This is a genomic window from Shewanella salipaludis (genome assembly GCF_012911865.1).
In the GTDB taxonomy this organism is placed as follows: Bacteria; Pseudomonadota; Gammaproteobacteria; order Enterobacterales; family Shewanellaceae; genus Shewanella; species Shewanella salipaludis.
Window position 1 is genome coordinate 516,705 of sequence record NZ_JAAXYH010000002.1, and the last position, 57,671, is coordinate 574,375.

At 56.8% G+C, this 57,671-nt stretch carries 42 protein-coding genes and 1 pseudogene (1 of these 43 only partly in view); 31 read left to right on the forward strand and 12 right to left on the reverse strand.

Annotated elements, in window-relative coordinates; all coding sequences use genetic code 11:
- From HC757_RS05325 to HC757_RS05345, 5 genes are all read left to right on the forward strand, one after another.
- Nucleotides 1–4,986 carry the 3' portion of a hotdog fold thioesterase gene (locus HC757_RS05325; protein WP_169563255.1) on the forward strand. The gene continues 921 nt to the left of window position 1, outside the view, so the window shows 4,986 of its 5,907 coding nt (coding positions 922–5,907); its start codon lies beyond the left edge, outside the window; the stop codon is at nucleotides 4,984–4,986.
- Between the two features lie 83 nt (nucleotides 4,987–5,069).
- Complete coding sequence (gene pfaD / locus HC757_RS05330; protein WP_169563256.1) at nucleotides 5,070–6,707, forward strand: eicosapentaenoate synthase subunit PfaD; 1,638 nt, start codon at nucleotides 5,070–5,072, stop codon at nucleotides 6,705–6,707.
- A gap of 791 nt (nucleotides 6,708–7,498) precedes the next feature.
- On the forward strand, nucleotides 7,499–8,314 hold the full coding sequence (locus HC757_RS05335) for a hypothetical protein (RefSeq protein WP_169563257.1): 816 nt from the start codon (nucleotides 7,499–7,501) through the stop codon (nucleotides 8,312–8,314).
- Between the two features lie 93 nt (nucleotides 8,315–8,407).
- A complete protein-coding gene (locus tag HC757_RS05340) occupies nucleotides 8,408–9,145 on the forward strand; it encodes a hypothetical protein (protein ID WP_169563258.1) in 738 nt (245 codons plus the stop codon).
- A 201-nt stretch (nucleotides 9,146–9,346) separates the two neighbouring features.
- A complete protein-coding gene (locus tag HC757_RS05345; protein WP_169563259.1) occupies nucleotides 9,347–9,805 on the forward strand; it encodes a hypothetical protein in 459 nt (152 codons plus the stop codon).
- 687 nt (nucleotides 9,806–10,492) lie between these two features.
- Here HC757_RS05345 and HC757_RS05350 read toward each other — a convergent pair.
- On the reverse strand, nucleotides 10,493–10,906 hold the full coding sequence (locus HC757_RS05350) for a ZIP family metal transporter (protein WP_211164273.1): 414 nt from the start codon (nucleotides 10,904–10,906) through the stop codon (nucleotides 10,493–10,495).
- Nucleotides 10,907–11,385: 479 nt separating this feature from the next.
- Between HC757_RS05350 and HC757_RS05355 the strand changes: the two genes are divergently transcribed.
- The 5 genes and pseudogenes from HC757_RS05355 (at nucleotide 11,386) to HC757_RS05375 (ending at nucleotide 16,722) form a co-directional block, all read left to right on the forward strand.
- Nucleotides 11,386–13,287, forward strand: a complete 1,902-nt coding sequence (locus HC757_RS05355) for a CHRD domain-containing protein (RefSeq protein ID WP_169563260.1) — start codon at nucleotides 11,386–11,388, stop codon at nucleotides 13,285–13,287.
- 2 nt (nucleotides 13,288–13,289) lie between these two features.
- A complete protein-coding gene (locus HC757_RS05360) occupies nucleotides 13,290–14,348 on the forward strand; it encodes a porin family protein (protein ID WP_169563261.1) in 1,059 nt (352 codons plus the stop codon).
- Nucleotides 14,349–14,397: 49 nt separating this feature from the next.
- Nucleotides 14,398–14,629 (forward strand): annotated as a pseudogene (locus HC757_RS05365) (2-nitropropane dioxygenase); the annotation flags it as partial.
- Nucleotides 14,630–14,820: 191 nt separating this feature from the next.
- Nucleotides 14,821–16,191 carry a DEAD/DEAH box helicase gene (locus HC757_RS05370; RefSeq protein WP_169563262.1) on the forward strand — a complete coding sequence of 457 codons (1,371 nt, stop codon included), beginning with the start codon at nucleotides 14,821–14,823 and terminating at the stop codon, nucleotides 16,189–16,191.
- A gap of 36 nt (nucleotides 16,192–16,227) precedes the next feature.
- Nucleotides 16,228–16,722 (forward strand): peptidylprolyl isomerase, encoded by a 495-nt coding sequence (locus tag HC757_RS05375; RefSeq protein WP_169563263.1) that lies wholly within the window; start codon nucleotides 16,228–16,230, stop codon nucleotides 16,720–16,722.
- A gap of 51 nt (nucleotides 16,723–16,773) precedes the next feature.
- Here the strand turns inward: HC757_RS05375 and HC757_RS05380 are convergent, their stop codons facing one another.
- On the reverse strand, nucleotides 16,774–17,514 hold the full coding sequence (locus tag HC757_RS05380; protein ID WP_169563264.1) for a hypothetical protein: 741 nt from the start codon (nucleotides 17,512–17,514) through the stop codon (nucleotides 16,774–16,776).
- Between the two features lie 194 nt (nucleotides 17,515–17,708).
- Between HC757_RS05380 and HC757_RS05385 the strand changes: the two genes are divergently transcribed.
- The 8 genes from HC757_RS05385 to HC757_RS05420 all read left to right on the forward strand — a co-directional run bounded on the left by HC757_RS05385 (nucleotide 17,709) and on the right by HC757_RS05420 (nucleotide 30,014).
- The gene (locus tag HC757_RS05385) at nucleotides 17,709–17,978 is read left to right on the forward strand and encodes an early set domain-containing protein (protein WP_169563265.1); all 270 of its coding nucleotides are present in this window, start codon (nucleotides 17,709–17,711) and stop codon (nucleotides 17,976–17,978) included.
- Nucleotides 17,979–18,173: 195 nt separating this feature from the next.
- On the forward strand, nucleotides 18,174–20,069 hold the full coding sequence (locus HC757_RS05390; protein WP_211164274.1) for a thiamine pyrophosphate-binding protein: 1,896 nt from the start codon (nucleotides 18,174–18,176) through the stop codon (nucleotides 20,067–20,069).
- Entirely contained in the window at nucleotides 20,066–20,953 is an 888-nt protein-coding gene (locus HC757_RS05395) for a citrate synthase family protein (RefSeq protein ID WP_211164275.1), read from the forward strand. Before HC757_RS05390 ends, HC757_RS05395 begins: the two co-directional genes overlap by 4 nt.
- Nucleotides 20,950–21,804: a hypothetical protein gene (locus HC757_RS05400; protein WP_169563266.1), complete on the forward strand. Its 855-nt coding sequence runs from the start codon at nucleotides 20,950–20,952 to the stop codon at nucleotides 21,802–21,804. Before HC757_RS05395 ends, HC757_RS05400 begins: the two co-directional genes overlap by 4 nt.
- 54 nt (nucleotides 21,805–21,858) lie before the next feature.
- Nucleotides 21,859–23,988: a TonB-dependent receptor plug domain-containing protein gene (locus HC757_RS05405; RefSeq protein WP_169563267.1), complete on the forward strand. Its 2,130-nt coding sequence runs from the start codon at nucleotides 21,859–21,861 to the stop codon at nucleotides 23,986–23,988.
- A 124-nt stretch (nucleotides 23,989–24,112) separates the two neighbouring features.
- Nucleotides 24,113–25,078: an ABC transporter substrate binding protein gene (locus HC757_RS05410; protein WP_169563268.1), complete on the forward strand. Its 966-nt coding sequence runs from the start codon at nucleotides 24,113–24,115 to the stop codon at nucleotides 25,076–25,078.
- A gap of 46 nt (nucleotides 25,079–25,124) precedes the next feature.
- Complete coding sequence (locus HC757_RS05415) at nucleotides 25,125–29,630, forward strand: EAL domain-containing protein (protein WP_169563269.1); 4,506 nt, start codon at nucleotides 25,125–25,127, stop codon at nucleotides 29,628–29,630.
- Nucleotides 29,631–29,738: 108 nt separating this feature from the next.
- The gene (locus tag HC757_RS05420) at nucleotides 29,739–30,014 is read left to right on the forward strand and encodes a hypothetical protein (RefSeq protein WP_169563270.1); all 276 of its coding nucleotides are present in this window, start codon (nucleotides 29,739–29,741) and stop codon (nucleotides 30,012–30,014) included.
- Nucleotides 30,015–30,033: 19 nt separating this feature from the next.
- Here HC757_RS05420 and HC757_RS05425 read toward each other — a convergent pair whose 3' ends face one another.
- Nucleotides 30,034–30,684, reverse strand: coding sequence for a fumarylacetoacetate hydrolase family protein (locus HC757_RS05425; protein WP_244623150.1), 651 nt, complete (start codon nucleotides 30,682–30,684; stop codon nucleotides 30,034–30,036).
- Nucleotides 30,685–30,990: 306 nt separating this feature from the next.
- Here HC757_RS05425 and HC757_RS05430 point away from each other — a divergent pair, with 306 nt between their 5' ends.
- The gene (locus HC757_RS05430; protein WP_169563349.1) at nucleotides 30,991–33,018 is read left to right on the forward strand and encodes a methyl-accepting chemotaxis protein; all 2,028 of its coding nucleotides are present in this window, start codon (nucleotides 30,991–30,993) and stop codon (nucleotides 33,016–33,018) included.
- Between the two features lie 7 nt (nucleotides 33,019–33,025).
- Here HC757_RS05430 and HC757_RS05435 read toward each other — a convergent pair whose 3' ends face one another.
- Nucleotides 33,026–34,039 (reverse strand): succinylglutamate desuccinylase/aspartoacylase family protein, encoded by a 1,014-nt coding sequence (locus HC757_RS05435; protein WP_169563271.1) that lies wholly within the window; start codon nucleotides 34,037–34,039, stop codon nucleotides 33,026–33,028.
- Between the two features lie 166 nt (nucleotides 34,040–34,205).
- Nucleotides 34,206–34,700 carry a MarR family winged helix-turn-helix transcriptional regulator gene (locus HC757_RS05440; protein ID WP_169563272.1) on the reverse strand — a complete coding sequence of 165 codons (495 nt, stop codon included), beginning with the start codon at nucleotides 34,698–34,700 and terminating at the stop codon, nucleotides 34,206–34,208.
- A gap of 231 nt (nucleotides 34,701–34,931) precedes the next feature.
- Here HC757_RS05440 and HC757_RS05445 point away from each other — a divergent pair, with 231 nt between their 5' ends.
- Together HC757_RS05445 and HC757_RS05450 are read left to right on the forward strand one after the other, a co-directional pair.
- Nucleotides 34,932–35,612 carry a DUF2461 domain-containing protein gene (locus tag HC757_RS05445; protein ID WP_244623154.1) on the forward strand — a complete coding sequence of 227 codons (681 nt, stop codon included), beginning with the start codon at nucleotides 34,932–34,934 and terminating at the stop codon, nucleotides 35,610–35,612.
- 231 nt (nucleotides 35,613–35,843) lie between these two features.
- Nucleotides 35,844–37,103: a dicarboxylate/amino acid:cation symporter gene (locus HC757_RS05450; RefSeq protein WP_169563274.1), complete on the forward strand. Its 1,260-nt coding sequence runs from the start codon at nucleotides 35,844–35,846 to the stop codon at nucleotides 37,101–37,103.
- Nucleotides 37,104–37,241: 138 nt separating this feature from the next.
- Here HC757_RS05450 and HC757_RS05455 read toward each other — a convergent pair whose 3' ends face one another.
- A complete protein-coding gene (locus HC757_RS05455; RefSeq protein ID WP_425313948.1) occupies nucleotides 37,242–39,518 on the reverse strand; it encodes a TonB-dependent receptor in 2,277 nt (758 codons plus the stop codon).
- Between the two features lie 315 nt (nucleotides 39,519–39,833).
- Between HC757_RS05455 and HC757_RS05460 the strand changes: the two genes are divergently transcribed.
- Entirely contained in the window at nucleotides 39,834–40,847 is a 1,014-nt protein-coding gene (locus HC757_RS05460; RefSeq protein ID WP_169563276.1) for a LacI family DNA-binding transcriptional regulator, read from the forward strand.
- 57 nt (nucleotides 40,848–40,904) lie between these two features.
- On the opposite strand, the gene pgmB is transcribed toward HC757_RS05460, so the two are convergent.
- Nucleotides 40,905–41,570: a beta-phosphoglucomutase gene (gene pgmB, locus HC757_RS05465; protein WP_211164276.1), complete on the reverse strand. Its 666-nt coding sequence runs from the start codon at nucleotides 41,568–41,570 to the stop codon at nucleotides 40,905–40,907.
- A gap of 33 nt (nucleotides 41,571–41,603) precedes the next feature.
- Entirely contained in the window at nucleotides 41,604–43,940 is a 2,337-nt protein-coding gene (locus tag HC757_RS05470) for a glycoside hydrolase family 65 protein (protein WP_169563278.1), read from the reverse strand.
- A gap of 129 nt (nucleotides 43,941–44,069) precedes the next feature.
- On the opposite strand from HC757_RS05470, the gene HC757_RS05475 reads away from it, so the two are divergent.
- The 3 genes from HC757_RS05475 to HC757_RS05485 all read left to right on the forward strand — a co-directional run bounded on the left by HC757_RS05475 (nucleotide 44,070) and on the right by HC757_RS05485 (nucleotide 47,717).
- Nucleotides 44,070–45,335 (forward strand): MFS transporter, encoded by a 1,266-nt coding sequence (locus tag HC757_RS05475; RefSeq protein WP_169563279.1) that lies wholly within the window; start codon nucleotides 44,070–44,072, stop codon nucleotides 45,333–45,335.
- 152 nt (nucleotides 45,336–45,487) lie between these two features.
- Nucleotides 45,488–46,156 (forward strand): glutathione S-transferase family protein, encoded by a 669-nt coding sequence (locus tag HC757_RS05480; protein ID WP_169563280.1) that lies wholly within the window; start codon nucleotides 45,488–45,490, stop codon nucleotides 46,154–46,156.
- A gap of 211 nt (nucleotides 46,157–46,367) precedes the next feature.
- On the forward strand, nucleotides 46,368–47,717 hold the full coding sequence (locus tag HC757_RS05485) for an RsmB/NOP family class I SAM-dependent RNA methyltransferase (RefSeq protein WP_169563281.1): 1,350 nt from the start codon (nucleotides 46,368–46,370) through the stop codon (nucleotides 47,715–47,717).
- 87 nt (nucleotides 47,718–47,804) lie between these two features.
- On the opposite strand, the gene HC757_RS05490 is transcribed toward HC757_RS05485, so the two are convergent.
- Nucleotides 47,805–47,972, reverse strand: a complete 168-nt coding sequence (locus HC757_RS05490; RefSeq protein ID WP_169563282.1) for a hypothetical protein — start codon at nucleotides 47,970–47,972, stop codon at nucleotides 47,805–47,807.
- Here HC757_RS05490 and HC757_RS05495 point away from each other — a divergent pair.
- Entirely contained in the window at nucleotides 47,971–48,132 is a 162-nt protein-coding gene (locus HC757_RS05495; protein ID WP_169563283.1) for a small highly charged protein, read from the forward strand. The genes HC757_RS05490 and HC757_RS05495 overlap by 2 nt on opposite strands.
- A gap of 198 nt (nucleotides 48,133–48,330) precedes the next feature.
- Entirely contained in the window at nucleotides 48,331–51,453 is a 3,123-nt protein-coding gene (locus HC757_RS05500) for an NAD(P)-binding protein (protein WP_169563284.1), read from the forward strand.
- Between the two features lie 84 nt (nucleotides 51,454–51,537).
- On the opposite strand, the gene HC757_RS05505 is transcribed toward HC757_RS05500, so the two are convergent.
- Nucleotides 51,538–53,208: a GGDEF domain-containing protein gene (locus HC757_RS05505; RefSeq protein WP_169563285.1), complete on the reverse strand. Its 1,671-nt coding sequence runs from the start codon at nucleotides 53,206–53,208 to the stop codon at nucleotides 51,538–51,540.
- Nucleotides 53,209–53,441: 233 nt separating this feature from the next.
- Between HC757_RS05505 and HC757_RS05510 the strand changes: the two genes are divergently transcribed.
- The 3 genes from HC757_RS05510 to HC757_RS05520 all read left to right on the forward strand — a co-directional run bounded on the left by HC757_RS05510 (nucleotide 53,442) and on the right by HC757_RS05520 (nucleotide 54,754).
- Nucleotides 53,442–54,308, forward strand: coding sequence for a DMT family transporter (locus HC757_RS05510; RefSeq protein ID WP_169563286.1), 867 nt, complete (start codon nucleotides 53,442–53,444; stop codon nucleotides 54,306–54,308).
- A 64-nt stretch (nucleotides 54,309–54,372) separates the two neighbouring features.
- Nucleotides 54,373–54,531 carry a hypothetical protein gene (locus tag HC757_RS05515; protein ID WP_169563287.1) on the forward strand — a complete coding sequence of 53 codons (159 nt, stop codon included), beginning with the start codon at nucleotides 54,373–54,375 and terminating at the stop codon, nucleotides 54,529–54,531.
- A 64-nt stretch (nucleotides 54,532–54,595) separates the two neighbouring features.
- Nucleotides 54,596–54,754, forward strand: coding sequence for a hypothetical protein (locus tag HC757_RS05520; RefSeq protein WP_169563288.1), 159 nt, complete (start codon nucleotides 54,596–54,598; stop codon nucleotides 54,752–54,754).
- A 103-nt stretch (nucleotides 54,755–54,857) separates the two neighbouring features.
- Here the strand turns inward: HC757_RS05520 and HC757_RS05525 are convergent, their stop codons facing one another.
- Nucleotides 54,858–55,367 (reverse strand): GNAT family N-acetyltransferase, encoded by a 510-nt coding sequence (locus HC757_RS05525; RefSeq protein WP_342343040.1) that lies wholly within the window; start codon nucleotides 55,365–55,367, stop codon nucleotides 54,858–54,860.
- Nucleotides 55,368–55,382: 15 nt separating this feature from the next.
- Nucleotides 55,383–56,765 (reverse strand): magnesium transporter, encoded by a 1,383-nt coding sequence (locus HC757_RS05530; RefSeq protein ID WP_211164277.1) that lies wholly within the window; start codon nucleotides 56,763–56,765, stop codon nucleotides 55,383–55,385.
- Nucleotides 56,766–56,909: 144 nt separating this feature from the next.
- Here HC757_RS05530 and HC757_RS05535 point away from each other — a divergent pair, with 144 nt between their 5' ends.
- Nucleotides 56,910–57,398 (forward strand): glutathione peroxidase, encoded by a 489-nt coding sequence (locus HC757_RS05535; RefSeq protein WP_169563290.1) that lies wholly within the window; start codon nucleotides 56,910–56,912, stop codon nucleotides 57,396–57,398.
- Nucleotides 57,399–57,671: the final 273 nt, after the last annotated feature.

Here is a 57,671-nt window from a genome sequence, read left to right on the forward strand (position 1 = left end):
GCCGAGCGCGACGGCGACAATATCTATGCCCTGGTCTCGGGCATAGGCCTGTCGAACGACGGCAAGGGCCAGTTCGTGCTGAGCCCCAACAGCAAGGGCCAAATTCAGGCCTTCGAGCGCGCCTTCGAGGCCACCAATACCGAGCCTGCCGCCATTGAAGTCATAGAGTGCCACGCCACGGGCACGCCGCTGGGAGACAAGGTGGAGCTAAGCTCGATGGAGCGCTTCTTCGAGGACAAGCTAGATGGCAGTGCCGCGCCCCTGATAGGCTCGGCCAAGTCCAACCTGGGGCACCTGCTGACCGCCGCCGGCATGCCGGGAGTCATGAAGATGATCTTCGCCATGGACTCTGGCCGCCTGCCCCCCAGCATCAACCTGGCGGCGCCCATCTCCTCGCCCAAGGGCCTGTTCGGCGCCGGCAATATCCCCACCGAGCTGCGCGCCTGGCCGGATAAGCCGGGCAACGATCGCCGCCATGCCGGGGTATCAGTGTTCGGCTTCGGCGGCTGCAACGCCCACCTCTTGCTTGAGTCCTATGCCGCGAACAAGGCAAGGGCTGCTGACAATAAAAGCGCCGCAGAGCGTGTCGAGGCTTCACAAGACCAGGACAAGCGACCTGCCCCTACGCCGCTGACCATCACCGGGGTGGCGGCTCACTTCGGCCCGCTGGCCTCGGTCAATGCCCTGAACTCTGCCATAGAGGCACGGCGTCACGCCTTCATTCCCCTGCCGCCCATGCGCTGGAAGGGCCTGGATCAACATGCGGAGATACTGGCAGGCTTCGGCCTCAAAGGCGTGCCCGATGGCGCCTACATACAAGATTTCGATTTCGACTTCCTGCGCTTCAAGGTGCCGCCCAACGAGGATGACAGGCTGATCTCCCAACAACTCTTGCTGATCAAGGTCGCCGACGAGGCCATACGCGACGCCGGGCTCACCCCGGGCGGCAAGGTGGCCGTGCTGGTCGCCATGGAAACCGAGCTGGAGCTGCATCAGTTCCGCGGCCGGGTGAACCTGCATACCCAGCTGGCCGAGAGCCTGAAGCGCCAGGGCATAGACTTGAGCCGGGATGAATATCTGGCACTGGAACAGCTCGCCATGGACAGCGTGCTCGATGCCGCCAGGCTCAATCAGTACACCAGCTTCATAGGCAACATAATGGCGTCGCGCATCGCCTCATTGTGGGACTTCAACGGCCCGGCCTTCACCATCTCCGCCGCCGAACAGTCCGTGGCCCGCTGTATCGATGTGGCCCAGAACCTGCTGTCCCGGGAGGATCTGGATGCCGTGGTGATCGCCGCGGTGGATTTGAGCGGCAGCGCCGAACAGGTGATCCTCAAGAATGGCATACTCCCGGTTGCTCTTAAACCAGGAGCCCTTGAACCAGGCTCCCTGAAGCCAGCATCCCTTAAGCCAGGGGATGCCGCGAGTCTTAACTGGAAGCCGGGCGAAGGCGCCGGTGCCCTGGTGCTGCAGAGTCGCAAAGCATCCGATGACGGCTATGGCAGGCTCCATGGCCCCGTATTTGGCCGGAGCAGCGATGCCGCGCGCCTGTGCGATACCCTCTTGAGCCAGACACATGTCGACGGCGGCTCGGTGCAGTTGCTCGAGACCAACCTCGCCCTCGAAGATATGCCTGGTGCACAGGCGAGCCTGGCCGGGATCTTGCCGGCGGTAACGGAGCGGCGCAGCGCCGCCGACATCTTAGGCCACAGCTTCGCCGCCTCCGGTATGGCGAGCCTGCTACATGCCCTGCTCAGGCTCCAGGGCGCCGCCTCGCCAGGGCAGAGACAGACAGGGACCGAGCAACATGCCCTGGTCGCCACCCTCTGCCAGGGCAAGTGCTCCCAGCTGCTGCTGGGACAGACGAGCGCCCAGCAACGCGGCTTGCAACAGCGCCTGGCACAGGACCTCACTCTGGCCGAGCAGAAACACCTGATAAAGCGGGTGACTCTGGGCGGGCGCGACATCTATCGCCACATCGTCGACAGCCCACTGCCACAGTTGGCATCGATACAGGCAAAGGCAATAGAGGTGAGCGCCATGCAGTCAAGCAGTATAGAGACGAGAGCCCAGGCAGTCGTGACCCCTGCATCCCTGCCTGCTCCCCAAACAAGCATTAACATGAGTACTCAAATGAATGATCCCGCCGGCGCCGCCTTACTGCACAACCAGCAACTTGCCCGGGAGGCCCATGGTGCCTTCCTCGAGAGCCGTGCCGCAGGCCTGAGGCTCGCCGATGCGCTGCTCAAGGCGCAGCTGGCGACAGAGTCGGGCCAGACCCAGCCCCAAACACAAGCACAGGCACGGCAGCCAGTGCCCAAGCTGCAAACGCCCGTGCAGCAGCAAGCCCAAGTGCAACAGTTGCAAACGCCTGTGCAACAAGCGCCGGAAAACAAGCCCTGCATCTGGAACTACCAAGATCTGGTGGAATACGCCGAAGGCGACATCGCCAAGGTATTCGGCCCGGACTACGCCATAATCGACGGCTACAGGCGCAGGGTTCGACTGCCGACCACAGACTATCTGCTGGTGTCGCGGGTGACCAAGCTGGACGCGACCATCAACCAGTATCGCCCCTGCACCATGACCACAGAGTACGATATCCCGGTCGATGCGCCTTATCTGGTGGACGGCCAGATCCCCTGGGCTGTGGCGGTGGAGTCGGGCCAGTGCGATCTCATGCTGATCAGCTACTTAGGCATTGATTTCGAGAACAAGGGCGAGCGCGTCTATCGCCTGCTCGACTGCACTCTCACCTTCCTGGGTGACTTGCCCCGCGGCGGCGACACCCTGAGATACGACATCAGCATCAACCACTTCGCCCGCAACGGCGATACCCTGCTGTTCTTCTTCTCCTACGAGTGCTTCGTCGGCGACAAGCTAATACTCAAGATGGACGGCGGCTGCGCCGGTTTCTTCACCGACCAGGAACTGGCGGACGGCAAGGGCGTTATCCGCACCGAGGCGGAGATCAGGGAGCGCGAGCTGGCCATGCAGTCTCTTAACAATGCGGGTCGGGCCCAGGGCAATGCAGGCAAGCCGCGCTTCGCGCCGCTGCTTAACTGCCCACAGACGAGCTTCGACTATGGCCGGATCCACCGCCTGCTAAGCGCCGATATCGGCGGCTGCTTTGGCGGTGCCCATGCGGCGCATCAGGCGGAGCATGGCATGCAGCCATCCTTGTGTTTCGCCTCGGAAAAGTTTTTGATGATCGAAGCCGTCAGCAATCTTGAGGTGAACGGCGGCGCCTGGGGCCTTGGCTATCTCGAGGGCCATAAGCGCCTCGAACCGGATCACTGGTATTTCCCCTGTCACTTCAAGGGCGATCAGGTGATGGCCGGCTCCCTGATGGCCGAAGGCTGTGGCCAGTTGCTGCAATTTTTCATGCTTCACTTAGGCATGCATACAAGCGGGGGCATGCATCTCGGGGGACAGAACGGGCGTTTCCAGCCCCTTGAAAATGCCGCCCAGAAGGTCCGCTGTCGCGGCCAGGTGTTGCCTCAATCCGCTACCCTAACCTACCGCATGGAAGTCACAGAAATCGGCATGAGCCCACGCCCCTACGCCAAGGCCAATATCGACATACTGCTCGATGGCAAGGTAGTAGTGGACTTCCAGAACCTGGGGGTGATGATAAAGGAAGAGGCCGAGTGCACTCGCTACGGCGATGGCAGCACGGCACGCCAGCAGCCGGCGCCAACGCTACTGAATGCAGGCGAACGTGCGCCGCTGATGGCTCAAGTCCCTGATTGGGAGGCGCCCACCAACAAGGGCGTGGTGCCGCTCAAGCATGTGCCCGCCCCTGTGGCGGCGCCGGGCTCCAGGTTCGCCAACCGCACTCCGGACACCCTGCCGTTCACGCCCTATCACATGTTCGAGTTCGCCACCGGCGACATAGAGAACTGCTTCGGGCCGGATTTTGCCATCTACCGTGGCCTCATACCGCCGCGCACCCCCTGCGGCGATCTGCAGCTGACCACAAGGGTTGTTGCCATCGAGGGCAAGCGCGGCGAGCTGAAACAGCCCGCGAGCTGCATAGCCGAATACGAAGTGCCTGCAGATGCCTGGTATTATCGAGGCAACAGCCATCCGAGCCTGATGCCCTACTCTGTGCTGATGGAGATCTCATTGCAGCCCAACGGCTTCATCTCGGGTTACATGGGCACCACTTTGGGCTTCCCCGGCCAGGAGCTGTTCTTCCGCAACCTAGACGGCAAGGGTGAGCTGCTGCGCCATGTCGACCTGCGCGGCAAGACAATAGTCAACGACTCGCGGCTGCTGTCGACAGTGATCGCCGGCAGCAACATCATCCAGAACTTCAGCTTCGAGCTGAGCTGTGATGGCGAGCCCTTCTATCGCGGCACAGCCGTGTTCGGCTACTTCAAGGGCGAGGCGCTGCAGAACCAGCTGGGGATAGACAATGGCAAAATTACCCAGCCTTGGCACAGGGAAAACGCCATAGCGCCGGACCTGGTCCTGGATCTGCTCGACAAGCAAGGCCGCAGCTTCAGGGCGCCGCCCGGCAAGCCCCACTATCGCCTGGCGGGCGGCCGGCTCAACTTCATCGACAGGGCCGAGATAGTCACCCAGGGCGGCAAGGCGGGCTTGGGCTACCTGTACGCCGAGCGCTGCATAGATCCCAGCGACTGGTTCTTCCAGTTCCACTTCCACCAGGATCCCGTGATGCCGGGGTCCCTCGGGGTCGAGGCCATCATCGAGCTGCTGCAGAGCCATGCCATAGCAGAGGATCTCGGCGCCGATTTCAGCAACCCCAAATTCGGCCAGATCTTGTCCGACATCCAGTGGAAGTACCGCGGCCAGATCAGCCCCTTAAACAAGCAGATGTCGCTGGATGTGCATATCACCCGCATAGAAGACATAGACGGCAGGCGCATCATCACAGGTGACGCCAACCTGAGCAAAGACGGTCTGAGGATCTATGAAGTGAAAAACATCGCCATCTGCATCGAAGAGGCCGAATGAACCTATGACACAGGCCGGATGGCAGCGTTAACCAAACAGATAAAAGCAAACAAGAATACAACGAATAAGAGAAACAGAAGCAGATGAACCAAATTATCAATGACGAGAGACTCAGCCCCTGGCCTTGGCAGGTAAAGGAAGCCGACATCAGCTTCGATACCGATAGTCTCGCCAGGAAGCTCAAGGACCTGAGCCAGGCCTGCTTCCTGGTCAGCCACAGTGAAAAAGGTTTGGGCATAGCCCAACATGCCGAGGTGGTCGGCATGCAGGCCGCTAACTCTGGCATGAACCCGAGCCTGCATCCTGTCAGCGCCTTCGCCCCGGCGCTTGGCACCCAGAGCCTGGGCGACAGCAATTTCCGCCGGGTTCACGGGGTGAAATACGCCTACTACGCCGGCGCCATGGCCAACGGCATAGCCTCCGAAGAGCTGGTGATAGCGCTCGGTCAGGCGGGCATTTTGTGCTCCTTCGGCGCCGCCGGCCTCATCCCCTCCCGGGTCGAGGCCGCCATCGAGCGCATACAGCAGGCATTGCCGAATGGCCCCTACGCCTTCAACCTCATCCACAGCCCAAGCGAACCTGCGCTGGAGCGCGGCAGCGTCGAGCTGTTTTTGAAGCACAAGGTGCACACAGTTGAGGCCTCGGCCTTCCTGGGTCTGACACCGCAGATAGTCTATTACCGCGCCGCCGGCCTCAGCCGTGACGAGCATGGTGAAGTCCTGATAGCCAACAAGGTGATCGCCAAGGTGAGCCGCACCGAGGTGGCCACCAAGTTCATGGAACCAGCGCCGCTTAAGATCCTCCAGCAGCTGCATGGTGAGGGCCTCATCAGCGAGGAGCAGATGGCGCTGGCGCAATTGGTGCCCATGGCCGACGACATCACAGCCGAGGCCGACTCAGGCGGTCACACCGACAACCGCCCGCTGGTGACCCTGCTGCCAACCATGTTGGCGCTCAGGGACGAGATCCAGGCCAGATACCAATACAAGACCCCCATACGCGTCGGTGCCGGCGGCGGTGTCGGCACCCCGGATGCGGCGCTCGCCACCTTCAACATGGGCGCGGCCTACATAGTCACAGGCTCAATCAACCAGGCCTGTATCGAGGCAGGTGCCAGCGAGCACACCCGCAAGCTGCTGGCCACCACTGAGATGGCCGATGTCACCATGGCCCCGGCCGCCGACATGTTCGAGATGGGGGTGAAGTTACAGGTGGTCAAGCGCGGCACCCTGTTCCCGATGCGCGCCAACAAGCTGTATGAAATCTACAGCCGTTACGACAGCATAGAGGCGATTCCGGCAGAGGAACGCAAGAAGCTGGAGGAGCAAGTGTTCCGCGCGCCGCTCACCGACATCTGGGCCGGCACTGTGGCCCACTTCAACGAGCGGGATCCCAAGCAGATAGAAAGAGCGCTGGATAACCCCAAGCGCAAGATGGCGCTGATCTTCCGCTGGTATCTGGGGCTGTCGAGCCGCTGGTCGAACACGGGGGAAGCCGGGCGTGAGATGGATTATCAGATCTGGGCAGGCCCGGCACTCGGTGCCTTCAACGCCTGGGCCAAGGGCAGCTATCTGGATGATTACCGCGCGCGCAGCGCGGTGGATCTCGCCAAGCACCTGATGACAGGCGCCGCCTACCAGGCACGCATCAATCTCCTGCTGTCACAGGGCGCCAGCATTCCCGTGGCACTGCAGAGATGGAAACCCCTCGGTCGCTGTTGAGCATCCGTTTGGTTCACAAAGGCGCTGCGGCGCCTTTTTCAATGTTTTTTTTGCAATCTTGGTATGAAGTCTGTGTGGGGCTATAGGCTGTTTTGGTAGGCATCTGTTCATTGAAACACATCGGCTTTAGCACCAAACGATGCAGCTACTGCTGCGAGACGCCGTAGATCCTTCCCTGGAGGCTCAACCAAAACCTCCCTGTTTTTGATGACCGCAGCCGCACCTGTGCCAGGGATCCTGTTTCTTCGGGCCGTTAATGGGCCTATTGTGGCGCGCATCTGCTCATTGAGAAAAACAGGCTTTATTGCCAAACGGTGCAGCTACTGCTGCGAGACGCCGTAAATCCTTCCCTGGAGGCTCAACCAAAACCTCCCTGTTTTGGATGCCCGCAGCCGCAGCGGCACCTGTGCCAGGGATCCCGTTTCTTCGAACCAGTAAGTGTTCATGACATGCTGATTATCTTGAATAACAATCAGAATACCAGTAAGTTAACAAGGCTTTACCTCTACAGCCCGTATTGGCAGGTACTGAATTAACAGGCGCGGATGCGCTTGATAGCACGCATGTACGCTTTGCTGGAAAAGTTATCCAGCCAATATGTTGTAAGAAAATGAGATTAAAAGGGAAACCAGCGCACACTTTGCACTGGCTTGAGGGCGAAAACGTGCCGCCAAGGCAACGGAATGAACTGTTTCATTCCGTTAGTTGAAGCCGAAAGGCCTCCGGCCTGCTACGCGGAGAAAAGCGCGCATCCGCGTTATACAAATGTTATGTGATGCATGGAGGTTTAATTGAAGTTACACGATAGGCTTCTTGTTGCTGCGTTTATTGCAAGTTTAGTCGTGGTTGTAGTCTTTGAGCTCATAGCCAAGGACTGGCCAGAATGGTTTCATGGTGGAAATGAAATCGCTTCGATCTTGGTAAGCTTGTCTCTTTCTTGTGCCGCAGGTTGCATAATTTACTATATCTCTGCGTATATACCGACAAAACAAGAAGAGAAAAAGAGAGTCGAAGATCAGATTAAAATTGACGAAATAACCTCTATTAGGCTTAAAAAGATACTTGATAGCTTTTCGAGGATATTAATAGTCGCCCACAATAGTTTACCTTCTTACCAAGAAATTATGGTGCTACCAATATCTGAAGAAAAATTCACCAATCTAACGTCTAATGTCAAGCCTTCTGATGCAGCTGTAATAGGTAAGCCGTCAAAGATAAGCGGGAATTCGGCTAGGCCAACAATGTCTATAGCTGAATTTATATCGGAAGAAATTGAAAGCATAAAGATAGAATCTGAGAAGATTCTAAGGCTGGAAAAATATATTTCTTCCGATTTAATAAAAATGCTTTCTGATCTAGAGGATGTTCCAATTATCAACAATTGGAAAGTCTTAATTGATGATAAGCCAATGCTTATCAATGGAGTCGAGTACGTTTCTCCGAGTGGACCGATTTCAAATTATTTCACCTACTTTAAAGCTCTCGATGATGTCTACAAGAGTTTTCAGAAATATATGTATCAATATAGCAGCACTAATTCTGGTCGCCAATATTGCATCGAATTGGACAATTACCATAAGGCTAGTTGTGAGCAAAAAATCACATAACAAGGCCAGTCAAGGCGACGTCTTTTCCGTTGCGGCTTTGCCTTCACTTCAAAGCCGCGCTTGCTGGCGGCGTTATTCATAGAAAGGAATCATATGGGTTCAATTAAAGAATACATGTTTGATCTTCAAGAAGAAGAGATGACTCAATGGATTAGGGAGCACCTCGATGATGATGAGGCTGATGAAGAAACTCCCGGATGGGATGATTTAACCCAAGAATGGTCATTTATGCAGGAAAGCCTCCAAGAGGAGCACGAATATATTCAGTGGTACACTTCACATTCATACTCTGAATTACATCGGTCTTTTCAGTTTCAAATACATAATCTGCGTGATTTAACAGATTTACAGGTGGCAGTTTCGCACGAAGAAACATTTTACAAAATGGCTTACGCTCATGCCGTTACTTTGATGGAGTCGTTTTTGGCAGATTCCATAAGGTCTTTGATAATATCTGACGATAAATATTTCCAAAATGCTATAACCAAAGTCGAGGACCTAAAGGATATCAAATACACTCTCAAAGATATTGCTAAGCAGCCAGACGGGGCTAGAGGCTTTGCTATCAAAGAATTGTCAGGTGTTATGTATCATAATATTCCTAAAGTTCGTGAAATTCTTAAATCAATTCTTGGTCAATCTATATCCATTGATATATCTGATGTCTGTAAAATAACTACTCTCAGGCACGATATAGTGCATCGAGATGGTAAGACTACAGATGGAAATCTTATAAAGGTTGACAAAGATATTGCATTAGAAGCCATTGATGCAGTTGAAGTTTTTGTAGAGAAGGTTGCATCGGAAATCAATCGAGTTACAAATGTATAACAAGGTACTGCTACGGAAAAGTACTGCTACGGAAAAGTACTGCTACGGAAAATTTACTCGCTGCCGCTCCTAAATTTCCGTAGAGCACGGCGTTTGATGTTCAACAAACAGTGTGGCTCTGGTTTTGCTAATCCACGAGAAAACACGGAGGCCGACACTTGCATAAGGAATCATTATGTCTATAACTACAAGGAAGCATAGGTGATGAATACATATGATAAACGATTACTTTCTGCTGATATGCTAGAAGAGGCAATCTTAAAATTTAAAGTTTCAGAGACTGATTTAGATTATATCCAATGTATTCTGCTTGCAGGAGCTTCCATCGGTATCACCACTCCATTACTTTCTGAGGCACAAAAGAAAACTTCACATGAAAATTCTGCTGAGACAGCCATTAAATTTAGAGAATACTCTCTCGGTTGTACACTTAATGAAACTGAGCGGAAGGAAGTATTCAGTGGGAATTTGAAGTTTAATAAACAAACATACAACTCACTAAAACACACTGGTAAAGGTAAAAAGTTAGCCGCTTCGGACGACTTAGAAATTAAAGCTGACTTCCGTGAAGAAGCTGAAGAGTTACTTTGGGCTGCAATTGAAGACTTTAAAAACTTACCTGTCTCGCCAGAGTTCTTAATTGAGAATGGTAAAAATTAATTTAGGTTGTTAATCGGTCAAATTGATCCACTAGGTACGATTCCAGAAATGTATTGCCGTCCAAGAAGTACGGTGTGAAAGTAGTTATAACAAGTGACTGTGATGGCCATGGGAAAGGGACATTTCTGCTGAGTCCCCAGGGAAGGGGCAAAGTTCCAACACCCATGTATTTGGTGGTCCATAGTGGAAAAATACTGGCCGATGCTCAGGGACAGGCGCGGCGGTGACCGTCCGTGACAGGGATGTCACGGCCGAGCTTACACGGAGGTACTTGCAGCGTGTCACCTGAGTGCTTGTCCCTGTTGGCAGCTTCGAAAATTTCAATCCACGCTTTTGGACACTAGCAGAGTTCGGCCACCCATGTATTTGGTGGTCCATGGTGGAAAATACTGGCTGATGCTCAGGGACAGGCGCGGCGGTGACCGTCCGTAACAGGGCCGCTTTCTGACATCCATGTCATCACGACATTCGACCATCCCTGGTCAGCAGATGTCACGGCCGAGCTTACAAGGAGGTACTTGCAGCGTGTCATCTGAGTGCTTGTCCCTGTTTGCAGCTTCGAAAATTTCAACTCACGCTTTTGGACACTGACTCCCTCAGACGCTTTCCACCCAGTGTCCGCTATCCCAAATTTGTGCGTCTGCCAGCCCGACACAAACTCACCACTAACTCGCTACTAGCCCGCCACTAACTCGCCACTATCAGGGTCTTGCTGAACAGGGCCAGGCAGAAGCCCAGCACTGCGCCGAGGGGCGGTGCCCAGTGGTTCTCCAGCCGTGATTGGGGGACGATGTCCTGAAAGATCAGATACAGAATTCCGCCGGAGGCAAACAACATGATAGCGCCCAGGATGGCCTTGTGGTCCGACAGCAGATAATAGCCACTGAGCCCAGCGATGGGGCCGAGGATCACCAGGCTCCCCATCACCAGCAGTGTCTTGCCGGCATTGTGATTCAGCGCCTTAAGCTCACGATAACAGTTGAAGCCCTCGGGCACCAACACCACAGCAACCGCCCCCAGCAGTACCCAGCCCCGTGGCACTTCAGAGATGGAAGCCCTTCGGCCGGTTCTGAACGACTGAGCCGAGCGACCTTTATTCACTACCGCCGCATGCTGGCATGCCAGCCCCATCCCTTGACAGCAGTCAAGAAACGCCCACCAAGGTCACTGCTACAGAGCGCACAGCCTTTGTAGCATAAGCGTTCGGCGGGAATTCTGACTGGCCTGACTTCCCTCGATCTTTCCTAATACACTCCCTCATGACCCACAGCAGCCGAAACTGCCAAAGGAGAGATCAACTTGCTGGATATATTGAAATTAAATCCATAATTGGTAATCACTCAGGCGGCAAACTATGCTTTTGTAACCAGTAATGAAAGACACTACTCAGCCGAGGCAAGCCGTTGTACCTGCATGATGAGTATTGGGATCTTGCTGCGACCACTCAGGTGAAATACAAGCTGGCGCAATAGATATTATTCATTTCCTGATGGATCAAAGTCCGTTCATTTGATGCATTGATATTGAGTCGGGTACGTTTGAGCAATGAGATAGGAGAATGTCAAATGAGTACACATAAAGTGTGGCTGCTCATAGCCACGATAATATTCGCATTACCCCTTGCCGGCTGTTTTGACAGTAACAACACGCGCAGAGTAATTTCCCCGCCGCCACCTCCTCCGCCAAACACGACCACGATAACCGCATCACTTGATTCAGACCAAGTCATCACAGGAGGCGCCGCAACTGGCAGCGCCAATGCCACCTTTACACTGAATCTGGATACCAATGCCCTCAGCGGCACTGTGACCCTTACCGATATTACCGCCGATACAGTAACCTTAAACCAGGGATATGCCGGTGAGGTGGGTGAGCTGTTAGCGACCTTACAGTCAGACAGCAGCAGCCAGTGGTCAATTCCCTCCGGCACCGTTCTGAGCGCTGAAAATTTAGCGCTGCTCAATAGTGGTGGCCTTTACCTCCAAGTCGACAATGCTGCCAGCGGGGCACTAAGGGGGCAGATTTTAGTAGGTAATATCCAACTGATACTCACCAACTTATCAGGGAGTCAGGAGGTACCAGCTGTCGTATCCTCAGGCAGCGCCAAGGGTGCCATTACACTGGATCCCGATAGCGGTGCCATAATTGTACATCTGAATGCTGTAGGGCTGGACGATGCGACCTCAAGCCATGTGCATCAGGCTCTGGCCGGCGTCAGTGGCGGCGTAATCTTCGCACTCTCACAAGATACCGCGGCGCTTGGCCATTGGTCTGCGACTGATGTGACACTGGATAGCGAACAATTGGCCAACCTTAATAAAGGGGCTTATTATCTGAATCTGCATACCCCAGCCAATCCTGGCGGTGAAGTACGAGGCCAGATCCAGCCAGAGGGTATCGAAGTTTTCTTTACCAACCTCTCTGGGGCAGACGTGGTCCCTCCCGTGGTAACGGCAAATTCCGGCATAACAGCGACCACAGTCCAGATTGCCAGTCAGCTAGTGGATATACATGTCAACCTTCAGGGTCTGGACGATGCCACAAGTGTCACGGTAAATCAGGCTCCCGTCGGACAAAATGGGCCGGCAATCTTCAGCCTGGTTCAGGACAGCAGCAACTTGGCTCACTGGTCTTTGGATAATCAGGCCACGACCTCTGGCCAATACACTGCATTTGTCAATCAGGGGCTGTATGTCACGGCCACAAGCCCATTAAATCCCGCCGGTGAGGTTCGGGGACAACTGGAACCCGAGATATCATCTCCCGGTAGCGGCGCCGTCTTCGTCGTCAGTGCAATAACACCCGCTAATGGCGCGACCATTGCGGCCTTGCCCGCAAGCATAGATGTCACCTTTAATAGACCGCTATTGGCCAGCACAGTTTCCTTGGCCCGTATCGAACTTCTGGCCAGTGGAGGCGATGGCAGCTTCAATGATGGCAATGAGATCACTCTGACACCGGCCAATGCAGTTGTCGCTGGGGCATCGCTCAACATTGACCTCAGTGGGGTACTTAATGCAGATGATGTCTATCGGCTCACCCTGGATGGCTCGAGTGCGACCCCACTCACAGACACAGCAGGCATTGTTCTCGATGGTGATGCCGACAACAACGCAGGTGGCGATTTTGTCTCCACCTTCACCGTCAGCACACCAGCCGTCATTGTCACCCTGACGTCACTGCAAACCGAGATATTCACCCCTAGCTGTGCTTTATCCGGCTGTCATGCCGGAGCCAGCCCACAGCAAGGCATGAATCTCTCCGCCGGTCAAACCTATAGCAACATAGTTGGAGTCATGAGCAATGAGGTCAACTCGTTGAACCGGGTGACCGCCGGTGATCCGGATAACAGTTATTTGGTGCAGAAAGTTGAAGGCACTGCCAGCGTTGGCGGCCGTATGCCCCTGGGTGGCCCAGCTCTCAGCAACGAACAAATTCAGAAGATCCGCCAATGGATTATCGATGGCGCCAAGGATGACTAAATATGAAATATCTATTGATTGCTGCACTCTTACTATTTGTACCTTGGGTATTTGCTGAACCTTATCTCGCGGTACAGACCGGGTTTACCTGTAGCATGTGTCACACCAATCCCTCCGGAGGCGGGAAACGGACCGAGTTTGGCAATCAATATGCTCAACAACTACTGCCGGCCCAGCCGTTAGCGTCGCAGAAATCAGTGTGGTCGGGTAATGTGACAGATCATCTGAGTATTGGCGGCAATGCCCGACTGGCTGGGCGTCAACTCGATTTAGAAGACAGAGATGACAACCTGGATTTTGACGTCCGACGGGTCACCTTGTATCTCAATGCCAACCTAACGGAAGAGATCAGCTTATATATAGATCAACGAGTCGCTCCTGGAGGAGCGGAGAATCGTGAAGTCTGGGCGAAATTCAACTGGGGTAACTGGTATGGCAAAGCCGGTAGGCTATTTCTTCCTTTTGGTTGGCGAATAGAAGATGATTCGGCGTTTGTGCGTGAAGTAACCGGCATCAATTTTAATGCCGGTGATACAGGAGTTGAAGTCGGCTACGCTCTGGGACGATTCAATTGGCAACTCGCAGCGACAAATGGCAATGGCGGCGCAAGCGAAGTTGATGATGACAAGCTCTTCAGTACCCGAGCCGAGTGGGTGGAACCAAGTTGGCGAGCCGGACTGAGTGCACTCAACAATAAGACCAAATTTGGCGAACGCTCTATCTACGGCCTGTTTGCCGGGCTTAAAACCGGACGGATAAACTGGTTGCTAGAATATGATCACATTGAAGATAACGGCTTCAGCATTCAAGATCTGAACCAGGATGTCGCCTTAATCGAAGCGAACATACTGCTGCGACAGGGACATCATCTAAAACTGACGTTTGAAGCACTGACAGCGGATAAGGATACTAAAGACAGATTCCGGGGAAGTATTGTTTATGAGTATTTCCCTTGGGCATTTTCTCAGTTTAGGGCGGGGTTTAGAAAGAGAGACAGTGACGATGATGCTGCAGCCCTCAACAGTCGGGAAACATTTGTTGAAATACATGTGTTTTTCTAGCTTGAATCGCATGCGGGTCTAACTTAGACCCGCTTCTTCTCCAACGCCGCAACAAGTACCCATGGCCGACGACATCACCGCCGAGGCCGGATCAGGCGGTCACACGGACAACCACCCCTGCTGCCCACCATGTTGGCGCACGGGGATGAGATCCAGGCCAAGTACCAATACAAGCCCCCATTCACATAGGCACAGGTGGCGTCGGCACCCCGGGTGCGGCACTCGGCGCCTTTAACGCTTGGGCCAAGGGCCGTTATCTGGACGAATACCATGACGCCTGTCCATAGCCACTCGGAGCGGCTTTCTGTTCTGAGCGGCTATCTACCCGGAGCGGCTATCTGTTCTGAGCGACTTACTGTTATAATGTGCGCTCTGCTGTCGGCGTCGACAGCCTTCCTTGAACCCATACCCACACTCAATACCTAAAGCCGTATTGACACCCGTATCGAAACCAGAGTACCAGAGACCACTAATGCCATTCTCCAAACTTGGATTAAGCGCTCCTATCGTCAGCGCCGTCACAGAACTGGGTTACACCAGTCCCACGCCGATTCAGGCCCAGGCCATTCCCGTCATTCTGAAGGGCAAGAACCTGTTAGCGGCGGCGCAGACGGGCACGGGCAAGACGGCAAGCTTCGTGTTGCCCATATTGGAGAGGTTCAAAGACGCCCCCAAGATCCGGGCCAAACGCATTCGCGCCCTGATCTTGGTCCCGACCCGGGAACTGGCACTCCAGGTCGAAGAAAATATCGCCCTCTATGGCAAGCACCTGCCGCTGACCTCGATGGCCATGTATGGCGGCGTCGACTCTGGGCCGCAGAAGCAGCGCCTGATCCAGGGGGTCGACATTCTGGTGGCCACCCCCGGCAGGCTGCTGGACATGTATACCCAAAGAGCGCTGCATTTCGATGAGCTGAGCCTGCTGGTGCTCGACGAGGCAGACCGGATGCTCGACATGGGTTTCATCGAGGACATCAACAAGATCATCGAGCGCCTGCCCAAAGACAGGCAGAACCTCTTGTTCTCGGCCACCCTGTCGAAGCAGGTACGCTTCCTGGCCAAGACGGCCGTGGCACACCCGGTCGAAATCAGCATAGCGCCGGACAGCGCGACCACGCCGCAGATAGATCAGTGGCTGACCACGGTCGACAAGGACAAGAAATCGGCGCTGCTCAGTCACCTGATTAACGAGCATGGCTGGCAGCAGGCGCTGATCTTCATTCAGACGAAACAGGGCGCGGCCAAGTTGGTGAGCCAGCTGGAGAAACGCGGCATCAAGGCCGAGGCCATTCACAGCGGCAGGAGCCAGGCGGTACGCGAACAATTGCTGGCCGACTTCAAGTCGGGGGCGCTCGCCTTCATGGTGGCGACCGGCGTTGCGGCCCGCGGCATAGACATAGACGCCCTCACCCGGGTGGTCAATTATGATCTGCCGGACGAAGCCGATGACTATATTCACCGCATAGGCCGTACCGGCCGTGCCGGCGCCAGCGGCGAAGCCGTTTCCTTCGTCTCCAAGGATGACTTCAGGAACCTGTGCGCCATAGAGAGCCGCCTGGGGCAGCTTATCAGCCGCAGGGAAATAGAGGGTTTCTCCCCCAAGAAAGCCGTGCCCGTGTCTATCCTGAACTTTGTGCCTAAAAATAAACCTGCCCCCAAGAGAGCGCCAACGCCTCAGACCAAGGCCGCCGGGCCAAAGGCCAGCCGGCCCTTGAGGCGCGAGCCTGCCCAAGCTCAGTCTAGGCATGCCAGTCTCGAAAAAGGAGCCGACAAGCGCGTCGCCAGCAGTGCCGAAAAGGTACCTTTCAATCCCTGGACCAGCGGCCCGAGAAGCAAGCAATAGCGAATCGCCTTGGTCACCAACGAAGAAGCAAACATCATGATTATTTTCACCACCAACGTAGGCGATATCGGCATAGAGCTCGACTTTGAGCGGGCGCCGGTCAGCGCGAAAAACTTCCTGCGCTACTGCCGGGAAGGCTTCTATGAAGGCACTGTTTTTCATCGCGTGATCCCCGGATTCATGATCCAGGGCGGCGGGCTCAGCGCCAAGATGAGAGAGAAACCAACCCATGAGCCGATAGTCAACGAAGCCAACAAGGGCCTGAAAAACACCCTCGGCAGCCTCGCCATGGCGCGCACCGATGCCCCCCACTCGGCCACTGCGCAGTTCTTCATCAATGTTGCCGATAACGACTTCCTGGATCATAGCGCCACCACCAACTCGGGCTGGGGCTATGCCGTGTTCGGTAAAGTCACCACGGGCATGGAGATAGTCCAGCAGATTGAAAAAGTGAAGACGGCGACCATAGCAGGTCATGAAGACGTCCCTATGGATCCCATAGTCATAGAGAAAGTGACCATCAACCTCTGATGGCGCAGGTGCCGCCGGGCCAATCCCGGGGCACAGGCAGAGCCATGGCGGCTACTCGGCGGTTATCCCACGTTCAGACACGGCAAGCGTCAGGGTTTTCGCGACGCTTGGCGTCTCGACCATGGCCTCTTGTGGTCCCCGGTCGCGGTAATGCACCGACAGCCGATAGGGCGCGGTGAAAGGCTCCGCCGGCTCGATACTGTCGAGCAAGATACGATCGCCGATAAAGACACTGCCCAGATGTGCCACAGTCGCCTCCCGGGTATTGAGGTTAAACATCCCCAGATACCAGAAGCTGCCCGTGCCTTGGCTGGTCACGATAAAGGGCGCGACAAAGGCCATGCCTTGCCCCTCTGCCTGGCCCTCAGCCTGTGTGGGCGCCGGCGCTAAGTTAAGCGGCGTAATCTTAAGGTAATCCAGCAACACACTGCCTCTCGTCTCGGCATCGCGATAATCTGCTGTCGCATAGTCGGCCCCGCCTCTTTGCTCGAATTGACTCAAGGGCACAGATAGCCCGCTGTCGGGCAAGCGAATGCTGAACGCCTTTGGGGTCTGCAGGCTGAAGAGCTTCAGCATCACAGGGTCCGGGCCTTGCCTGATGAGCTGCGCCTGACTCCCTGGGTTTGCCTCCGAGCCGGCGTCATCCAAGGGCACCACCCGACCATCTTCAAGCTCAAGATAGAGATCGTCATGGGTGAAATTGAAGCGATAGATACCCGCCGCCAATACCCCAAGCAGCAACAAGACGGCCAGCAGCACTATGCCGACCCCATATTTCACCATGCTATTCATCCCCAATCCTCTAAGCCAATCCATGACACCAGCCTCAACCGTGGCCAAAACAGCAAGACTACCCAAATCGGCCCAGCTCTTGAAGCGGTTTTCCTGCCCCAAGCCAGCTTTCATCGACTCTGTCAGCCCGGCGTCAGCTTTAGCGGCATTGATGGCTGCCAGCTTCCCCGTACCTGGCTCCTGACTCATGGATCATGGCTTATCTGGGGCGGCTTTTAACACAGGCAATAAAAAAAATCGCCGATGGCCGCCTCAGCCTGAGCAGCGCCTTCCCCAATGCCAGCATGGAATACCGTATAGACGACGGCCCCTGGACAGCCTATGGCTCCAGTGTCACGGTCGCTGCGCCCGCCGGCATCAGCGCCAGAACCCGGATCTCCTCTGCGGCCATGGCAGGAACAAAGGCCAAAGTGCGCTATTCCCGCAGCTCCCATTGGACCCGCCCCCGGGCGGCACGGGATTGAGCCGCGCCCCAGGGCCGGCGCCGGCTCAAGCGTCGCTTGGACGTAAGTTAAATTCAGCATAAACAAGATCTAAGGCGAATTAGGGGGATAAGTAAATTTTTCAATAAAATCCTCTCACTTTAACAAATGTTGACTAGTCTATTAGGTAAGACTGACTCTTTTCGGTACGCCTTCTCAGACAAAAGGACACTTGTTATGGCGAAAAGCTCGGAGGATCTCCACTCCTCGTCCACGCTCGACATGGACAACCAATCCAGGACACAAGCCCAAGTGCCCGTCAGCCGCATCGATGAACTGACGCCTCAGCTGGATCTGGCCGATCTCTTGCTGCATTACCTGTCGCTGTTGCAGATAGACTTTGTCTTCGGCATTCCCGGCGGCGCCATAGAGCCCATGTACAATGCCCTCGCCCGCAGTGAGCGTCAGGCGGGTCCCAGGGCCATCATAGCCCGCCACGAAACCGGGGCCGTCTTCATGGCCGACGGCTATGCCAGCAGGACGGGGAAACTCGGGGTCTGCTGCGCCACCACAGGCCCTGGCACTACCAATCTCATAACCGGGGTCGCCTCCGCCTACGCCAATCAGATCCCCCTGTTGATCATCACGGCGCAGACGCCCCTGTCCTCCTTCGGCAAGGGGGCCTTTCAGGAGTCCTCCTGTACCGGCATCAACACGGTTGCCATGTTCGAATACTGTACCCGCTACAACACCCTGATCTCCCACCCAGAACAGTTCGAACGCAAACTGGCGGCCGCGCTGATGAAAGCCTTCGCCTCGCCCCCGGGGCCGGTGCACCTGAGCATCCCCCTGGATGTCTTTCGCAGTCCGGCCCCAATACGCAATGAAATCTTCGATATCAAGCGCTTACTCCATAAGAAATCCTTGCTCGACCGCGAAGATCTCGATGCGCTGTTCAAGGAGCTGCAACCGGGAAAGAATACCGTCTTCGTGATTGGCGAAGGCGCCAGCGAGGCCATAGGCGCCATACTGACCACGGCACACATGCTCGATGCCATACTGCTGACCACCCCCCACGGCAAGGGGCTGATCAGTCCCTATCATCCGCAGTTTCGCGGTGTGGTCGGTTTTGCCGGCCACCAGAATGCCGTCAACAGCCTGAGAAACGAACAGCTGGAAAACATCGTCTGTATCGGCACGGCACTGAGCGAATGGGCCAGCAACGGCTGGGACAGTGAGCTGCTGCTCAACCCCAGACTCATTCATATCGACGAGCAGGAAGCCAACTTTACCTATACCCCCATGGCCAAGCTGCACATTCGTGGCCGCATACTGACCATCTTCGAGCAGCTGTACAAGAAGTTAACCCAGAGCCACGGGGTGCCGCACCTGCCGCACCCTGAGCCCAGCACCCGCGAGCGGCATTTCATGCTGGACAATGAAGCGGCATTCATGGATACCAGCAAGCCAATAAAACCCCAGCGCCTGATGCACGATCTGGCCGAATTGTTTCCCCCTCACACCCGCTACCTGGCCGACACGGGCGCCAGTTTCGCCTGGGCAATCCACTACCTTCACCCTTATGATCGCCGCATGGTCGGCAACAGGGATGCCAGAGGCGGCCTGTTCAGGGCCTGTCTGGAATTTGCCTCCATGGGTTGGGCCATAGGCTGCGCCGTCGGTGTCGCACTGGCCGCGCCGGCTCAGCCCGTGGTCTGTATCACAGGCGATGGCAGCATGCTGATGAGCGGTCAGGAGCTCACTGTGGCGGTGCAGCATGGTCTGCCGGTCATCTTCGTGGTGCTCAACGACTCGGCACTGGGCATGGTCAAACAGGGTCAAAAGCTCAGCCACGCCGAAGCCATAGGCACGGCCTTGCCCCAGGTCGACTTTGCCGCCATGGCGGCAGCCATGGGCGCCGCCAATTATCGTATCGAAACCTCGGAAGATCTGCATAAACTCCCCATAGAGCAGATTTGCCGGCGCAAGGGCCCAACCCTGCTCGATGTCTACATAGACGTAGACGAAGTCGCCCCCATAGGCGCGCGCATCAAACAACTGTCCCGGGTCGACAAGCCTGCAAATCAAGGGGATGACGGGGAAGCCTCCGACCAACCTAAGGAGCTGAAATGAGCGAGCCAACCCAGGCCGAAGCGGCACAGGATGCCGCTTTCGAGCCCATCACCACCGCCATCTGGCATGAGACGGCGGACGAGCAGAATCCTTTCCTGGCCCAGCGCTGCCTGTGCGCAGGTTTCGATGTCTTCGAAGATCTGCTGGGCAAGGCCGGCTGGATCGAATACCTCTTCCTCTTATTTCGCCGGCGTCAGGCGACGCCGGCGGAAACCCGGCTGCTCAATGACCTGGCCGTGGCCATAGCCAACCCCGGGCCCAGGGATCACAGCATACAGGCCGCCATGTCGGCCGCCGCCGGCGGCTCGACCTTGGCCTCCTGCCTGATGGCGGCGTTAGCCGTCGGCGCCGGACGGCGCAACGGCGGACGGGAGATCTATGACGCCATGCTGCTGTGGCAGGCATGTCAGAAAGATCTTTCCCTCTGGAAACCCGGCCTGAAAGAAAAACACTACCTGAGTTATCAGCAGCAACATAATGGTCATGACTTCGATGTCTGGCCCGAGATGGAACAGGCTCCCGGCTTCGCGCCCCACGCAGGCGCCTGTGCCCACCCCGTGCTGCGCACACTCGCGCATCTGGCGAAGGTGGCGGCCTCGCTGGGCATGGACACCCACCTCGCCTGGCTACATGGCCACAGGGAAACACTGGAGCGCGCCGCCGAGTTGCCGCTGGCCATGACGGGCGTGGTTGCCGCCGCCTTCAGCGATCTGGGTTTCGATCCCCAGGAGGCAGAAATCCTCTACCTCTTGCTGCGTCTCCCCGGCGCCGCGGCCCACAGCATAGAACAGCATAGGCTCGGCTGGCGGGATTATCCGTTTCACCCCCATGGCATCAAACTCGACATGGACCCACAGGCACAGAGTAAGGAGACAGAATCATGAGCAACCCCTGGCTCCCATGGGAGGAATGCTGGAAAACGGATTTAGGCGCCTGGTTTCCGGGAGAACGCGTGGTGTTTCGCGGCCAGGATCTGTTCGAGGAGTTGCCGGACCTGCCCTGGATGGGACTCCTGCTGTACGGCATCACGGGCAAGATCCCAACGAAAGCGCAAATACGCCTGTTCGACGGCATCTGGGCCCTGGCCGCCAGCTTTCCCGATCCCAGACTCTGGAATAACCGCATAGGCGCCCTGGCCGGTACGGCACGCAGCACCACCACCCTGGGGGTCGGCGCCGGTGTCGCCGTCTCTGAGGCCGTCATCTACGGCTACCAACCCTTGATGGGCGCCATGGAATCCCTGTTGGCCATAAAGGCAAGGCTGCAAAACAAGGAATGCCTGAGCGATATCTTGCAGGATAAATTGTCCCCTCGCCCCCAGGGCTCGCCCAGGCCTGCCAGCGGCAAGAGTCGCTGTGTCGCCCGCTTGCCCGGCTATGGCCGCCCCATCGCCGCCCGCGATGAGCGCATCGCCCCCCTGATGAAGCTGGCAAGGGAGCTGGGCTTGGATCAGGGTCCCATGCTCAAACTGGCATTCGAGATAGAAGCCACACTGGCTGACATGGGCAAGTCGATGCAGATGAATGTGGTCGGGCTCATGGCCGGCTTCAGCGCAGATCAGGGACTCAGCCCCAGGCAACACTACCAATATGGGGTGCTATGCTTCAGCGCCGGCATCCTGCATTGTGCCGTCGATGCCGCCAAGCACCCGCCCGGGGCCTTCTTTCCGCTGCGCTGCAGCAGGATCAGCTACACGGGCCCGGCGGAACGCCGCTGGCAGGTACAGAACGAATAATGACGACCATGGTACAAATGCTCTGCATTCCGGGCATTGGGGATAAGGGACTATATGACGCATTCAAGGGGAAAAACACTCGGCCTGGGGCTGATGCTGCTCGGCATGGTTTCGCCTCAGCTACAGGCCAATACCAGCGACGAGGACGAATTACTGGCGCTCTACGGCGATACCGAGATGATCAGCATAGCCACCGGCAGCCTGCAATCCATCACCAAGGCCCCGGCCGTTGCCACGGTGATCAACGCCGATGACATAAGGGAAATGGGGGCTAGCGAACTGGACCAGGTACTGGAAACAGTTCCAGGGCTGCATGTGGCCCGCAGCGCCCTGGGCTATAACCCCATTTATACCTTTCGCGGCATACGTTCCAACTATAACCCTCAGGTCCTGCTGTTGATTAATGGCATCCCCATCAGCAGCTTATACAATGGCGATCGCGGCCTCATCTGGGGCGGCATGCCGGTCAATGCCATAGAAAGAATCGAAGTGATCCGTGGCCCAGGCTCGGCGCTCTATGGCGCCGACGCCTTCGCCGGGGTCATCAACATCACCACCCTCTCCGGCAGCGATATCACGCAAAATGAATTCGGGGTCCGCGCCGGCAGCTATGATACCCAGGATGCCTGGGGCAAGCTGGCGGGCGAGTGGCACGATTTTACCCTGGGCATGATAGTCGAGTTCCATCAAACCGATGGTCAGCACGAACTCATAGGCTCAGATCTGCAATCGGGCCTGGACGCACTGGCCGGCACCTCGGCCTCGAATGCCCCCGGCGCCGTAAGCCTGTCCAGGGAGAACCTCGACATACGGCTGGACATAGTCAAAGATAACTGGCAATTCAGGAGCGGGTTACAGCGACGCAGAAATTGGGGCAATGGCGCCGGGGTGGCGGAGGCCTTGGATCCCGACAATCGCTGGAAGAGCGACAGGTTCAACGCAGATCTCACCTACCATAACGCCAACTTCTCGGACTTCTGGGATCTGCAGGCCCAGATCAGCTATTTCGATACCAGTACCGAAGCCGAGAATGACATGCACATCTTCCCCGCCGGCAGCGATCTCACCCTCATAGGCTTGGGTGGCGTCTATCCCGAGGGCCTGATAGGCAACCCCGAATCCTTTGAGCGCCACACCAGGGCCAACATCACCGCCTCATATACCAGACTGGAAAAACACCATATCCGTGGTGGCATAGGCTATGTATTCAGCGACTTGTATAAGGTAAGAGAGACGAAAAACTTCGGGCCGGATCCCATCACGGGAGAGCAATTACCCCCCGGCAGCCCTGTGGTCGACGTGAGCGATACCCCCTATGTCTATCTGCAAGAGGGCAACAGGGAAAATACCTATATCTATCTGCAGGATATATGGCATCTGGCCGATGATTGGGAGTTAACCGCCGGGTTGCGCTACGATGATTACTCAGACTTCGGCAACACCACCAATCCCCGCGTGGCACTGGTATGGTCGAGTAGCCGCAAACTGACGACCAAGCTATTGTACGGCAAGGCCTTCAGGGCCCCTGCCTTCGCCGAAACCCGGGCGATCAACAATCCTGTGGTATTGGGCAACCCGGATCTGGATCCCGAGACCCTCTCCAGCTACGAGCTGGCGTTCGACTATCGGGCCACGGAAAGGCTCAGATTCAGCCTGAACCTATTCCACTACGACTGGCGCGATATCATCAAGTTTACCGCCGATGCCAGCGGCAATACCAAGACGGCAAATAACGCAGGCAGCCAGACAGGCAAAGGCTTGGAACTGGATCTGGACTGGCGTATCAACGACCTGTGGCAAGTCAAAGCCAATTACGCCTGGCAGGACTCGGTCGATGAGGCAACCGACCGCCGCACCAGCCAGGTACCCGGCAGCCAGGCCTACCTGGCGGCAAACTGGACGCTGAGCGACAGGGTGCAACTTCATGGCCAACTCAACTGGGTGATGTCGAGGGAGCGGGAAGCCCTGGATACCAGAGACAGCATAGATGACTATGCGACCCTCGATCTGACACTGAACTACCGGGACGACAACAATGCCTGGGGAGGCAGCATAATGCTGCGCAACCTGACGGATACGGACGCGCGGGAACCAAGCGATTGGTCGAATCCGGTCGCGGCCATTCCCGACGACCTGCCGCTGGAAGGCAGGAATATTTACGCCCAAATTTATTTCAAATTCTAGCCATGATGGAAATGCACTGCTCGAGGGGGGACAACACTATCCTCCCTGGAGACGGATACCATTAGGTATTCATCGGCAAATCAGGGCATACCAACAGCATGGATACCGAGCCAACGGATGAATAATGATTTTAGTTAATAGGGCACTCAGGATTAAGCAAGGCTTCGGACTGAGTCTGGCGTTAATCCTGGCATCGGCTTTAATAGGCACAATGCCGGTATTGGCGGCCGATGCCACCACGGCCGCAGTATTATACCCGAGAATCAAGGAGCCCTATAACCAGGTATTCGCCAATATAACTGAGGGAATAGCAGAAAATTTCAAAGGTGAGATTAAAACATTCAAATTCGAGAATGATACCAACATAGCCGAAATCAGATTTTGGATAGCCGAAAATAATATTTCATCCTTGATTGCCTTGGGAAGCAATGGACTCAAATTTGCCCGACAACTGAAAGATGAACTCCCTTTGGTGGTGGGGGCAGTCAACATTGCCACAGAGCCTACGGAATTTTCCGGGATATCCATGACCCCAGCCCCCATGCTCCTATTGAGCCAGATGGCACGGATAGTCCCAAATGTATCAAAAGTTCATGTTATTTATCAGAAAAAAAAACAGGCATGGCTGATTGGTGCCGCGCTGGATGCCGCCAGGCAAACGGGACTCAGCCTGATACCCCATCCCGTTGACGATTTACTCGAGTCGGCCCATAACTACCGTAAACTCTTGACCGAATTGAACAGTGACTCGGAAGCCCTGTGGCTGATATCGGACAATAGCATAATGGATCAGGCGGTAATGCGTGACATCCTAGAGGTGGCCTGGCAAAGAAAACTCTATATTTTCTCCAATAGACTCCCGGATGTGAAACGCGGAGCCCTATTTTCCATGTATCCGGATAACAAGGCCTTGGGCAGCAGCCTGGCACGCATGTTGATGGAAAAATTACAACACCCGGAGCATGAAGAAAAAATTATCTTGCTGGCGGATTTGTTGACGGCAATAAATCTGCGCACGGCCAAACATCTTGGCCTATATTTTAATAAATCTGAGCAGCAAGATTTCGAGCTGATTTACCCTATGCAATAGCATTTTGGAAGCTGCTGGGTTAATAAAAGGATATATGATGGCGATCATGGAAAGAGCTTTAACTTTTTTTCTGACCAAGCTCAGTTTCAGGCAACAGCTGATTTCAACCTTTACCTTGGGTATCATCTTACTTGCTGCCATCTCTTCTTTCGTCATTTCGAAAACATCGCAAAACACAATCGAAGCTCAATATGTGCAGCAGGGACATAAGCTCACTCTGAATTTTGCCCACCAAAGCACCCTGGCCCTCCTCTACCACAGCGTCGAATCGGCGGAAGATGCCGCCAAGATCACCCTGAGTTTTCCCGACATTGTCGGCATTGCGCTCTATGACAAAAGCCATCAACCCCTGTTGCTGACCGGCCGTCCGCCACTCCCGGGCAAGGGACGTTTTCCGACGGTAGAAAATACCATAGTCATGAGGGAAACGGCGCAGGAATGGGACTTCTCTACCCCTGTCTATTCGAGTTCCGACATGAGCGCCGACACATCGCCCTTCACAGTGGAAGAACCCAGCAGGGAGATCATAGGCTATGCCCATGTGATTAAAAGCAAAAAAAACCTGCTCGCCATGAGCCAGGACATATTGCAAACCAATATGCTCACCGCCGGTCTGCTGGCCGGCCTGCTCTTGCTATTCCTGCTGCTAATCACCAACAGGGTCATTCGTCCCATCAAGATCCTCGCCAAGCGCATGCGAGAAGCCGAGACGGGTGACTATGGGGTGCGGGCACAGTTGCAGGGCCCGAGCGACATATTGCACATGGAACAGGCATTCAACACCATGATGAATGAGCTGGAAGCCAGGCAACAGGAATTGGAGCGCGCCAGGGACAGTGCCCTGAGTTCGGCGCTGCTCAAGGGGCAGTTTGTTGCCAGTATCAGCCATGAGCTGCGTACTCCTATGAACAGCATTCTGGGCATGATGGAGCTGATAGATGAACAAGGCCTGACGGAAAAGGCCAGGCATTATCTGAAAATTGCCAACACCTCAGGCGTGCAGCTGCTCAGGCTCATAGATGACATCCTGGACTTCAGCAAGCTGGAATCGGCCAAGGTACACCTCAGCTTCGAGGCGTTCGACTTAGCCGAACTGATCGCCGATGTGGTTGAACTGCTCAATGTCCAGGCCAGCGCGAAACACCTGTTGCTCGGCGCCTTCCTGGATCCCCAACTGCCCACTAGGCTCAGCGGCGACGCCGGCCGCCTGAGACAGGTGCTGATCAATCTGCTGGGAAATGCCCTCAAATTCACCCAGTCCGGCGGCATTTCGGTCACCGCCAGCCTGCTCGAGCGCCTTGACAAGGAAGTCAGGCTCAAACTTGAAGTAGCAGATACGGGGATAGGAATAGAAGAATCGGCTCAACGCATTATCTTTCAAGCATTTACCCAGGCAGACGGCTCGACAACCCGTCTCTATGGCGGCACGGGATTGGGGTTGGCAATCTCCCGTCAGCTGGTGAGCCTGATGGGCGGCGAACTTGGAGTGCAAAGCACTGTGGGTGCCGGCAGTCATTTCTGGTTCACCCTGAGCCTAAACACAGAGGCTCAGGCAGACGACACAATGCCAATACCGCCGGCACCATTGCCTCCTTTGCTGCTGCTACAGGGCAACGCCTGCCTGAATCTGTTGCCTGAGCGCTTGGCTCAGTCGGGTTATGACGTAGATACCGCCTACAGTGCCGAGCAAGCCCTGCAAATGATGCGTGACAGTGTGGCCAAGCCCCCTCCCTACCCTCAGGTACTGATCTGCGAGTCGGCCGAGATGCCCGTTGGTGCGCATTTTTATCACTCGCTCGAAGCAGAATTCCCGGCCATCTTGCCGCAAACCTTGGTGCTCAGCCACGACTGGCACCAACCCAGACCGTCCAGGGCATCACGCCTGTATTTCTTGCCCCTCTCCCTCGGTTATCCGCAACTGCGGGCCCTGCTCAACTCGAGCCTGGCCTCCGAGTCCATCCAGCCGGAGGCCAAGGCCCAGGCCCGCCCCTTGAAAACCAGTCACGAGGCGCGCCCTGGCGACGAGGGGCTTCAGCAGGCACAGATCCTGGTGGTAGAAGACAACAGAGCCAACCAGTATGTCGCCAGTGCCATGTTGGAAAAACTCGGCTACAGGGCCATTATCGCCGCCAATGGCAGAGAGGCGCTGCAACTCTTGAGTGAGCAGGAGGTGTCGCTGATTTTCATGGATTGCCATATGCCCGTCATGGACGGCTATGAGGCGACCCAGAACATCAGAAAACGGGAAGGCGCGGACAGACACACCCCCATAATCGCCATGACGGCGGATGTGAAGAGCAGCGACAGAGACAAGTGTTTCGACGTCGGCATGGACGATTATCTGGCCAAGCCGCTCACCCTGGCGGCATTGACTGTCAAGTTGCAGCTGTGGCTGGGGTCGCCGGCGACAACGGATAACAGGCACAGGGAAGCGGAAGTCAGCATGACCCACACCCCGGGGGCAATAGACAAGGCGGTGCTGTCTCAACTCAGGGAAGAAACCGGCAAGACCTTCCCCTCCCTGGTGATGGCCTACCTGGAAGATACCCCGGGCACTTTGAGCCAACTGGCACAAGCCATAGCACAGCAGGACAAGCAGAAGATCAAGGACTATAGCCACCTGCTCAAGGGCAGCTCGGCAACCTTAGGTGCCAGCGGCCTGGCCCATGATGCCAAGCGACTGGAGGCCACCGCCACGGCAAAAGCGGCGACCGAGGCGTTGCAGCAAGAATTGCTGCAGCGTCTCAACCTGGCGTTTAACAGGGTCGCGCAGCTGCTGAGTGCCGAAATCGACACGCCCTTGCAGCCAGCATCCCAGGGGGGAACGGCCAATCAGGAGTTGCTGTCACTGTCATCCCAGCCCTATGTGCTCATAGTCGATGACGATCGCAGCACCAGACTCAGCCTCAAAGGCTGCCTGGAACAGGATAGCTATTACATAGCCGAAGCCCAGAATGGCGCCATAGCTCTCAGTGTATGCGAGCAGAGGATGCCGGACCTGATCCTGATGGATGCCATGATGAAGGAGATGAATGGCTTCGACGCCATGCGGAAAATACTGCAGCTGCCCATGGAGTTTAAACCGCCGATCCTCATGCTGACCGCCTCGGACAAGGATGAGGTCATAGAGCAGGCATTCGAGTATGGAGCAACGGATTTCATTGCCAAGCCGGTCAACCTACATGTGCTGAGGAAGCGGGTCGCCCAGCTCATCCGCACCACCCTGGCGGAGCGCCACATACATCAATTGGCCTACCATGACCAACTGACAGGTTTGGCCAACCGCACCCAGTTCCTGGAAAGAATCGAAGAGGCCATCACCCAGGCCGAATCGGCCAAGGAGCAACTGGCACTGATGTTCATAGATCTGGATAAGTTCAAATTCATCAACGACACCCAGGGCCATGATGTCGGCGACATGCTGCTCAAAGCCGTTGCCAAACGTATCAATCATTGTGTCAGGAGCGGCGATCTGGTTTCCAGGCTGGGGGGCGATGAATTTACCGTGCTGCTGGAGGACATACAGTCGACGGCGGTCGCCAGCAAGATAGGGCAAAAAATTTGTGCCCTGTTGGCCGAACCTTTCACCTTCATGGGCAAGATAGTCAGGGCCCCAGTGAGTGTCGGGATCTCGGTTTATCCCGCCGACGGCGAGGATTACCACGCCCTGATGAAACACGCAGATACCGCCATGTACAGTGCCAAGGCCGGCGGCGGCAATAAGATCCAATTCTATGAGTACGGTATGGAAGCCGAACTCATACGCAGGATAGAGCTTGAGCGCGACTTGCGCCATGCCCTGGAACACAACGAGCTGGTGCTGCATTTCCAACCCCAGATAGAACTGCGTACCGGCAAACTGCTGGGCGCGGAAGCCTTGGTCAGGTGGGAACACCCGGAACGGGGATTCATGCCACCGGACGAATTTATCTCGCTGGCGGAAGAGTCAGGGCTCATACTGCCCCTGGGCGAGTGGGTGCTGAACCAGAGTTGCCGCCAATTCAAACTCTGGCTGGAGGCAGGCTTAGATCTGCACTTCATCGCGGTCAACATCTCGGGGCAGCAGATGAAGCATAGCTACCTGCTGCAGAAAGTAAAAAGCTGCCTGAATACACATAAGCTGGATGCCAAATACCTGCAACTGGAGATCACAGAAAGCGTGATGGCGGAGGAATCCGAGACCTGTCTCTCATTGCTCAACGGCCTGAAAGAACTCGGGGTTTCCCTGGCCATAGATGACTTCGGCACGGGCTACTCTTCCCTCAGCTATTTGATCAAGTTCCCGGTGGACACCCTGAAAATAGACAGATCTTTCATTCACAACATACCCAATGACAAGGACAGTGAAACCGTCGCCTCCGGGATTATCGCCCTGGCGCACAAGCTGAGTATGCAGGTCATAGCCGAAGGGGTCGAGACCCAGGAACAGAGAGACTTCCTGCTGAGGGAGCAGTGTGACTCTATCCAGGGGTACTTAATCAGTCGCCCCCTGGCCAGGGACGAATTTGAAACCTGGTTGCACGCCTACAAACCCCACAAGTTGCCTAAGTGACTCCGTCCTGACCTCATAGGGATTGCCGCCCGAGGCTGAAAGCCTTTTGGCATCTGCAAGCGTCAAGGCTATAATCCCCGGCAAGTCACACCAAGCTTAACGCAGCCAATGACCATAGCCGAACCAGAGACAGACAAGACAGCAGCTCCAGATGCCAGCAACAGCAGGCGTTTCGCCGAGATAGGCAAGCTGACGGCCAACTCCTTTAACGCGCAAAAACAGCTGATCAAGCGAGTATTGAAGGGGCAGAGCGTCAGCTGCGCCGGCTGTCGCCAGCCCTTGAACGTGCTGCTGCCGGAACAGCTGAAGCCGGGGCAAAAGCCGGGGATTTTCTGCAAGAAAGGCTGCACCGACATAGAATTGGACATGGAAGCCTACGGCTGACAGCTGGATGCCATTTGTCTCATATCGCCTGCCATTGCCACTCGAGTAAGACCTGCTCGGCATCACAGAGTGTGACCCTGAAGCGACTCCCAGCCTGTACGACCCCGACCCCCTTGGGGGTGCCCGTCATCACTATATCGCCATCGTTCAGGCTCATGAAGCTTTGGATCTCGGCCAAGATCTCATCCGGCTTATGTATCATGAGTTCGAGGTTGCCCAACTGCAGCAACTGCTCATCCAGATGCAAACTGAAATTCAGCTCCCCATGGGGCTCCAGGCTGACGAAGGGACTGAAGAGCGCCGAGCCATCGAAGGCCTTGGCCCGCTCCCAGGGTAAGCCCTTGGCCTTGAGCCGCCCCTGCAGCTCGCGTTTGGTGAGATCCAGGCCCACGGCAGCGGCGATAAAGCGCCCCTGCCAATACAGCAGGCATAGCTCTGTCTCATAGTGCAGCGCTTCGCCACTGAAGGCCGAAAGCTGCTGCGTTATCGCCGAGTTAGGCTTGATGAAGATCACCATCTGCTCCGGCACTTCGTTGCCCAGCTCATGGATATGGTCGACATAATTGCGGCCAATACAGACAATTTTCGATGGCACCAGTCGCCGCTCGCCCAGGGTGACGCTCTTGAGGCCCTCGTCTATGCCGGCCAATGGGTTAGTTTGTTGCATCATGCTCTCCTTAATAAGCCCTGCTCCCGGGGCGCTCGAAGCGGCTGTCACGCCCGCGCCAAGCGCACACATTAGCTTGGTCGGCCTAAAAAAATATTGAAACGCCCTGGCAGCTTCAACGCGCTATTTTAGTTCGCATTGATATGGATTTTCAAACGCAAACCCGCGTCACAGGGCTAAACTTAATAGCAAGATCCCAAATGAAAACAATCACCTGATTGCCAAAGCACGCCAAATAGCCTTAACATTGGAGCAACAAGTTGCTCCCAGACACCCAGAATAACGACGATAAAGAGACGTATCATGAGCATGCTGCAGTTAACCATCAAACAGAAAGTCACCCTGGGCTTCGGCACCATAGGCGCCTTGTTAATTGCCGGCAGCAGTTTCTTTTATCAGTCCTTGACCCGGATCCATACCGCCAACGCCAATATCGAAACCTTGGCCGTCCCGGTGCAGAAGCAGAGCAACGCCCTGCAGCTGAAACTGCTGCAAATGTCCAAACTCGAAACCTTGGCCTTCGCCCAGACAGGCACGGCCATTATCACCCAAAGCCAGGGCCAATTCGACACCCTGAACCGGGTCTACAACCAGGCGACCCGCGAGTTGGCGCAGCGGGTGTCGGACCAACCCGAGATGCAGGCCAGGTTGACCCGGGCGGCAAACCATTACCAAGCCTATTTCCGCCTGAGCCAGGCCATGTACCAGGCCAAACTGGCCAGGGAACAGGCCTTAGGCCAATACCAACGAGAGCTGGAGCAATTCGAGGAGGCCAGAACCCGGGCCAGCAACGCCATGATAGATCTGGAAACCATTGCGGCGCCCAACGAGCCACAATTACTGGAAGAAGTCATAGGCACAGGCACACGTATCGATGACATGCTCTATACCCTGGGCAACAGCATCAAAGATCTGGCGCGCAGCGCCAGCCTGGAGGAACTCGCCACCCACCAACAGGACGTGGGTTTCCTGCTGAGCAATATCACCACCAATTTCAACTACCTCAAACAGCAAGCCGCACCGCTGGACAGCCAGGCATTGCTGGACAACTTCGCCGCCGGATTCAGCCTGGTCATGGCACAGCTGGCCGAGCCGGGCAAGCTGTATCTGGCGCGGCAGCAGATGCTGAACCAGCAGCTGCTGGCGCAGAAAAACTACCGGGATGCGGACGCGGCATTCGCCGCCAATTATGCCGAGTTGGACGCCTTGGTGGCCCTGGCAGACCAACGTTTCTCCCGTCTGCAAGGGGTTGCCAATGAAGAAATAGGGGCGGCACAGACATTGGCGATAGTGCTGGCACTGGTGTTCATCTTCATGGCAGGCTTTATTTCCTTCTTCACCTCCAAGGCCATGCTGGGGCCACTGGCCGCCGTCAACAAGGCCCTGGCCCGCATCGCCAGCGGCGATTTATCCCGGCGCCTGCCGCAACGCAGTAAAGATGAGTTCGGCCTGTTGATCGACAGCATCAACACCCTGAGTGATGACCTGACGCAATTGCTCACCGCCATCAGGCGCGATGCCCTGTCACTGGATGATTCGGCCGAGCGTTCCGGGCAACAGGGGCAAAGGATCGCCACCTCGGCGAATGCTCAAATCGGCCGGGTCGACAAGGCCAAACACTTGGCCGAGCGCATTTTTGTCAGCTCAGGCACTGTCAATGAACAGGCGAGCCAGTCGGCGCTGCAGATCCAAAAGGCCTCGGAGCGCGGCCAGGAAGTCAGGCACATAGCGGCAAGCAACCGCAGCCGGATAGAACAACTGTCCCAGGGGCTCGGCGCCTCGGTGGAAATCATGTCCAGGTTGAGCCGCCACAGCGACAACATAGGCAGTATCCTGGTGACCATCAGCGGTATTGCCGAACAAACCAATCTCCTGGCCCTGAACGCCGCCATCGAAGCCGCCAGGGCCGGGGAGCATGGCAGGGGCTTCGCCGTGGTGGCCGACGAGGTTCGCTCCCTCGCCTCCCGCACTCAGGCGTCCACCGCCGAAATCCACACAATGATCGCCGCCCTGCAACAAGAAACGGCGGCGGCCGTCAAGGCAATCTCCCAGGGACAGGATCAAGCCGATGAATGTGTGTCCCAGAGTCAGACGCTGCATGGCGCCATAGCGCAAATCGAGGCCGCACTGGCCAGCATAGAAGACATGAGCCTGTGCATCACCCAGGCGGCGGCCGAACAACTCGAGCAGAGCCGGCACATAGAGTCGAGCATGACGGAGGCCGCAGTGGCCGCCAACACCAATGCCGCCGAAGCCGGTGACATGGCCAGACGCAGCGACGAGGTGACCCAACTGGCGCATTCCCTCAGCGACTCGGTACAGCGTTTCACCCTCTGAGCCTGAGCTAAGAGTGCTCCATCAGAAATTCATCCAGCTGTTCGTTGGCTATCTCGATTTCGTCGCCCTCGAACTGGGCGATATGAAACATGCCCTCACCCTCATTGGTCACAGGGATATTGCTTATGCCTATGATGATGCCGTCGGTCGGCGCCCTTATCGCCACGGCATCCCCGCCATGGGGGCTGACTATGTTGGCTATGATGTAGCCCTTGCTGACTCTCTGGCCTAACTTGAGCTTCATATTCACCAGGCCATCGGCTTCGCTGCGCACCCAATAACTGCGCAAGGCCCGGACGCAATTATTCTTGTTGCGTACCCGTCCCTTCAACATGCCCAGGCTGCGCATCACATTGGTCACCCCCTTGAGGCCGGACTTTATCGACAAGTCACTGAAACGCAGCGCTTCACCCGCCTCGTAGAGTATGCAGGGGATGCCCAGCGCATTGGCATAGCCCCGCATGGACTCGGGGCGGGCCTTGGAATGCATGATCACCGGCGAGCCGAAGGCATGGGCCATGGTTAGCATGGTGTCGTCCGAGGTATCGCAGCGGATCTGCGGCAGGTTATCCCTGTGGATAGCCCCTGTATGCAGATCTATGATGTGGGTCGCATGGGCTATCAGCTGGCTGGCAAACAAGTGTGCCAGCCGACTGGCGAGCGCCCCCTTGACCGAACCGGGAAAACACCGGTTGAGATCCCGGCGGTCGGGCAGATAACGTGACTGTTGTATGAAGCCAAACACATTGACTATCGGGACCACCAGCAGGGTGCCGCTCAGTGTCTTGGCATTGATCTTCCCCAATAACAGGCGGCATACCTCTATGCCATTGAGTTCGTCACCGTGAATGGCGGCGCACACCAGGAGCGTCGGCCCCGGCCTGGTGCCGTGAAAGACTTCGACATGCAGATCCAGCTGAGTATCTGTATACAGCTTGGCGGCGGCCAACTTGACACTCACCTGGCTGCCGGCCGCCACCTGGTAACCGGAAAATTCGAAGGGTTCGCGCTTCTTAACCATGTTGGACTCCAGCCTGACGTAAGACGGTCGGCTTATTCGATACTAAGCTCATGCGATACTAAGCTCATTAGAAACTAAGCTCATTAGAAACAAGAGAGCAGCTGTCATGGGCACGGGCGACAAGCAGCGGCAACGCCCATATTCCACAACCGGCCCGGCTGACCGGTCATTCGAAATGCCCTAACCACTGCTTCAATAACAGATTCAGCTGCCCTCTCTCCTCAGATCCCATGTCGGCCAGCAGGGATTCAAATAGGGCCATATGCACGGGCAGGGCGCGGTCGATCAGCACCTTGCCCGCGTCACTCAGGGACACATGCACGGCGCGGCGATCTTCCGTGCTGTGTTGGCGTTCGATAAGCCCCTTCTGCGCCAGCCGGTCGAGACGGCTGGTCATGGCGCCCGAGCTTAACATCATGCTTTGATACAAGTGTGAAGGCGACAGGGTATAAGGTGCGCCATTGCGTCTCAGGGTCGCCAACACATCAAACTCCCCCTGGCCCAATCCCAGCCCACTGTGACAACGTAAAATCTCCGCCTCTATATGCTTGGCCAGCCGCGCGAAGCGGCCGAAAATCGCCATGGGTTGCAGGTCGTCACTCACCCCCTGCTGCTGCCATTGGGCGACCAAGATGTCGATATCGTCTGCCTTGTCCGTCATGATTCTTTCTCTATATAAAGATACTTTATATATTAATCACTTTATGCCAAAGCTCAACCGCCCAAGCTGGTTTTAGGCCCTATGAAAGTCATGGCCAAGAAAATCGCCCCAGCCAGGGCTCCAGGGCCGTTCGGCCGCATTGCGGGAGAAAAGTTGGAGATTATCCGGGTTAAGCCGATGAATTTTCAGCTATCCTGTGGTACAAAGCCAGTATTTCCCCAGGAGCCACAGATGTCGTCAGCTTTTACCCAGGCCAGTTTCGATTTCCTGCACCAATTGGCACAACACAATGACAGGGACTGGTTCAAGGCCCACCAAACCCAGTACGAAACCCAGGTGCGCACCCCGGCACTCGCCTTCATCCAGGAGATGCAACCGCACATTCTGGCGCTGTCACCGCGCCTGACTGCAGTCCCCAAGAAAATCGGCGGCAGCCTGATGCGGCCCCAGAGGGATAGCCGTTTCAGCAAAGACAAGACCCCCTACAAGACCAATGTCGGCATTCAATTCCGTCACTTCCAGGGCAAGGATGTGCATGCCCCTGGGCTGTATCTGCATATCGCCAACGATGGCTGCTTCCTGGCGGCGGGGATCTGGCATCCCGAGTCCAAGGCGCTCAACGCCATTCGCAGCTGCATAGACGAGAATCCCAACGCCTACAGGAAGGCCATCGCCGAATTGGGCCGACATGGCTTCGAGATGTCGGGCGACAGCCTGATACGGCCACCCAAGGGCTTCGATAAGAGCCACCCCATGCTGGATGAACTCAAGCGTAAAGACTTCATCGCGGTCAAAAACATCGATCCTGCAACCCTGCTGCGCGCCGACCTTGTCGACTATTGCAGCCGCCAGTTCCGGCACTGCAATGGGCTCATGGCCTACCTGTGTTTTGCACTCGAGTTGGACTACTGAGTCACGCCGAGACTGAAACTGCACCTGAACCCGAAATTGCCACTGAGACTGAAACACAGGTCCAGACATGCCTGGGCTGCGCCATGGCATGTCTGGAAATCCCCTCCAAGTTAACTAGGCTTAGACTAGCCGCACACCAGGGTTAACCCGCCGGCTCTCCCCGGGCCGGGATCGGGATTTCGGCCCAGAGCCAAAGCGCTTTCCCAAAGGCATAAGTCACAGGAATGGCCCATGAAACTCCACTGGCAAATCTTGATTGCACTCGTCCTGGCCATACTGGCGGGCCTGAATACCGCCCCCGGCAGCAGCCTGTATGCCGGCTATGATTTCGTCGGCGAGCTGTTTCTCAACGCCTTGAAGATGGTGATAGTGCCGCTGATCATGTCATCCATCATCGCCAGCATGGCGGGTCTAGTCGGCGGGGACAGTCTGGGACGCTTGGGCTTGAAGACCCTGGCGTATTACACAGCCACCAGCCTGTGCGCCATTCTCCTCGGCCTGACACTGGTCAACATCTGCCAACCCGGCATCATCAACGGCGAAGCCGCCGGGGCCAGCCTGAACCTGAGCATAGACAAGGAGCAACTCGCCTCGACGCTGCAGCAAGTCACAGGTCGCGACAGCGGCGACATCATAGCCATCTTCATCCGCATGGTGCCCACCAACATAGTGGCCGCGGCCGCCGAAGGCCAGATGCTGGGACTGATCTTCTTCAGTCTGCTGTTCGGCTTCTTCATGGGACGCATAGACGCCCAGGGGAAGCAGACCCTGATCCGCTTCTGGCAGGGCGCGGCCGATACCATGGTGCTGATCACCCTGTTCATCATGCGCTTCGCCCCCATGGGGGTATTTGCCCTGGTCGCCAAGACCATCAGCTCGACCGGATTTGCCGCCTTCCAACCCATGCTGATCTTCCTGGTTACCGTGATACTGGCGCTCTTGTTGCACGCTTTCATCGTCTTGCCGCTGTTGCTGAAACTCCTGGCCGGACTCAGCGGCCGCAAACAGCTCCAAGCCATGGCACCTGCCCTCTTGATGGCCTTCTCCACCGCGTCCTCCTCGGCAACCCTGCCCTTGACCATGGAATGTGTCCAGCATAGGGCCGGCGTGTCGCGCAAGACGGCCAGCTTCATCCTGCCCTTGGGGGCCACGGTCAACATGGATGGCACCGCCCTGTACGAGTGCGTGGCGGCCATGTTTATCGCCCAGGCCTATGGTCTGGAGCTGGGATTCGTGACCCAATTCACCATAGTCGTGCTCGCCCTGCTGACGTCCATCGGGGTCGCCGGCATCCCCGCCGCGAGCCTGGTGGCCATAGCCGTGATCTTATCCGCCGTGGGTCTACCGCTGGAGGCCATAGGCCTGTTGCTGGTGACCGACAGGTTGCTGGACATGCTGCGGACCTCGGTGAACATCTTCAGCGACGCCTGCGGCGCGGTGATCATTGCCAAGAGCGAGGGGGAAAAGGGGATCCTCGAAGATCCTAACTGATGCGGCGGGCCTCGTTACAAACGTCACAACAGCCGCAACCACAACAGCCAACGCCACGGCTATGCACATAAAAAAGCCGCCGGCGTTCGAACGCGGGCGGCGGTAAGCCAGGGTCAGCTTCCTGGGTCGGAACTCGGGCTAGAAGTCATAGCTGACATTGAAGGTCGCGGTTCTTGGCATAATATAGCGGCCATTGGCGGCATCCGCACTGCGGGGATCGCCTTCGGTCAGGGCGTCCTCGTCGGTCACATTCTGCATGCCCAGCTCAAACTTGATCCCGCCGTCGGTGCGCACTATCAGGCCTATATCCAGTTTCTCATAGCCATCCAGCACTACGCTATTTTCGTTGTTGCCATAACGATCCCCCACGGCCGACAGGGTGCCGTACAGGGTCGAGTCCAGTCCCGCCACCTCGAAATCATAGCTGGGCGTCAGGCGTATCTGCCACTTGGGCTGGCGCTGGGCTTGGTTCCCCTTGTTGCTCGGGCTCTGGGTGATCTCTGTATGCTGCAGCGTGCCATTCATCTTGATGGAGAAGCCACTGTCGTTGAAGTAGGCCGCATCCAGCTCCAGGCCATAGGCCTCGTTGGTCAGCACCTCTGCCGGGGCGCCCGGTTGCCTGACGAAGATATCACCTTTAACTTCATTGTAGAATCCTGTGGCATACAGGTTGAGGCTATCCAGGGCCAACTTGTAGCCCAGCTCATACTGAGTCACATCTTTGATCAGATCCTCACCCGCGCTGTAGGCATCATAGTTATCGCGAAAATCATCGAAGCTGGGCATCTTGGCGCCGTCACTGGCCCGCAGGAAGACCCCGGCAGCGTCGGAAAATTGCCAGTTAACCCCGGCGGTCCAGGAGAGATCCGTCTGGTCATAAGCCACCGTCTGGTCGATCCCGCCATCCAATTCCTCATCGACCGTATAGTCAATCTGGTGATTCTCATTGCGCAGGCCGATATCTGCGCTCCAGCGCTCGCCGAACTTATACTCGAACGCGCCGTAGAAGGCCGTGGTCTTGCCATCGCCGACGGCGTTGATGTCGTAATTCCAATCGCAACTGTCCTGGTTATCGTTACAGTCTATGCCGCTCAGGGCTTCCCCCCCGGCCTGCACCAGATGATAGGCCTGATTCCCCAGGCTCCACCAATCCTTGGCACTGTAGTCGGAGCGATAGAGCCCCAGCGTCGCCTGGTAATTGTCGGACTTCTTGGTGATCGCCAGATCATTGGTCAAGGCCTCTATCTGCTTCAGCACCACCCAACGGCCAAGCTGCTGCACCAGGGTATCGCCGTCATAGGTCTTCTGGCTCGCGGCCCCAACGGCGCTGACACCGTTATCTGCCACGGTCGACAGGGCCACAGGCGAGCCGTTGGGCACCAGGCCCAGGGTGTTGGCATCACCCGAGGTGTAGGCGAAACGATCGACCAGGCTCCAACCGTCGTCGAAATCCAAGTCCAGGCTGCCGCCCGAGATGGCGCCTTTCCAGCCGCGGCCATCGCCGATATCTATCGCCTTGCGCTCGCCATCCGGGCCAAATTGAATCGTCGCCTGACGATTCAATGGACCTAGCTGGGTGTAGCCGTTGTCGACACCGGCGACCAAAGGAGTGGGCAGATACCAGACACCATGATCGTCCGTGACCCGCGAGAAGAGATTCAACTTGCCGTTATCCAACACCTTGGTGATATTGACGGTAAACTGGCGGCCTTTCTCCGAATTGAAACCCGCGTCGCGGATCCCGGAACTTTGCTGGAGATAACCCCCGGCCATAAAATACAGATCTTCGGCCAGGCGCCCGCTCACCACGGCATCCAGACGCTGCAGGCCATAATCCGAGGTGCTGTACTTGAAACGCCCTTCGGTGGCCTCGCCGCCCTCCTTGAGAATGAAGTTGGTCGTCAACCCCGGCTGACCGGCGGACACCACAGAGCTGGGGCCACCGCGCAGGGCATCCATGAATTGCACTGTCTCATCGATACGGAACAGGGAGGAGTTTTCCAGGAAGGACAGGGTCGACGGCTGATACACGGGCACGCCCTGCAGCTGCACCGTCAGGAAGGGCGCATCGCTGCCACCGGGAAAGCCGCGCACGAAGACGTTGGCGCCGGACACCCCACCCGAACTCTCGGCCCAAACGCCTGGAACCGCCTTGAAGAGATCCGCTGTGCTCTTGGGCGCCAATCTCTCTATGGACTCGGCATCTATGGTGGTGATGGCATAGCTGGCATCCACTTTTCTGACGGCCTTGCCGCTGGCCGTACCTGTGACCACTATCTGCTCTATGTAGTCTTTGGCCTTCCTGGCTTCCTGGGCCTTCGCCGTTGGCGCTTCGGCCGCAATCGCCCCTGTGCTGAAACCCGCAACGGCCAGGCCTATTGCCAGTGTACTTAACTTGAAGTTTTGACTAGTCACCTTCTCCCCCTTGTTACACATATGTTTTCATTAATTATTATTTGCATAGCACCGCGATTTAGCCTCGGGTGCATGTTGAAGATATGTTATTGTGCAATCGATTGCAATCACTTTAATGCAAACGATTGCAATGCCAAGGTAACATCCGGCTGCCGGGATTTTACTCGATGAGTATGAAGCAATTGATTAAATATTCTGCAAAATCACTCTGTTTCAGCAAGATACTGGAGTGATGACCCAAAGCCCCTTAGTATGGTGCCAAGTGGCGGGCGCGATACCTGTGTCCGAACATAATTCATGGTGAAGCAGGTTTTAATGCAAAAGAAAGCGATGACCCTATCGGATCTGGCCAAAATTGTCGGCGTGTCCGAGTCCACAGTTTCAAGAGCACTGAATAACAGCAGCCTGATCAGCGAGAAGACCCGCCTGCACATTCAGGCAAAGGCCAAGGAATATGATTTCAGGATCAACACCACGGCCCGCAGTCTCAGGTTGCAGAAATCCAACACCATAGCCGTGGTGCTCCTGATAGGTTCACAGGAAGATCAGTCGGTCTCGGATCCCTTCATCCTCAGCATACTCGGGGTGATAGCCGACGAACTCACGTCCAGGGGCTATGACATGCTGCTGGGGACCCACAGAGGCTCGGGCAGCGACTGGCTGACCCACTATTTCGACTCCCAGAGAGCCGACGGGGTGATCGTCTTCGGTCAGGGGGACAACGAAGCCGAATTTGCACGCCAGCTGAACACCAGCAAGCCAGTGGTCGTCTGGGGGGCCCCTTCGCCGACCCAAAGCTATGCCACAGTGGGCACGGATTGTGTCCTCGGCGGCAAGCTGGCCACAGAGCACCTGCTGCAACAGGGCTGTCGCCGCATCGCCTTCGTCGGCCATATGTCCTATGAGATTTCACTCAGATACCAGGGGTATTGCCTGGCCATGACCCTGGCGGGTCTGGCACCACAAGCGGCAATCGACGCCCATTTCACCTATAAGGGCGGCTTCGAGGCGGCGCAGGCGTTGGTGGCCGGCGGGAAAACCGGGTTCGATGGCATCTTCGCCGCCAGTGACGGCATAGCGCTGGGAATGATCCGGGCCTTTGCCGAGCAGCAACTCAGGGTCCCCGAGGATATCGCCATCGTCGGCTACGATGACATCCCGGTCGCCGCCTTCATGCAGCCGACCCTCAGCAGCATACGCCAGGACACACGTGAGGGCGGCCTGCAGCTGGTCGACACCTTGTTCAAGCTGATCAACAAACAGAGCGTGGCCTCCACCCTGCTGGAGACCCGGCTATTGGTGCGGGACTCCAGCCGTAAACAGCCCTGAGCCAATAGAAGGCCCTGAGCCGAAACGTCGGCCTCGGGCCGGCATTGGCCAGGGCGACTAACCCTCGGCGACACTCGCCGCCAGGGCGAAGATCATCTCAGGGGTGATCTCCCGGGTGTGGGCGACCACCAGATTGGCCCTGCCGAGGATCTCGCTGCTGCCGACCCCTATGGCAGGCATCCTGGCCGCCAGGATCGCCTCGACCCCGGCGGCGGCATCTTCTATGCCAACGCAAGCCGCGGGCGGGGTGCCGAGCGCCGCCGCCACCGTCAGGAAAATTTCCGGATCCGGCTTGGTGCGCACTATGCTGGCGGCATCGGCCACATAGTCGAACAGCTCAGTGAGCCTGAGTTTATCCAGCACGAACGCGGCATTCTTGCTCACAGATGCCAGGCCTATCCGGCAGCCCTTGCGGCGCAACGCCAGCAGCAACTCGGGGACCCCGGGGAACGCATCCTCCGGCGCCATGTCGGCGATGAGCCGCTGGTAATGGGCATTCTTGCGCTCCGCCAAGATTGCCAGCTCGGCCTCGGAAAAGTCCCTGGCACTGCGGGCCGCTATCCAGCGCAGCGAAGCCATTCTGTCTATGCCCTTGAGGGCCTCATTGGCCTCGGCGTCGAAGGGCGCACCTATGCTGTCGGCCAGCGCCTTCCAGGCCAGGTAATGATAATGGGCCGTATCTGTGATGACCCCGTCCAAATCGAAAATCACACTGGGTTGCATGTTCACCTCTCTGTTAGTGTCGAAACGCCGTGACTAGTGGGCCAGCTCGAGCCGGCAAGGCGCTGCCGAGCTCAGGCTCAGGTTATGAAGCCGCCCTCTATGCAGACAACTGAAGCTCAAGGGCTCACCGCTTTGCAGTTCGAAGCTTATCTGCCCGGCTTGCAGGGACACAGACAGCAAACGCTGCCGGTAACGCAGCTTGATATGGATCCCGCGCCAGTGCTGCGGCAACTGGGGATGGAAGTGCAGACCCGAGTCGCGCATCCTCAGTCCAAGGAAGCCGAACACCAGGCTATTCCAGGCCCCCGCCATGCAGGCCGTGTGTACGCCGTATTCGCTGTTGCCATGCAAATTGTCCAGGTCCATCCGCGCCGAGGCCTGGAAATAGTCGTAGGCCTTGGGCAAGTCGCCGGTTTCGGCATACTCTATGCTGTGAATACAGCTGGACAGGGTCGAGTCATGGGTGGTCAGGGGCTCATAGTAGGCCAGATCCCGCGCCTTCTGCTCGATGCTGAATTCATCGTCGGCGAGGTACATGGCCAGCACAGTGTCGGCCTGTTTCAGCACCTGGTGGCGATAGATCACCAGCGGGTGATAGTGCAGCAACAGCGGCAACTTCTCCTTGGGATGCCCGGCCAGGTCCCAGGGTTTCTTGGCCAGGAAACTGTCGTCTTGGGCATGGATCTGCAAGCGGCTGTCGAAAGGCAAAAACATCTTGTCGGCGGCCAGGCGCCATTCCGCCAGCTCGGCTGGCGTCAGCGCCAGGCGCGACCTCAGTTGCTCCCAGACCTGCGGCGCCCGCTCGATGAACTCGACGACCAGACTCAGGGCAAATTGCAGATGCTTCCTGGCCATGAAGTTGGTGTAGAAATTATTGTTGACCAACGCAGTGTACTCATCCGGTCCCGTGACCCCGTCTATGCAGAATTGGCCGTCACGCCCGGCATCGAAGTGCCCCAGTGCCAGCCAGACCCTGGCGGTTTCCAATACCATTTCGGCGCCATGGGCCTGGATGAAATCCCAGTCATCGCTGGCCTGGTAATAGGTCTTGATGGCGTAGGCGACCGCAGAGTTGATGTGGTACTGAGCCGTGCCCGCCGGAAAATAGGCCGAGCACTCCTCGCCGCCTATGGTGCGCCAGGCATAGAGGGCGCCTCGCTCAATCGCCAGCTCACGGGCCCGCTGACGGGCGGCATTCAGGGTATGGAAGCGGTACATCAGCAGCTGTTTGGCGAGCTCTGGCTGCAGCAGGGTGAGACAGGGGATGATGTAAATCTCGGTGTCCCAGAAGTAATGGCCGTCATAGCCGGGGCCACTGAGTCCCTTGGCGGCGATGGCGCTGGTGCCATTGCGGCCGGTCGACTGAAACAGATGGAATAAGCTGAAGAGCAGCCCTTGCTCCGTCTGGCTATCGCCTTCTATCTGCAATTGCGCCGTCTGCCAGAATTCGCTGAAGCAAGCCATATGCGCCTGCTTATGCTGCTCATAGGACAGGGCCAGGCAAGCCGAGATGTCCTCTTGTTGGCGCGCCTTGAGCGCCGCCATGGAGGTGTCGTGGTGATAAAAGCCGAAACGCACCAGTTCCAGGGATTGGCCCTCGGCCAGCTGCAGGTGATGGATGTTGGCCGGCCGCTCACCCTGCCTGCAATACTCATGCTCCAGTGTCGCCTGTGTGGTCAGTCGGTCCACACAGGCGGAGGCGACCACAAAATCACTGTCCACCACCCTGTGATACAGGGAGATGCTGTCACTGTCCTGGCAATAGTCCTCGAGGGCGAGGGTCGCGGCTATGGACAGGCTGCCGGCCCTGGGATCGGCAGCATCCGAGCTGGAACCATAGATGCAGTCCATGCCTGCCAGCAGGCTGAGGGCATGTTCCCCTTCGGTGGCGCTGATGCGCATCTTGATGCATACCAATTCAGGGTGTGCCAGCGACACCAGGCGCTCTGTGGTGATCTCCAGCCGCCCCGCCTGTGGGTGCGACAGTCGCTGTTGCCGGCTCACTATGCCTGTGGCCATGTCCAATTCGCGGCTGTCTTCCAGGCTGTGGTAGTCACCTGCATGCAGCTGGAGTGCTATGAGCTTACAGCTGGGCACCTGCAACAACTTATGATTATGGGTGGCAAAACCGTAGGCGGTTTCACCATAGGGAATAGGCTCACGGCTGTAGACGCCATTGAGGTATACCCCCTCGCAGCGCTCCGGCGTCGATTCCTCCAAGCCTTCCAGGGTGCCGCGCAGGCCGATATAGCCATTGGCTTGAGAGAACAGGGTCTCGGAAAGGCGCGGGTTGGGCCTGTGGCGCAGATCTTCGGATAAACGCCATAATGTCCCGGTATCCGGGCAACTCGGATCGATAGTCGAATGCATAGTACTCACTCATAGCCTAAGGTTGGATTTCATGCTTGCGGACTATAATACAGTTTTTGCAATCGATTGCATTAATTTTGTATCTATGTAAAATCCATGTGACAACTTCATCACATTCAGGAAAGTGATATGCGAGCCGAGCATCAGAACATGAGTCACAGCGGCAGAATTATGCTCTGTCTTATCACCACTTATGTCATCTTCGCCATGCTGCTGAACAGCGTGGGCACAGTGATCTTACAAGTGATCAGCAGCTTCGATGTCAGCAAGAGTGGCGCCAGTGTGCTGGAAGGTTTTAAAGATATTCCCATCGCCCTGGTGTCATTTCTGGTTGCCTCATACCTTCCCAGATTCGGTTACAAAGCTGCCCTGGCGCTCGGCATGTTGACTGTCACCCTGGCCTGTGCCCTGATGCCCTTGTTACCCGGCTTCCTGATGACCAAGCTGCTGTTTCTGGCCGTAGGAACCAGTTTCGCCCTGGTGAAGATCTCCACCTATTCCCTGCTCGGGCAAATTTCCGCCACGGCAAAAATCCATGCGGCCAACATGAATCTGCTCGAAGGGTGTTTCATGTTGGGGGTGCTCGGCGGCTACTGGCTGTTCGGGCTATTCATCCAGGGGGAGCAGCACCCCCAGGCCTGGTTAGCCGTCTATTGGGTGCTCGCCGCCCTGGCCCTGGCGAATCTGCTGCTCCTGCTAAGCACCCCAATCGCCCGGGAGACCCGGTCGGAAAACAGCCGGGAAGACAAGGGCAATTTCAGCAAGATGCTGAAGCTGACGACCCTGCCCTTCGTGCTGACCTTCGTGACGGCGGCCTTCTTCTATGTCTTGATCGAACAAGGGGTCGGCAGCTGGCTGCCGACCTTCAACAACCAGGTACTGCACCTGTCGGCCGGTATCAGTGTGCAGATCACCAGTATCTTCGCCGCCTGTCTCGCCCTGGGGCGCCTCTCGGCCGGGCTTATCCTGCGCCGGGTGCATTGGTATCCCCTGCTGATGGGCTGCATTGCCGCCATGGCCAGCCTGCTGTTGCTCATCCTGCCCGCGGTGGCAACCCTGGCCCCCAAGGCACAGATCACCCAATGGCACCAGGTCCCTGCCGCCGCCTTCATCCTGCCCATGCTGGGCATGTTCATGTCCCCCATTTATCCGGCCATAAACTCGGCGGTGTTGAGCGCCTTGCCAAGACACAGGCATGCCCCCATGACCGGGCTGATAGTGATCTTCTCCGCCCTGGGAGGGACCCTCGGCAGCCTGATCACTGGGTTGATCTTCGACCATTTCGACGGCCAGAGCGCCTTCTACTTCATGTTGTTGCCCATGGCGGTGCTGGCGTTAACCCTCAGAGGCTTCAAACGTCAGCTCACGCCTGCCGAGCCGCTGCTATCCGTATGAATAGCCGTATGACTGCCCGTATGCTGCTCGCAGCGGCATCTGTGATTTATTGGTGTATCTGATATGCTGGCGATGCAGCTGAATTCCAGAGTGCCCAGGCCGGAAACCAAACCGGCATCCAGGCCTTATGCCAGTAAAACCAAGGAGGTAGCATGATAGAGTTATACACGGCCGCAACGCCCAACGGTTTCAAGATTTCCATCGCCCTGGAGGAAATGGGCCTGGAATATAGGGTGCATCATCTGGCGCTCTCTGAGGGTGAGCAGAAGCGGCCCGAATTTCTCGCCATCAACCCCAACGGCCGCATTCCGGCGATAATAGACACAGACAACGACGACTTCGCGGTATTCGAGTCCGGCGCCATCTTGCTGTATCTGGCCGAGAAAACCGGCAAGTTTCTGCCCCAAGATCCCAAACAGCGCTCACGGGTGATCCAATGGCTGATGTTCCAGATGAGCGCCGTCGGCCCCATGATGGGCCAGGCGAACGTCTTCTATCGCTATTTCCCGGAAAAGATCCCGGCCGCCATCGCGCGCTACCAGCATGAAGGCCGTCGCCTGTTCGAGGTGATGAATACCCAGCTGGCCAAGCATAGGTACCTGGCCGGTGACGAGTACAGCATAGCCGACATGGCCAGTTGGCCCTGGGTGCGCGGCTACGACTGGAGCGGCATAGAGATAACGGGTTTGCCACACCTGCAACGCTGGCTCGATGAACTGGCACAGCGGCCCGCCTGTCAGAAAGGCATAATCACCCCGCCATCGACCGAGATGAGCGATGAGGACAAGGCCAGGCAGATCTTCAAGATGGTGACCGAGTAGCCAGTCCCGAGACGGCGCGGCCCAGTCGTTATGAGTCTCGCCATGAGGCCTTGCATTGGCACCGGCCTTTCTGCCCCATACGCCCGAGGCGCATAAACCGGGACAAGCCGATGGCTGGCTGCCTGGGATAAATGTTACACTTGGGGCCGGATTTTATCAGCGGTTTGCCCTAATAGGGCCAAACCGCATTTTTGCTGCCAGGCCGATACCCATGACCTCTATTCCCAATCACGACTCACACAGCCAAGCTGGGCTGCAGGCGACAACGCCGGCACAGAAGCGCGCCCTGAGTCATGCCAATACCATCAAGCTGTTGTTCGCCCAGGTGCTGCAGGATGCCCAGCCCGCAGACAGGGTGCTGGCCAATTATTTCCGTGAACACAAGAAACACGGCTCCAAAGACAGGAGGGTCATACGCGAGACCCTGTTCGGCCTGTTTCGTTGGTGGGGCTGGCTGCAAAAGCTCGGTGCCTGGCAGCAATCCGGGCACTGGTTCGCCATGCTCTCGGGTTGCGCCCTGCTCGAAGCCCATCCCTGGCGCGACATTCGCGACGCCTGGCAGGGGTTTTCCGGCCTGGACACCTTTCCCGTCGACATAGGCCGGAGCTTAGCGGAGCAACAGGCGCTGATGGCCGCCATGGCCCCAGAGCAGACCTTCACTGCCGGCGAGCTGGTGCCCGCCTGGTTCTGGCGAGTCTGCCCCCTGGAAGGCGAACAACAGACGCGGCTGATAGAAGCCCTCTGCAGCCGCCCACCCATCTGGGCCCGAGCCCAGAAAATCGGTGTCGATGAGGCGCTGACCGAGCTTAAGGAGGCGGCGCTAGCGGCCAGAGCCAGCGAGTACTTCGACGATGCCATAAACCTCGGCCACAAGAGCATGAATCTCAATGAACTGGCGCTGTACAAGGCGGGTAAGTTGGAGATCCAGGATCTCGCCTCCCAGGTCATAGGCAGGGTGTGCGCACCGGCGCCGAATGAACTCTGGTGGGATGCCTGCAGCGGCGCCGGCGGCAAGAGCCTGCAGCTGAGATCCCTCATGCTGCAGAAGGCCGCCGGCCGGCAAAGCCAGGGCAGCATAGTCGCCTCGGATATCCGCACCAAGGCGCTGGAAGAGCTCGGCAAGCGCGCACTGCGCGCCGGTTTCGAAGGCATCAGCCTGGCACGCTGGCAGAGCGATGAGCTGCCGGTGCCCCTCGCCCATTTCGACGGCGTGCTGGTCGATGCCCCCTGCAGCTGCACCGGCACCTGGCGCCGCAACCCGGACATGCGTTGGCTGGATGGGCCGGATAGCGTCATGGACAAGACAGGGCTGCAGCTGGATATCCTCAGTCGCAGCAGCCGGGCGGTGAAGCCGGGCGGGATCTTGGTCTACGCCACCTGTTCCCTGGCGCCGGCGGAAAATCAGGATGTGGTCAGTAAATTTCTCGCTCTGCATGACGAATTTGAACTGCAGACACTGCAGCACCCCTTCACCGGCGAGTCGACCCAAATGTTGACCGTATGGCCCTTCGAGGCCAACAGCGACGGCATGTTCGTGGCGCGGATGCAAAAGCGCTTCTGAAATATGGCCTGCCGGTATCCAGCGGCAGGCCATAAAAATACCCAACAGAAACAAGGGAACCCGCATATTCCCTTGCGCCTGGTGCACTCACTGTTCGCCTGCCGGGCTGAGGTCATGGAAAGCATTTTCTGCCAGTGCAATTTGGGCAAATATTTTCACCATCAAACAATAAATATTTCGCTTTAGCTTCATCCTGCCTTTGGGTAAAAAGAGCTGTGCCGAGAATGGCACAGTTATTTTTGGAATTTTGACCATGTCACACTCCTATGAATTTGACGATGATACTGCGCCATGGGGCGACAGCGTCAAAGGTAAGCAAAAGACGAAACGGGTAAAACAGCGCCGCAGGGATACCAAGCGGCGTTACTTTGATGAAAATACCGAGGTGGAATTCGCCCAAAACAAATGGAAGTAATCCCCCTCTAGTTGTACCGAACAGATCTTAGCCAGTTGCAGTCGGCTGCAACTGGCTACATTCCTTTATCGCCTCCCCGCAATTCCCCATAAACCGCAAACGAGCACGCCGTGAAGCCGCTAAAAATTCATAGGCTAACGCGCTGTTTTCCCTTATGCTTTTCTGCTGTTGCTGTTTCCCCTTCTAAAGGATGAGCCCATGAAAACCCAAAACCCAGATTTCATTTATCCCCCCGGCAGCATGCTGATGCACTCGCCACTGGTGCTGAATAACGCCGACATGTATGGCTTCTTTCTCAAGGGCAAGTTGGCCAATCTGCAACGTTCGGTAGACAGCACCCTCAACCAGGTGGCCGGCGGCGCCATGTATTTCAAGGTGTTGTCGCCCTATGTGCTGACCACTTTTACCCAGATAGCCAAGGCCTATTCTGCGTATCCGGCAGACAGGGAGAAGGGGTGGATCCAGGAAACAGATATCATCACCTGGGTCATGCTGGGCCGCCAGGATGATGCCGACAGCGACGGCATAAGCCAGGTGTATTTTCAGCCACTGCATATCTGGGTCAACGACGCCATGGCCTTGATCAATGGTCGCGAGCTGTTCGGTTATCCCAAATACCTGTGTGAGCATAAGATGCCCGCCCCAGGGGAGAGCTTGACGGAATTGTCTCTGGCCGCCAAAAGTTTTCGCCAGTTTTCGGCCGAGACTGAGCTGGCCATGCATCCTCTGTTGGAGGTGAGTTGCTGCCCCGGGACCGAGACGCCCCTGTCGACGCTGGAGGCCATGGAAAAGACATGGCAGCTGCTCAAGGCCCAGACGGATTTCATTCCCCAGCAGGATCTGCTTGGTGCAGAGCAGATGTTCGAGCTGCTGTTCAAACCCGCGATAGAGCAGGTGTTCCTGAAGCAACTCCCGGACGCCTCGGGGCAGAAGGCCGTCTACCAGGCGATAGTCGCCGCCCCCGCCAAGATCAACAAGGTGCACTCCATCTGCCTGCTGGAAAATGAGCTGAGCGCCACCCTGTTCGATAACGCCAGCTTCCCGCTCAAGGACAGCCTGGGGCTGGAGTTGGGGGAACAAGGGGTATTGCTGCCCTATCATGTGAATTTCGATTTCGAAGTACCGCCGGCCGAGGTGCTGGTGGATAACTCACAGATCAAGAAACAGAAGATCGCCATTCTCGGCGGCGGAGTGGCGGCCATGACGGCGGCCTATTACCTGACCGACAAGCCAGGCTGGCAAAACCTGTATGAGATAGACCTCTATCAACTGGGATGGCGCGTCGGCGGCAAGGGGGCCAGCGGTCGCAATGCCGCCATGGGCCAGAGGATCGAAGAGCATGGCCTGCATATTTGGTTCGGCTTCTACCAGAACGCCTTCGCCTCGATGCGCAAGGCCTATGAAGAGCTGGACAGGCCGGCAGGCGCGCCATTGGCCGGCTTCCTCGACGCCTTCAAACCCCACAACTTCATCGTACTGCAGGAGGAGATTGCCGGTCGCAGCGTCAGCTGGCCCATCAGCTTCCCCGCGACAGACGGGATCCCGGGCGACAGCAATGAGATCCTCACCCCCTGGAAACTGGTCAAGGCCAGCTTCGCCTGGATACGTCAATGGCTGGGCGAGATGGAGCAGCTGCAGGGCGCAGCCGACAGGGAATCGGCCAAACCCAGGCATTGGTTCAGCCATGACTGGTTCGAGCGGCTCAAGGATAAACTGGAGGACTCGGTCGACGACGCCAAGGAGGATCTCGTCGCCCTGGGCGAGCAACTCGAATGCCATTTCAACCGCCTGATCGACAAGGAATGCCGCGGCCATGAGCATAGAGAAACCGATGACGGCCTGGTAGAGTCCGCCGTCGATGCCCTCCATGCCAGCCTGGTGGAACGCTTCAGCCCGGCGTTGGCGCAGAACGACGAGCTGCGTCGCCTCTATATCGCCGTCGATCTTGGGCTGACCATACTCAAGGGCATGTTTGTCGATGGGGTATTTGAGCAGGGCTTCGATGCCATCAACGACTATGACTACCGTGAGTGGCTGGCCAGACACGGTGCCAACGAGCAATACACCCTGGACAGCGCGCCGGTGCGGGGCTTCTATGATCTTGTGTTTGCCTATGAGGAAGGCAACTTCGAGCGGCCCAATGTCGAAGCCGGCACCCTAATACGTGCCATGCTGCGCATCGCCCTCTGCTATGAGGGGAGCCTGATGTGGAAGATGCAGGCCGGCATGGGCGATGTGGTGTTCACCCCCTATTACCAGGTGCTCAAACGCCGCGGGGTGAAGTTCCACTTCTTCAACAGGGTCGATAACCTCGAATGCCGCAATCAGAGCATAGAGGCCATACAGATCACCGAACAGGTGGCGCTGGCCGACCCAAGCCAGGAGTATCAGCCCCTGGTCGAGGTCAAGGGGTTGGACTGCTGGCCCAGCTGTCCCAATTATGCGCAGCTGGACCCGGAGCAGGCGGCGCTGCTGCAAGCCCATGACATCAATCTGGAACATTTTTGGAGCGATTGGGACAGTCGCTATCTGGCCCACTTCGGCCGGCCGCTGCCACAGAAGCGCCTGGTGAAAGGTAAAGACTTCGATCGGGTCATTTTCGGCCTGTCCATAGGCTCCCTGCCCCATGTGGCCACCGAAGTGCTGGCGGCCAGTCCGGCGTTGCAGCAGGCCGTCGACAAGGTCAAGACGGTCGCCACCCAGGCCTATCAACTCTGGCTGGATCAAGATCTGACCGCCATGGGCTGGGCCCATGCTCCGGCGTCCGGCGAACAGCCAGTGCTGTCCGGATTCAGCGAGCCCTTCGATACCTGGGCCGCCATGGATCAATTGCTGGATAAGGAAGCCTGGCAGGGAGAAGCCCCTAAAAATGCCAGTTATTTCTGCTCCGCCCTGCCGGTGGCAAGCTACCCGCCCAGGACAGAGGTGGACTTTCAACAACGCATGACGGACCGAGCCAAGGCCGGTGCCCTGGGTCAGCTCAAACATGAAATCCACCATTTGTGGCAAGAAGTAGGTGAGACCTTCCCCTGGCAGTGGCTGCACGATCCCTTGCAGCGCCAGGGGGAAGCGCGTTTCGACAGCCAATACTGGCGGGCCAATGTGGATCCCTCGGAGCGCTATGTGTTGTCGGTGAAAGGCAGCAGCAGCTACAGGGTCGCCACGGATGCCACCGGCATAGGCAACCTGTATGTCACAGGGGATTGGATCAAGACGGGTCTCAATGTAGGTTGCGTCGAGGCGGCAACCATGGCGGGGATGCATACGGCCAGGGCCATCTGTGGCCATCCGGCCATCATTAAAGGCGAACAGGACTTCTGACGCCCGGGGCACGCTCAGCTTTGCACACTGTGGCGTCCTCGGCCATATTCCCCGGCCCCAGAGAATATGCCCGGGGAATATGGCCTAATAACCCACTTCGCTTCCCAAGGCCCTGCTTTGGGCGTATTTCTCGCGCCGCTTGCCTATCTTGTCACTGTAGAGCTTGCTGCCTGCCAACCTGAGCCATTCATGGGACTTAGCCACCTGGGTGTTATCCGCATAGCCACAATGCAGCTTGACCCCCTTGGCGCCCTCGGCCAGCAAGGCTTGTTTCAAGTCGTTAATTTTAAGCAGTAAAGCCTCACGTTCCTCGCTGGGCAAGATGATGGCAAACTCATCACCACTGAGGCGATACAGGCTCATGTGTGCCAATTGGATCCCCTGCAGCGTCTGCACCAGGGACTTGAGCACCCTATCCCCCTCGTGGTGTCCCAGGGTTTCGTTGATGGTTTTCAGACCATCTACGTCCAGCAGCACCAGGCTCATGGCCTGTTTGACCCTGTCGGCAAACTCGGTCGCCCCCTGCATGAACTCATCGAACGCAAAACGATTGCCTACCTGAGTCAGGGCATCGCGCCGCGCCGTTTCCCAGGCGAAACAGAGCTCTTCGATATGCGCCTTGCGTTCCTCAGACAGCAATTTGAGCTTGTTGGCCAGGGCCAGGGACAAGAGCAACGCATCTGCCGTGCCCCCTATCAGGGTTGCCAGCTCGGCGTACTCGATGAAATCCGGGGTGATGCCCAAATTTCCCGGGAGAATGAGCACGGCAGGCAATAATAAACAGCTGAAAGCCAGGATAAAATAACGCGCTGGGGAAAAGCCCTTCATCAGGCAGACGTTGCCACAGGTGATCGCCAGGGCTATCCAGAACATGATCAACACAGAAGCTATGATGGCTGTGTAGGAAATCAGCCAGATGCTGGTCGGCAGAGCCAGAATACAGGCCCACAGCAAGATCTTGCTCAAACGCCATAACTTGGGCGAATAGCTGGGAAGCTGCAGAAAATACTTATAGAACATGATGTTCAGTATTGGCAAGCCAATGAAGAACAGGTGGTGCAACTCCAGCAGATGAAAGTTCCATAGGTGCGCCGGCAGGTGGAAGGTGAATGCCCAGCCGCCGAAGTAACTCAACACATAGACGCCGTAGAATAAGAAGGCCTTGTCCGAAGTTGAGAGGTAGATAAACAGGTTATAACAGGCGATAAAGACCAGGCCACCCAGACAGAGGGAAATGATCATCGCCAGCTGATCTGTCAGCAACCTATGTTCGGCCAACGGGCTCATTTCCAGCTGGGGTGCAGAAGAGTAATAGCGGCTGCTGAGCTTAACCACCAGCCAATAATCTATGCCTGGGGTGAGGCTGAAACTGCGGCCATAGTCGAACAGGAATTCATAGGGCGCCGAATAGCCGCTGTGGGCGAGCTGGCTCGAACCATCGCTGCCCAACACCCAATAGTCGACATTCTCTATGATGGAGTTGCGCGCATCCACCACCCAAGTCCCGTCCGTTCTGTGGGGCAACAACTGGGTCACCATCCAATAATCCCCGCCGGTCAACTTGACCGAAGGGGCCTCGCGCAGCGAAGACATCCACTCGGGCACCTCGGCATAGGCCGACGGAAATTGCTGCCCCTCATCCAGATGGAAGAGATAGGGGGCGTCCAACTCGACTCTCGCCTGCGCCTTGGCCGCACCCAGGCCACACAGCAGCATGAGGCCGATAAATATGAAGGTTAAATTAACTCTGGCCATAAAAACTTATTATTATTGATTCGATTAGGATAAGGCATTCATAGCAAGCTCGCCTCATCAGGCAAGGCAGGATAACATGTAACACACTGCAACTTTATGGCTGCAGGAGATCTTTTTTACGCCCGCAGCCCGAAAAGCACAAGCAGGTTTTGTCACCCGGACGACAGAATTGCAGCGCCTGGGATCGGCGGTTGGGGTAGAATCTTGGGCGTTCATTCTTTTTCGGGAAACCTATGCAAGCCCTGTTGATGGTACTGGCGGCACAACTGCTGATCGCCGGCGGTAATCTGCTGGTGAAATTGCTCGATGAACAGACACCCGTATTCCAACTCGTGCTGTATCGCCAATTATTCGCGACCCTGCTGGTATTGCCTTTCGTGTGGAGGCTGCAGGGCAATCTCAAAATCAGCCCCCTCTATCGAGTCCATTTGCTCAGGGCGATCCTCATCGGCTTGGGCAACGCCGTCTTCATGCTGGCGGTGCTCAGGTTGCCACTGGCGACAGTGACGGCCGTCATCTACACCGCGCCCTTGCTGCTGATGTTACTCTCGGCCTGGTGGCTCAAGGAGCACATAGGCCACAGGCGGAGGATCGCCGGACTGCTGGGTTTTTGCGGCATACTCATGATAAGCCAACCTGGGGCCTTCAACCTCTATCTATTGCTGGCGCTGCTGGGCGCGGCCATCACCGCGCTGAACAGCCTGGTGCTGAAGGCCTACTCGGGCAAAGAACACCCCTTCTCGACCCTGTTTTGGTCGAACGCCTTCGCCATGCTATTTCTCTTGCCTGCGACCTGGTACGAAGGCGCGGACTTCAGCTGGCCTGTGGCCCAGGTAGGCCTCTCCCTCGGGCTCTTCTACGTCGCCATGACCTACCTGATAATACATGCCTATCGCCGCGCCGATGCCAGTCAACTGGCCCCGGTCGAGTACACAGGCTTGATGTTCGCCGCCTTCTTCGGCTGGCTGTTTCTGGATGAGCGGCTCAACTTGTTGATGCTGGCCGGCATAGCCCTGGTGTTGTTCTCGTCTCTGCTGCCGAGCTGGAATGAGCTGGCCAGACGCTTCAAACGCACCGCCGCTAAAGCCAACCCGGACTGAGATCCAGTGCAGAGAATATGCACCAGATACAGCCCTGAGCAGATATAGCCAGGGTACGGTCCCTATGTTCGCGGCACCCTTCGGCTGGCTGTATCTGGATGAGCGGCTCAACTTGTTGATGCTGGCCGGCATAGCCCTGGTGTTGTTCTCGTCTCTGCTGCCGAGCTGGAATGAGCTGGCCAGACGCTTCAAGCGCACCGCCGCTAAAGCCAACCCGGACTGAGATCCAGTGCAGAGAATATGCACCAGATACAGCCCTGAGCAGATATAGCCAGGGTACGGTCCCGATGTTCGCGGCACCCTTCGGCTGGCTGTTTCTGGATGAGCGGCTCAAGGTGTTGATGCTGGCCGGCATAGCCCTGGTGTTGTTCTCGTCTCTGCTGCCAAGCTGGAATGAGCTGGCCAGACGCTTCAAGCGCACCGCCGCTAAAACCAACCCGGACTGAGATCCAGTGCAGAGAATATGCACCAGATACAGCCCTGAGCAGATATAGCCAGGGTACGGTCCCGATGTTCGCGGCACCTTCAAACCGCTGCCGAGCGGCTGCGTTAGGCTAGCCGGGTACGCGCGCCGACCAGGGTTTGCATCAGGGCCGGAATGTCGAGATCCGCGGCAAGCGGCAGATAATACCAGTCTATGCTGTTGCCTGTGCCTCTTATGCTCAGATACTTGCCCCAGAGCTTAAAGCCGGCTTTGACCAAATTGGCACGACTGAGATTGTTTTCCTCGCGCACAGTGGCAAACAACAGCTTGATTCCCAGGGTCTTGGCCTGCTGGATACGCTTGGCGGTCAAGCGAGTGGCGAGCCCCAGACGCCGGTAATCGGGGGCGACCACAAGATAGCCCAGTTCGGCAACCTCCCCGGCTCCCGCCTTGATGACGGCGCAGCCGACCACTCTCCTGGCGGCATTCAAGGCCACTATTATCGCCCTGGCGGCGAAGAAGGCCTCGTGGTCCAGGGGATGGGCATTATCGTCACGACTGTCGACCAGGGCCGCCGCCTGACACCGTAACCCTTCATCCAGGCAGAGTTCTATGCTGATGCTCTCTGTGTTCACCTTATTCACCATGGTTTATAAATACAGGATGCTCGCCAATCCAAGGAAGGTAAAGAAGCCGACCACATCTGTCACAGTGGTTAGGATCACAGAGCCTGAGAGTGCCGCATCCTGGTTCATTCGCTGCAATATCATGGGCACCAGCACCCCGGCAAATGCCGCCACCGCCATGTTGATCAAGATGGCACAGGCGATCACCATGCCTATCTTAGCCTCGGCAAACCACCAGCCGGATATGGCCCCTATGACCAGCGCCCACAGCAAGCCATTGACTATGCCTATACCCAACTCGTTCTTCATCAAGGAAAATAAGTTACCGGCAGACACCTGTCCCAGGGCCATGCCACGGATCATCAGGGTCAGCGACTGACTGCCGGCGATCCCTCCCATGGATGCCACTATCGGCATCAGGATAGCCAGGGCCACCACCTGGGACAGCACATGGGCAAACAGGCCTATGGTCGCCGAGGCCAGGAAGGCGGTCAGCAGGTTGATCCCCAGCCAGACGGCGCGCCGTCTGGCGCCCTTGATGATGGGGGCAAACAAGTCGTCGGACTCGTCCATACCCGCTGTCGCCATCAACTGGGATTCATAATGCTCACGTACCAGATCCATGGCCGTGCGCAGGGTGATCCTGCCAATCAGCTCGCCCTCGTCATCGACGACGGGCAGCTCTATCTCGCGGCTATGTTCTATGGCTTCGGCGGCATCGAGCAAGGAAGTATCGGCGGCGATCGCCCTCGTCTCTTCGGTCATCAAGGAGGTCAGCGGCTCCTCGGGGGCATGTTTGAACACTTCATAGCGACGGACGCAGCCCAAATACTTGTCCTGATCGTCGACCAGAAACAGGTTATCGCTGCAGTCCAAGTCGATACGACGGAAGAAGCGCTGCGCCTGGGCAACCGACGCCTTGACGCTCAGCACCAGCATCTGGTGATCCGTGTAGCGGCCTATCTCATTCTCGGAATATTGATTGTAGAGTTCGAACCTCTGCCGCTGACGCTCGCCCATCTGCGCCAAGGCGCGATCGGTAAAGCTGTCGGGCAGGGAGTCACTCCAGTCGATCAGATCTTCCGGGCTCAACTGGGCGAATAGCAGATCCACTTCTTCGCTCGGCATCCGCTTGAGGATTTCCATCCGCGGCGCGGCGCGCATCAGGCTCAACACAGTCGCGCGTTCGCCAAACTCCACCTGCTGCCAACGCTCGTAACGGGCATCCAGCGGCAGGGATTCGAGCAAGATGGCAATAGTACCAGGCTCGGCCTCGTCGAGGATCTCGCTGAAGACGTCGGCCTGGGCATCGCCCTCGGCCTGGGTCAGTTGTTGCACCACCAGCCCAAGATCTGTCTGTGCCAAACTGCTAACATCATATTCAGTCTTATCTTCGGTCACAGGCATGTCTTCTCTTCACTCGGGTCTAATGCGGGAACTATATTGATATTTAATGGGATAGGCAATTCAACAAATTAAATTGCACACAAGTATATTGCCATCTACCAATCATTGTATTAGATTGGCTCCATCATTCACGAGGACAAAGCCATGACACAGACGATTTACGATTTCTCGGTCACAGACATTCAGGGCAATCAGGTTGCCATGGAACAATTTCGCAACAAGGTACTCTTGATAGTCAATACCGCCAGCCAGTGCGGCTTCACCCCCCAATATAAGGCGCTGGAGGCCTTGTATCGGCAGTACAGGGAGCAGGGGCTGGTGATTTTGGGCTTCCCCTGTAATCAGTTCGGCGCCCAGGAACAAGCAGCTGAGCAGGAAATTCAATCTTTCTGCGAGCTTAACTTCGGAGTAACTTTCCCCTTGTTTGCCAAGATAGAAGTCAACGGCCAGCAGGCCCATCCCTTGTACCAATACCTCAAGTCTCGGGCGAAGGGAGTGCTGGGCACAGAGAAGATAAAGTGGAACTTCACCAAATTCCTGGTCGACGGCCAAGGCAAGGTCGTCGCCAGGTTTGCGCCCACCACCAAGCCCGAGAGCCTGGCACCGAAAATAGCGGCCTTGCTCAAGCGCTGAACCAGAAAAAAGATAGCCAAAGACATTGATAACTAAGATATTTATAAAATAGTTAAAAAATAGCCCCAAAATAGCGGTTATTTTTTGAACTTTAACCGCCAGGAGTCCTCTAATCCCATGAACAGTGAATATCCACTTTTCATGTTCATCATTCTCCCTGGGACTTCTAGCGCGGTCCCCCTGGATCTAGTGATAGATCAGCTGGCGACCTCTTGGGTTGCCTTTTTTTTTTGCGGCATTTCCCCTGGCATTCCGGACACGGCCCATGAAGAG

Excerpts from the sequence above, each read along its gene's own strand:
- HC757_RS05495 (WP_169563283.1), top strand. The coding sequence starts at position 47,971 with ATGTCACACTCCTATGAATTTGACGATGATACTGCGCCATGGGGCGAC.
- HC757_RS05530 (WP_211164277.1), bottom strand. The coding sequence starts at position 56,765 with ATGCCTGTGACCGAAGATAAGACTGAATATGATGTTAGCAGTTTGGCA.
- HC757_RS05515 (WP_169563287.1), top strand. The coding sequence starts at position 54,373 with ATGTTCGCGGCACCCTTCGGCTGGCTGTATCTGGATGAGCGGCTCAAC.
- HC757_RS05360 (WP_169563261.1), top strand. The coding sequence starts at position 13,290 with ATGAAATATCTATTGATTGCTGCACTCTTACTATTTGTACCTTGGGTA.
- HC757_RS05470 (WP_169563278.1), bottom strand. The coding sequence starts at position 43,940 with ATGCATTCGACTATCGATCCGAGTTGCCCGGATACCGGGACATTATGG.
- HC757_RS05385 (WP_169563265.1), top strand. The coding sequence starts at position 17,709 with ATGGCTTATCTGGGGCGGCTTTTAACACAGGCAATAAAAAAAATCGCC.
- HC757_RS05510 (WP_169563286.1), top strand. The coding sequence starts at position 53,442 with ATGCAAGCCCTGTTGATGGTACTGGCGGCACAACTGCTGATCGCCGGC.
- HC757_RS05485 (WP_169563281.1), top strand. The coding sequence starts at position 46,368 with ATGACCTCTATTCCCAATCACGACTCACACAGCCAAGCTGGGCTGCAG.
- HC757_RS05435 (WP_169563271.1), bottom strand. The coding sequence starts at position 34,039 with ATGGTTAAGAAGCGCGAACCCTTCGAATTTTCCGGTTACCAGGTGGCG.
- pgmB (WP_211164276.1), bottom strand. The coding sequence starts at position 41,570 with ATGCAACCCAGTGTGATTTTCGATTTGGACGGGGTCATCACAGATACG.
- HC757_RS05440 (WP_169563272.1), bottom strand. The coding sequence starts at position 34,700 with ATGACGGACAAGGCAGACGATATCGACATCTTGGTCGCCCAATGGCAG.
- HC757_RS05460 (WP_169563276.1), top strand. The coding sequence starts at position 39,834 with ATGCAAAAGAAAGCGATGACCCTATCGGATCTGGCCAAAATTGTCGGC.
- HC757_RS05490 (WP_169563282.1), bottom strand. The coding sequence starts at position 47,972 with ATGGTCAAAATTCCAAAAATAACTGTGCCATTCTCGGCACAGCTCTTT.
- HC757_RS05395 (WP_211164275.1), top strand. The coding sequence starts at position 20,066 with ATGAGCGAGCCAACCCAGGCCGAAGCGGCACAGGATGCCGCTTTCGAG.
- HC757_RS05415 (WP_169563269.1), top strand. The coding sequence starts at position 25,125 with ATGGAAAGAGCTTTAACTTTTTTTCTGACCAAGCTCAGTTTCAGGCAA.
- HC757_RS05445 (WP_244623154.1), top strand. The coding sequence starts at position 34,932 with ATGTCGTCAGCTTTTACCCAGGCCAGTTTCGATTTCCTGCACCAATTG.
- HC757_RS05505 (WP_169563285.1), bottom strand. The coding sequence starts at position 53,208 with ATGGCCAGAGTTAATTTAACCTTCATATTTATCGGCCTCATGCTGCTG.
- HC757_RS05450 (WP_169563274.1), top strand. The coding sequence starts at position 35,844 with ATGAAACTCCACTGGCAAATCTTGATTGCACTCGTCCTGGCCATACTG.
- HC757_RS05425 (WP_244623150.1), bottom strand. The coding sequence starts at position 30,684 with ATGATGCAACAAACTAACCCATTGGCCGGCATAGACGAGGGCCTCAAG.
- HC757_RS05535 (WP_169563290.1), top strand. The coding sequence starts at position 56,910 with ATGACACAGACGATTTACGATTTCTCGGTCACAGACATTCAGGGCAAT.
- HC757_RS05420 (WP_169563270.1), top strand. The coding sequence starts at position 29,739 with ATGACCATAGCCGAACCAGAGACAGACAAGACAGCAGCTCCAGATGCC.
- HC757_RS05410 (WP_169563268.1), top strand. The coding sequence starts at position 24,113 with ATGATTTTAGTTAATAGGGCACTCAGGATTAAGCAAGGCTTCGGACTG.
- pfaD (WP_169563256.1), top strand. The coding sequence starts at position 5,070 with ATGAACCAAATTATCAATGACGAGAGACTCAGCCCCTGGCCTTGGCAG.
- HC757_RS05405 (WP_169563267.1), top strand. The coding sequence starts at position 21,859 with ATGACGCATTCAAGGGGAAAAACACTCGGCCTGGGGCTGATGCTGCTC.
- HC757_RS05520 (WP_169563288.1), top strand. The coding sequence starts at position 54,596 with ATGTTCGCGGCACCCTTCGGCTGGCTGTTTCTGGATGAGCGGCTCAAG.
- HC757_RS05380 (WP_169563264.1), bottom strand. The coding sequence starts at position 17,514 with ATGAATAGCATGGTGAAATATGGGGTCGGCATAGTGCTGCTGGCCGTC.
- HC757_RS05475 (WP_169563279.1), top strand. The coding sequence starts at position 44,070 with ATGCGAGCCGAGCATCAGAACATGAGTCACAGCGGCAGAATTATGCTC.
- HC757_RS05370 (WP_169563262.1), top strand. The coding sequence starts at position 14,821 with ATGCCATTCTCCAAACTTGGATTAAGCGCTCCTATCGTCAGCGCCGTC.
- HC757_RS05430 (WP_169563349.1), top strand. The coding sequence starts at position 30,991 with ATGCTGCAGTTAACCATCAAACAGAAAGTCACCCTGGGCTTCGGCACC.
- HC757_RS05375 (WP_169563263.1), top strand. The coding sequence starts at position 16,228 with ATGATTATTTTCACCACCAACGTAGGCGATATCGGCATAGAGCTCGAC.
- HC757_RS05400 (WP_169563266.1), top strand. The coding sequence starts at position 20,950 with ATGAGCAACCCCTGGCTCCCATGGGAGGAATGCTGGAAAACGGATTTA.
- HC757_RS05340 (WP_169563258.1), top strand. The coding sequence starts at position 8,408 with ATGGGTTCAATTAAAGAATACATGTTTGATCTTCAAGAAGAAGAGATG.
- HC757_RS05500 (WP_169563284.1), top strand. The coding sequence starts at position 48,331 with ATGAAAACCCAAAACCCAGATTTCATTTATCCCCCCGGCAGCATGCTG.
- HC757_RS05480 (WP_169563280.1), top strand. The coding sequence starts at position 45,488 with ATGATAGAGTTATACACGGCCGCAACGCCCAACGGTTTCAAGATTTCC.
- HC757_RS05390 (WP_211164274.1), top strand. The coding sequence starts at position 18,174 with ATGGCGAAAAGCTCGGAGGATCTCCACTCCTCGTCCACGCTCGACATG.